Origin of the sequence: Massilia rubra (assembly GCF_011682065.1) — a bacterium.
GTDB lineage: Bacteria > Pseudomonadota > Gammaproteobacteria > Burkholderiales > Burkholderiaceae_D > Telluria_A > Telluria_A rubra.
Genome location: NZ_VUYU01000005.1, coordinates 1 through 57,671 on the forward strand (window position 1 = coordinate 1; position 57,671 = coordinate 57,671).

Consider the following 57,671-nt stretch of genomic DNA (forward strand, 5'->3'; position numbering starts at 1 on the left):
GCTGGCTGACCGAGACGCTGGAAAAACTACCCACCTGTCCCAACAGTCAGATCGATTCGCTTCTGCCATTTGCTCAGATTACGGGGAAATAGATTCCGCTGGAAGGTGGGACGGTCGGATGCTTACAGAGATCCGGCCATGAGAGGATGAGGATGGTCACATTCAGAATTTCCCGATTTGACAAGGAGGCACCGGCCCATGTGCTCGACATGGGCGATCTTGCGTTTGTTCTTGACGACAAAATCATGTCGACAGAGGGTAATTCCCGCTATGCGAACATGGTGTACCTGTCCGTTGTCGAGCTGATCGATAGTTTGACTACGTTACGGCGCGGCGCGAACAGTCGACGATTTGTCGCTGCTGATTCATCATTTACCCTGATGTTCGAACAGAAAAAACAACATATTTACGTTTGGAATGAAACCAAGAAATATGGACCCTTCTTTTTGGATGAACTTCTCGCGGCGGTGAATGCCGGCGTCGACCATTTCCTTGCTGATCCGCTTAACGCGCTCCTTCCGAATGGCCCCATGCACGGCGACTTCCATGATAGTCGTCGCGAACTTAAGGAAATGTTGGTGGAACCGCCAGCAGGGGGAGGCAGATGGCCACATGATGGGTAGAAATATTCGTAGCAAAAAGCATCATGAAACATGTCAAATAGGCAGATAAATATCTTGTATTTACATAAAGATAATACTTTACTGCAAGAATTCCGCCTCTTACACTGTTGCCTCCCAGAATTTATGCATACAAAACGGAGACAACATTGAATACAACGAAACGCATCGTCTGCGTGGCGATTCTTGCCGCTTTCGCCGGTTGCGGCGGTGGATCCGGCGATACGACCCCGCTCCGGGGCCCCGTCGCCACCTCCCCGCCGGAAGCCGGCACGCCTCCGTCAGCCATCGCGCCTCCGCTTGCCGATGCGGCCCCGGGCGCAGTCACGCCACCGGACGTCGCCATCCCGCCGCTCGATGGCGTGCCGCCAGTCGGCGACACGCTTCCGCCTGGCACTGTGATTCCGGAAGGTTACCTGCCGCCGCTTGTGGGCGTGCCGCCCGGCGCCAGTGCGCCGCCGGCGGCCGTCGTCCCACCAATGGTGGTCGCGCCGCCAGTCGTGCTCCCACCGGTGGCGCTCGTGCCGCCAGTGGCCGTGGCGCCTCCAGCGGTGCTGCCGCCAGTCGTCGTGCCGCCAGTCGTCGCGCCGCCAGTCGTCGCGCCGCCGCCGGTGGTGGCGCCGCCGGTCATCGCGCCCCCGGTGCTGGTACCGCCAATCACCGTCCCCACGGCGCCAGCCGTGTCTTTCCCTGAACCTAACTCGGCAATTTACGACCGCAGCACGGCGCTGGCCTTCTATGACACCACCGCCAATGGCCAGCCGCGCGCGCTGCGCAAGGACTTGCAAGGCGCCTTCGGCGCGATGGTCCAGTTCGTCCAAAGCCACGTCGTCAATCCTTCCGGCAACGAAGCGCTGAATTTGCCGCGCCTGACCACCGAGCGCGATGCCTTGTTGTTGATTACTCCCGACGGCGCGCTGGGCAACGTGGAAGCGCTGCAATTGACCGTGACGGTCGATGGCGCCGCCAAGCCGCTGCTGGCCATGCGCGCACCGCAGGCGCTGTTTGCCGCCGACCGCAGTGGCGCCGACGAGCGTCCGGACGTGGTCTATTCGCACAAGGCCTGGTCGGTCGTGCTGCCATGGAATTGGGTCAAGCCGGGCATGACGCTCTCGGTGCGCGACGACAAGGGCCGCACCGGCGCGCTTGGCGCGGCCGCAATCGACTTCGCCGCGCCCGCCGAACTGGTCATCGCCAGCATCCAGCTCGGCATGCTGACCGACCCGCCCGCCAGCAGCGGCCACTACATGCTGACCGATGCCGCCGCCGCCGCCACCGACTATTTCCAGACGGTGCCCGTATCGAAGCTGACAGTGGCCGCCTATGAGCCGATGAAGCTGAGTCGGGTCATGGTCTCGAGCGGCGTCATCTACGATACGGCCAGCGCCACCAGCGGCGATGTCTACGGCGGCGACATGCGCGCCGATACGGCCAAGTCCACCTTCAGCACCGGCATCAATATGGCGAACTGGGGCGTTACCAGCTCGAATATGCAGAGCCAGAACCAACCGCACATCACCCAGGCGGCAACGATACATCATGCGCGCGGCAAGTACACCAATGGCCTTGTCACCCACGGCTTGAGCGGCGGCAACGGCATCCTGACCCTGATCGACTCCGTGGGTAACGAATTCAGCCATGAGATCGGCCATCATTATGGACTCGGCCACTACCCTGGTCAGGTCGGCACCAACTGTTTCGACTGCGCCCACCACCATGACAGCGGCTGGGGTTTCATTGCCAACCGCAACCACATGCGCGCCAACCTGAACTGGGGCAGCAAGAGCCTGGGCGACGGCGCCAACGGGGTGCCCAATTTTGCCAAGCTGTACCCGTTCGGATGGGACGCGATGGCCGGCGGCTTCTCGTCGAGCAGCATGTCGCGCTACACCCACTACACCGGCTACAGCACCAAGCAGAAAATCCAGCCGGCACTGAACAAAGCCGTGTTCTCGGCCGATTCGCCGACCGGCTACCGCAAGTGGAATGCCACCACCCGCGCCATGGAAAACACGGCTCCGGCTGTGCCAGGCTCGTCTACAGAGTGGTACAACAGCGGCGCCAAATTCGCGCCGCCACGCAAGCATGGCGTGCCGGTCTGGACCATCCTCGGCGGCTACGACCCGGTCGCCGGCGTCGGCCTGCTGTATCCGGCCGCACGCGGCAACTGGGGCAACACGTTCGAGCTGCCGCCGCCGGCCGCGACTGCCGCCGCGCGTCAATGCTGGCTCAGCGTCGACTATGCCGGCGCAGCGAGCAAGAAGATCGCGCTGGCAGCGAACCGGATGGGCGTGAACGCCAACAAGCTGCACGTCCAGCTGGCCCAGGACGAACAGCCGACACAGGCCAAGCTGTTCTGCCAGGAAGCGGGAGCCGCCGCCAGGGAACTGTCCAGCATTGCGATTCCGGGCAACTTGCCGGCCATGGCGCCGGCTGTCAGGGTGGGGCGCGAGTTTGGCTACGCGGCGCTGCGCAAAGCGGAAATGCCGCGATTCCAGAGCGCATTGCTGGCACTGGCCGGTAACAAGGTGCTGACACTCGATACCAAGGCTGCCTTGTTGTTCGACAGCTATGCCGACGGCTTTGCAAACGAGTTGAGCGGCGCAGCACGTGCCCAGCTCGAACGCTACCAGGCCCAGAACGACGTCGCGCGACGCCTGAACCGCTGGATGTTTGCGTACGCCGCAAAGCTCGATCAACAGGATCCCGCAGCCCGGAGCGCCTTGCTGGCACTGATCGAGAAACTGGGACTGCAGAGCACCCCGCAGATGCCGGTGGCCCAGTTGCTCAAGAACGGGACCAATTGCCTCAAGACGGAAACGGTCGGCGGTGCTGTGCAGCTGATGATTTCGAACGCGGCCGGATGCAGCGGTCAACAAACCGAAAGCTGGGTCCAGGATGCCGTCGGCCGTATCCGTAGTGGCGCCAGCCTCGACCAGTGCCTGACCGACATGGGCGGCAGCAATCGCGTGACCTTGTCGACCTGCAACCCGCGCGCCGACACGCAGGTGTGGGACACCACCCTCGCCGGGGCGGTCAGGCGCGGCTCCCGCTGCTTCGATTTGTCGGGTGGCTACCTGACCAATGGCCGAGGCAACCTGATCACGTATAACTGTACCGGCAACGCCAACCAGAAGTGGACGGGGCTGACCATGAGCGACAACCTGTTGCTGCCGCTCACCGACGCGGCGAACGTGAAGAACTTGCCGCTCAAGTGAGGCGGCGGCATGTGCTCTGCGACTTGATCGGGCGCCACAGCAAGCCCTCGGGTACAGGCATAGCGCTGCCTTGGCAGCGGTTTTTACCGTAGCGCTTGCCGGTCTCCGGCCAGCGCTACGACGCTTTCTCGGCCGCGCGCCGTCATCCCGTCCAGCTCACATCCGGGCGGCGCGTTGCACGGCCTCATTCACCCTCGATGAAAGCGTCGGCCAATTGCCTGATGTCGGGATTCCAGTCCGATTCCTCGCGTGATGATCCTGATTTGTCATACGAGCGGCGCCGAACGATCATCAGTTTCATCTGTGCCCTGTCAATCTGTCTTGCTACCCATCGCGAACCTGCGTGATCCATCGCGGCACTTTGCGGCAGTCATTATAGAGCCCCGGCCATGCCCCGCCGCAGACGGGAACTCTTCCCCGGGTGTACTATTCTGCTTCGCATCCCGCTAAGGAAGTCATGTTTGCCTTTTCGTTGAAAGCGCCGGCCCAGGCCCTCGCGCTGTTCCTGCTCGCCCTCTCGTTCCTGTTCGCCGCCCCCGCGCGCGCGGAAGACGATTATCTCGCCCCCGAGGTGGCCTTCAAGTTTTCGGCCCGCATGGTCGACCCGCAAACCATCGCTGTCACCTACGACATCGCCGACGGCTACTATATGTACCGCGAGCGCTTCAAATTCACTGTCGCCAACGCCACCCTCGGCGCTCCGGTCATCCCGGCCGGCAAGGTCAAGTTCGACGAAACGTTCCAGAAGGACGTCGAAACCTACCGCAAGAAGGTCACCATCACGATTCCCGTCGAATCGTCCGGCATGTTCACCTTGACGGCGTCCTCGCAAGGCTGCGCCGACGCCGGCCTGTGCTACGCGCCGCAGGAAGCGGTCGCGCGCCTGGTCGGTTCCGGCGGTTCGTCGCCCGTGCCCGGCATGAAGCCCGGCATTGCCATCCCCGGCGCCACGCCAGCGATGCAGGACATCGGCAACCCGGCCATCCTCGATCCAGCGGCAAGCGCACCGGCCACCTCCACCCCAGCGCCTGGCGACAGCGCCGCGCTGCTCGGCGGCGGCAAGCTCTGGCTGATCATTCCGGCCTTCATCGTGTTCGGCCTCGGCCTGTCGTTTACCCCCTGCGTGCTGCCGATGGTGCCAATCCTGGCGTCCATCATCGTCGGCGAAGGCGCCAACACCACGCGCGCGCGCGGCTTTATCCTGGCGCTGGCGTATTCGCTGGGCATGGCCCTGGTCTACACCGCCCTCGGCGTGGCCGCCGGCCTGATGGGCGAAGGCCTGGCCGCCGAGCTGCAAAAGCCATGGATCCTGATCGGCGTGGGCATCATGATCGTCGGCCTGTCGCTGTCGATGTTCGGCGTGTACGAACTGCAAGTACCTACCTTCCTGCAAAGCCGCCTGGCCAGTGCATCGGACCGCCAGTCGGCCGGCAAACTCGCCGGCGTGTTCGTCATGGGCGCCATTTCGGCCCTGATCGTCGGTCCGTGCGTGGCGGCGCCGCTGGCCGGCGCGCTGACCTTCATCTTCCAGACACGCGACGGCGTCATCGGCGGCGTGGCCCTGTTCTCGCTGGCGGTGGGCATGAGCATTCCGCTGCTGCTGGTCGGCTTGTCGGCCGGTTCCCTGCTGCCGCGTACCGGCGGCTGGATGAACAAGGTCAAGAAATTCTTCGGCGTAACCATGCTGGGCATGGCCTTGTGGCTCACTTCGCCGGTGTTGCCGCCGCTGCTGCAAATGCTGCTGTGGAGCGCGCTGTTGCTCGGCTACGGCGTCTATCTGCTGCGCGACACCCGCCACTGGGGCGCGATGGCGCTGGGCGCCGCCTTCGCCATCCTCGGCGCGGTGCAACTGGTCGGCCTGGCCACCGGGGGGCGCGACCCGCTCGCGCCGCTGGCCCACCTGGGCGTGGGCGGGCAGCAGCATGGACTGGCGTTCACCCGCATCAAAACCGTGGCCCAGCTCGACGCCGCGCTGGCGCAAAACGCAGGCAAGACCGCGATGCTCGATTTTTATGCCGACTGGTGTGTGTCTTGCAAGGAAATGGAAAAGCTGACCTTCGTCGATGCGCGCGTCAAGCAACAACTGGCCGGCACCCTGCTGCTGCAGGTGGACGTGACCGCCAACGATGCCGACGACAAGGCCATGCTCAAGCGCTTCGGCCTGTTCGGGCCGCCGGGGATCATCTTGTTCGACAAGGGCGGCCAGGAAATCGCCGCCAGCCGCGTCATCGGGTATCAGAATGCGGATAAGTTCACCGCATCGCTCAGGAAACTGGACTAGCCGGCTTAGAGCCTATCTCAGTAGATCGGGGGAAGCTGATGGCGATGCATGGCAAGCGAGGGCAAGGCGCGAGGAGGCCGCATGGCTAGCCATGCAACGACGAGCAACGCGGCACTCGCTTGCCAGGCGCGCCAGCAGCGACTCCGATCTATTGAGGTAGGCTCTTAGTTATCCGGCAGGATAAAGTCGTCGTTCTCGGGTTTGCCGCCCAGCAGTTCATCGAGACGGCCGCGCAGGCTGCGCGCCATCTCGCTGCCTTTGGCCTTGAGCACGGCTTGCAGGTACTGCAGGCGCAGCGCGCGGAAATCGCCGACGTTGTTGCATTTTTCAACCTTGAGTTGCAGCATGATGCCGCGCAGGCCGATGGTGCTCTTGATGGTCTGGTTGTAAAAATCGTACAGGTGACGGAAACGCGTAGCGTCGTCGAGCAGGGTTTCGGCCAGCGCTTGCGGCGATTGCAAGTGCGCGCTGGCCACCTGCGGTAGCGGCGCCTCGTCAGGGACATCGGCTTCCAGGTGGGCGCCCTCGACGCCGGCCGCGCGCCGCGCCATCTGGCGTGCACGGGCCGACTGCGGCAGCTTCGATGGCGGCCCCTCCGCCGGCTCCGGTTCCGAGCCGCTGGCCAGGAAGATGTAGCCGTCGTGCAGCAATTCCTTGACACTGTCTTCGGTCACGCCCACGCCGGCAAAATTGCGCAGCAAATCCTCAAGCGAGTGGCGGCCGTCTATCATCACCAGCAAGGTACGCAGGCGCGACGCCAACTGGTGCTTGCGGGTGGATATTTCCTCTCGACCCTTGTCGGTCTTGTCGTACACCATCGTGCCCATGCTGCCTCCGGAATGTGGTTTTTTAATGCCGCAGCCGGAAAAAGGTTTTTGGATTGCCGCGCGGATAGATTTTCCTCAGGATACACTATGTTACACTTTGTGAGAATGCTGTAGCGCCTTTATTTGAGGCAGCGGGCAACAAGTGCGGTGTAAGTACAACATTGCTAAAAATCAAGCCCTGCACGCCGGAGGGGTGCGCAGGGCGTGATCAAGCATGCTGCGGCCCGGGAAAGCGGCCGGGATCACGACTCAGGCAGGGCGCTTGTGCTTGCCGTGATGGCCGCGCCGCATGCCTTGCTCGTCAAACACTTTCTTTTGTTCCGGCGTGAGCGTCGCATAGAAGGTGTTCAGCGCGGCCAGCCGGGTTTCCATGTGGGCCACGTGCTGCTTGGCCATGTCCAGCTGCTGTTCCATGCGTTCCGGCGCGCTCTTGCCGGCCCACTGGCCGCGTTCGCCACGGGCAGGGCGCTCGCCCGGCTTGCTGGCGGCGCTCCACGCGGCCCAGGCCGGTTCTTGTTCCGCGCTCAGCTTGAGCTGCTCGTGCAGGCGCGCCTGGCGCTCGGCCATGTGGGCCTGGCGCTTGGCCATGTGCGCGGCGCGCTCGCCGTGATGGCGTTCCACGCTGGCCGCTTTCGGGTTGCTCTCCTGGGCGTGCACGGCAACGGCGGCGCCGCCCATGCCCAGGACGGCCAGGCTGATCACGAGGGTGTTGCGGACGGTAGTGAGTACGTTCATGGCGTTTCCTTTGGATGAAATGTGCGGGGTGCAACTGCATCATCTGCCTTGCATGTTTCCATGCCGTTTCCGCTGCCAATCAGTTTGTATCAATATGTATCGGCCCCATGCCAATATACATGACGATACAAAACCGCTATCCGGGGCCACGGTAAGTGGGGATAATTGCGGGCATGGATACTCCTTCTACCATTCTCATCGTCGACGACGACCGCGACATTCGCTCGTTGCTGGCCGATTACCTTGAATCGAACGGCTACCGCGCGCTGGCGGCCGCCGACGGCACGGCCATGTGGAAGACGCTCGACGAAGCGCGCCCCGACCTGATCGTGCTCGACCTGAACCTGCCGGGCGACGACGGGCTGACCTTGTGCCGCAAGCTGCGCGCCAATTCGACCCTGCCGGTGATCATGCTGACCGCCCGCAACGAGCCGCTCGACCGCATCCTGGGCCTCGAAATGGGCGCCGACGATTACCTGCCCAAGCCGTTCGAGCCGCGCGAGTTGCTGGCGCGCATCCGCAGCGTGCTGCGCCGCAGCCACGCGATGCCGTCCAACGCCCCCTCCGACAACGCCCAGCAGATGCGCTTTTCTGGCTGGACGCTCGACCTGACCGCGCGCCACCTGCTCAATCCCGAGGGCATCGTGATCATGCTCTCGGGCGCCGAATTTCGCTTGCTGCGCGTATTCCTCGAGCATCCCAACCGCGTGCTCAACCGCGACCAGCTGCTCAACCTGACCCAGGGCCGCGACGCCGATCCGTTCGACCGCTCGATCGACATCCAGATCAGCCGCCTGCGCCAGAAACTCGGCGAAGACGCGCGCCTGCCGCAAATCATCAAGACAGTGCGCAACGGCGGCTACGTGCTGGCCGGCCAGGTGACGGTGGAGCCGGGCACGTGAAGGCCTTCTTCGGTTCGATGACCGGGCGCGTGTTCCTCACACTGCTGCTTGGCGTCGTGATCACGGCCGTGCTGACCCAGCTGCTGGCCGAAAACGAACGCCAGCGGGTCATCGAAGCTTTCCGCGACCAGCATGCCATGGACCGCGCCGAACAACTCATCACCGCCACCGAAACCGTGCCCGCCTCGGCCCGCCTGGCCTATCTGTCGGTGGCCAACCGGCCCGGCATCCAGCTGGTGGTCATCGCTGACGACTTGCCGGTCAAGCCGGCGCCGTCGGCCTTCACGGCGGCGCTGGCCGTGCGCATGGGGCCGCAGTACAAGCTGGCCACCATCGCCAACCGGCCCGCCGCCTGCGACGTGCCGCGCATCCAGAACAGCATGTTCGGCCCGACCGAATCGCAATGGAAAGGCGTGTGCGAAAGCATCAACGTGCGCCTGCGCGATGGCGAACTGCTGCGCCTGATGGTGATGCCGCCGCCGCCTTCCGTGATCGCCCACGAAACCGATTACCGCATGATCATCGGCATGTTCCTGGTCAGCATCGCCTTCCTCGCTTACCTGGTGGCGCGCATGACCACCCGGCCGCTCAAGCAGCTGGCGCAGGCCGCCAAGGATCTCGGCAACGACATCAACCACCCGCCCTTGCAACTGTCGGGCGCGAGCGAGATCCGCCAGGCCAGCGCGGCCTTCAACGCCATGCAGGCGCGCATCCGCCAGTACATTTTCCAGCGCACCCAGATGCTCGCCGCCATCACCCACGACCTGCAAACGCCGCTCACGCGCATGCGCCTGCGCCTCGAAAAAGTCGGCGACGGCGAGCTGCGCGACCGCCTCGTGGGCGACCTGTCGGCCATGCAGGAAATGGTGCGCGAAGGCTTGGACCTGGCGCGCAGCACCGACACCACCGAAGCGATGCAGGCGCTCGACCTCGATTCCCTGCTCGATTCGGTCAGCTGCGACGCCACCGACGCCGGCCAGCAAGTGGTGGTGCACGGCCACGCCGGCATGGCCTTGCTGGGACGGCCGATGGCGCTGCGGCGCTGCCTGGTGAACCTGATCGACAACGCCGTCAAGTACGGCCAGCGCGCCGACCTGACGGTGGAAGCGGGCGCGGGTGCTGCGCGCATCCGCGTGCGCGACAACGGCCCCGGCATCGCGCCGGGCGAGCTGGCGCGCGTGTTCGAACCGTTCTACCGCGTCGAAACCTCGCGCTCGCGCGAATCGGGCGGCACCGGGCTGGGCTTGACGATCGCCCGCAATATCGCCGAGCAGCACGGCGGCAGCATCGCGCTGATCAACCATCCGGAGGGCGGCCTGGAAGTGACCCTGGTCCTGCCGGAGTACTATGCTGGCGCCTAGCCCGCACGCCGCTTTGCCTTACCTTTGCCTCATTGAATTGAACCGATCATAAGCCGCCCGCAGTGGCGACCAGGGAAACGCATGAAAAAGAAGAGCATCGTCATCATCGTCGGCCTGGCCGTCCTCGTCGGCGCCGGCGCATGGCTTGCGGGCCGCGACAAGCAGGCCGACGCGGGCGAGCGGCAGGGCGCCGCTGGCGAGCAGAGCGGCAAGAGCGATGCCAAGGGCGGCGCCCAGCCGCCGGCCATCGTCAACGTGGTCTCGCCCCAGCGCCAGGATGTGCCGGTGGTGTTGCAGGCCAATGCCAGCGTGACGCCGGTCAGCACGGTCGACCTGCATCCGCAGACGACCAGCACGATCCGCAAGGTGCATATCAAGGAAGGCCAGTTCGTCAAGGCCGGTGAACTGATGTTTTCGCTGGACGATCGCAGCGAGCGCGCCAATATTGACAAGGCGCGCGCCCAGATGGCGCGCGACGCCGCCAGCGCCGCCGACCTGGAACGCCAGTACAAGCGCAGCGAGGAATTGTTCGCGCAAAAGTTCATCGCCCAGAGCGCGGTCGACACCCTGAAAAGCCAGCTCGATTCGGCGCGCGCGCTGGTCGGCGCCGGCCAGGCCGCGCTCCAGGCCGAGCAGGTCAACGCCAGCTACAGCGCGATCCGCGCGCCGATGGCGGGCCGGGTCGGCGCCATCAATGTGTTTCCGGGCAGCCTGGTGCAACTGGCCACGTCGCTCACCACCATCACCCAGCTCGATCCGATCAACATCGCTTTCAACGTGCCGGAAAGCGCGCTCGGCGACCTGCTGGCGGCCCAGAAAAACGGCGCGGTGATGGTTGACGCGCTGGCCGGCCCGCAGGCCAAGGCGCTCAGCGGCAAGCTCAGTTTCATCGATAACGCCGTCGATCCGCTGGCCGGCTCGATCAAGGTCAAGGCCCTGTTCGATAACAAGGACGCCAGCCTGTGGCCGGGCCAGTACGTCAGCGCGCGCGTGACGGTGCAGACGATCAAGAACGCGGTGGTGATTCCGCAGGCGGCCATCATCAGCAATACCCGCGGCACCTTCGTGTACGTGGTCGACGCCGACCACAGCGCCAAACAGATGCCGGTGGTGCGCCTGCACGCCTTTGGGGTGAACGCGGCCGTCTCGGGCTTGAACGGCGATGAAAAAGTCATCACCGAGGGCAAGCAGAACCTGCGCCCCGGCGGCAAGGTCAGGCTGGCCGACGCCAGCGCACCGAAAAGCGATGCCAAGACTGCGGTGGCGGCACAATGAATTTGTCCGAACTGTGCATCCGGCGCCCCGTCATGGTGGTGCTGCTTTCGCTGAGCATGATCCTGGTGGGCGTGCTGTCGTACCTGGCCATTCCGGTCGCGGCGCTACCCAGCTATAACACCCCGGTCATCAACGTCCAGGCCAACCTGTCCGGCGCCAGCCCGGAAACCATGGCGTCCTCGGTCGCGCTGCCGTTAGAGAAGCAGTTCTCGACGATTGCCGGCATTAACCTCATTACCTCGACCAGCACCCAGGGCCAGACCTCGCTGACCCTGGAATTCGACCCCAGCATCGACGTCAACGTGGCCGCCATCGATGTCCAGGCAGCGCTGCTCGGCGCCCAGCGCCAGCTGCCGCAGGAGATGACCGAGCTGCCGTCCTACCGCAAGGTCAACCCGGCCGACGCGCCGGTGCTGTTCATGGCCATGACGTCGCCGTCGATGAATCTGTCGGAACTGAACGACTACGCCGAAAACCTGGTCGCGCCAAGCTTGTCGACCCTGCCCGGCGTGGCCCAGGTGACGGTCAATGGCCAGAAGCGCTTCGCGGTGCGGGTGCGCGCCAGGTCCGACCTGATGAACGCGCGTAACCTGTCGATGGATGAACTGGCGCTGGCGCTGCGCGCCGCCAATTCGAACGCGCCGCTGGGCGTGCTCGATGGCCCGAGCCAGACCATGACCATCCAGGGCAACGCCCAGTTGATGAACGCGGCCGCGTTTTCCGACCTGATCGTCGCCACCCGCAACGGCGAACCGGTACGCCTGAAAGACGTGGCCACGGTCGAAGACAGCTACCAGTCGGTGAAAACCGCCGGCAGCTACAACGGCGAGCGCTCGATCGTGCTGCTGGTGCAGCGCCAGCCCAACGCCAACACGGTGCAGGTGGTCGACGCGGTGCGCAAACTGCTGCCGCGCTTCCAGGCCCAGTTACCAAGCTCGATCAAGATCAACCTGGTCAACGACCGCTCCGTGTCGATCCGCGAAGCCATCCACGACGTCAACCTGACCCTGGCCGGCACCGTGGCGCTGGTGGTGCTGGTGATCTTCCTGTTCCTGCACCGCGCCGCCGCCACCTTCATTCCGGCCGTGACCATGCCGATTTCGCTGCTGGGCGCCTTGTCGCTGCTGTACGCCTTCGGCTACAGCCTGGACAACGTGTCCCTGCTCGGCATCACCCTGGCCGTCGGCCTGGTGGTCGACGACGCCATCGTGGTGCTGGAAAATATCGTGCGCCACATCGAAATGGGCAAGAAACCGGTGGACGCGGCCCTGATCGGCTCGCGCGAGATGGGCTTTACCATCGTCTCGATTTCGATCTCGCTGGTGGCGGTGTTCATCCCGATCTTCTTCATGCCGGGCGTGATCGGCCTGTTGTTCCATGAATTCGCGGTGGTGGTGGGCCTGTCGGTGCTGGTGTCGGCGCTGGTGTCGCTCACGCTCGTGCCGATGCTGGCCAGCCGCCTGCTGCCGGCGCATGCGAGCGAAGAGGGCGGCGAAAAGAGCTTCATCGGACGCCACTTCGAAGCCGGATTCGCGCGCGTGCGCGACGGCTACGCCAGCTCGCTCGACGTCGCGCTGGCCCATCGCTTCATCGTGCTGGCGGTTGCCGCCGGCACCTTTGTGCTGACGATCATCCTCTACACCACCATCCCCAAGGGCTTCTTCCCCGAGGAAGACCTGGGCCAGTTGCGCATGACAATCGAAGCGGCCGAGGATACTTCGACCGACGCCATGCTGATCCTGCAAGAGAAAGTGGTGGCCGTGATCCGCGCCGACCCGAACGTGCAGGATGTGACATCGTTTACGGGCGGCGGCAACACCGGGCGCGGTTTCATCGCCTTGAAGCCGCGCGACCAGCGCGTGAAAATGCCGCTGGTGGTCGAACGCCTGCGCAAAGCGACGCGCCAGGTGGCCGGCGCGTCGGTGTTCCTCTCGCCGATCCAGAATTTGCAGCTGGGCGGGCGACCCAGCAAGAGCCGCTACCAGTACACCTTGCAAAGCGTCAGCTCCGACGCGCTGGGCGACTGGGCCAACAAATACCTCGAGCGCATGCGCGCCGATCCAAGCTTTCGCGACGTGACCAGCGATTCGCAGAACCGCGGCCTGCAAGCGACCTTGAAAATCGACCGCGACAAGGCCAACGCCATGGGCGTGCAGATCGCCGACGTGCGCACCGCCCTGTATGCGGCGTTTGGCGAGCGCCAGGTATCGACCATCTATTCGGCCGCCGCCAGCTACAACGTGATCCTGGAAGCCGAACTGGCCGACCGCCAGTCCGAGGATGCGCTCGGCCGCGTCTCGGTGCGCAGCAAGGGCGGCCAGCTGGTGCAGTTGTCGAGCTTTGCCACGGTCGAACGCACGGTCGGGCCGACCTCGGTCAACCACCAGGGGCAGCTGCAGGCGATCACCTTGTCGTTCAACCTGGGCGCCGACGTGCCGCTCGGCGTGGCCACCGGCAAGATCGACAAGATGGGCGTGGACATGAAACTGCCGGCCTCGGTCATCACCAAGTACGGCGGCGACGCCGCGGTGTTCCAGGATTCGCAGTCGAGCCAGATCATCCTGATCGTGGCCGCGCTGGGCGTGATCTACGTGTTGCTGGGCGTGCTGTACGAAAGCTTCATCCACCCGCTGACCATCCTGGCGGGCCTGCCCTCGGCCGCCGTCGGGGCGCTGCTGACCTTGCGCATCTTCGGGCTGGACCTGACCATGATCGCCATCATCGGCATCCTGATGCTGATCGGGATCGTCAAGAAGAACGCCATCATGATGATCGATTTTGCCCTGCATGCGCAGCGCAACGAGGGCCTCACGCCGGCCGAAGCGATCCGCGAAGCCTGCATCCTGCGCCTGCGGCCGATCCTGATGACCACCCTGGCCGCGCTGATGGGTGCGCTCCCGATCGCGCTCGGCCTGGGCGCCGGTGCCGAACTGCGCCAGCCGCTCGGCCTGGCCGTGGTCGGCGGTTTGCTGTTCTCGCAAGTGATCACGCTCTACATCACCCCCGTGATCTACCTGTTCCTCGACAAGTACAGCGGCAGCGGTCCGATGACCGACGCCCAGCTGGCCAAGTTCGAGCAAGCGCACTGACATTTCCACAAGGTATTTAATTGACTGGAAACAACACGATGATTTGACCGCCTGCCACCATGGAAGCCATGCATCTTCATTGACAGGCGGTCACCATGAAACGTTACAGCGTCACCCTCATCGGCATGGGCCCGCGCGGCCTGTCCCTGCTAGAGCGCATCGCCGCATTCGCGCGCGCCCACAATACGCCCCTGCAAGTGAACCTGATCGACCCGGCCGAGTGCGGCCCGGGCGTGCATGCGCCGGGCCAGCCGCAGCACCTCCTGATCAATACCGTGGCCAGCCAGGTCACGATTTTCCCCTTCCGCGAGGCGGTCGAGCTGGCGCCCGTGTGCGCCACGCCCTCGCTCACCGAATGGGCCCACGCCGAGGGCTACCGCCGCTTCGGCGACCAGTTCGTGCAGGTCGCGCCCGGGGAAGAGGGTGGCGCCGCGATCACCCCGCTCGACTACCTGCCGCGCTATTTGCTGGGTCGCTACCTGGTCTGGGCCTACGACGCGATCCGCGCGGCGCTGCCGCCCACGGTGGCGCTGACGCACTTGCGCCAGCGCGCCATCGACATGTTCCAGATGCCCGACGGCAGCTTCATGGTGGAGCTCGACAGCGGTTTTTCGGTCGGCAGCGATTTCGTCTTCATGACCACCGGCCACAGCCGCAATAACCTGACCGACGAAGAAGCCTGGTGCCACAAGTTTGCCCAGGACCACGCGCGCTACAACGGTAAGCTGGCCTTCATCCGCCATGTGTATCCGCTCGACAAGCTGGTCGGCATCGCCAGCGACGCCCGGGTCGCCATCGAAGGGCTGGGCCTGACCGCGCACGATGTGGTTTCGCAACTGACGGTGGGCCGGGGCGGGCGTTTCGAGCCGTCCGGCAGCGGCTTGCGCTACCTCGCCTCGGGACGCGAGCCGGCGCTGCTGCTGTTTTCGCGCAAATGCCTGCCGGCGGCGGCGCGCGGCGTCAACCAGAAAGGCTTGAACGGACGCCACCAGACCCGCTTTTTCACGCGCGAGGCGCTGCGCGTCCTGCGCCAGCAAGCCCAGCGCGAGCGCGGCAGCCCCCAGCTCGACTTCGACCGCGAACTGCTGCCGCTGCTGATCCGCGAAATGGGTTACGCCTGGCGCTGCGCGCTGGCCGAGGCGAGGAGCGCGCCCGCGCCCGATCCGCTGCACTACGCGCTCGGCGCCGAGGAGCGCGCCGCCATCGACGCCATGCTGTTTCCCCTGCAGGGGCGCAAGTTCGCCACGGCCGACGACTTTGCCACTTTTTTCACCTGCATGATCGCCGACGACCTGTCGGAAGCGCGCCGGGGCAACCTGGGCAGCCCGATCAAGGCCGCCACCGACGTGCTGCGCGACGCCCGCGCCGTGCTGCAGGACATGATCGAGCATGGCGGCCTGACCGCGGCGTCGCACCGTAAGTTTCTCAGTGTCTACAACCCGGCCATCAACCGGGTCACCTTCGGCCCGCCAGGCCAGCGCAACGAACAGTGGCTGGCGCTGCTCGAAGCCGGCGTGCTGAGCGTGGCCGCCGGTCCCAACGCGGCCGTGCGCATCGACGAAGACCGTTCCCAGTTCGCCCTGCACACGCGCTTCGCCTCGGGGCCGACGGTCCAGCATGTGGACGCGCTGGTGGTGGCCCGGCTGGATGTGTTCTCGCCCGAAACCGACGAAAGCCCCTTGATCCGCAACCTGCTCAAGCGCGGTACCATCCGCCCTTATTACAATGGCACCTTCCATCCGGGCGGGGTGGATATCGACCAGGCCAACCATCCGCTCGACAGCGCGGCGCGCCCGGTGGGCAACCTGTGGGCGCTCGGCTACCTGGTGGAGGGGCCGCATTACTACACGCACGCCTTGCCGCGCCCGCAACTGCACTCGCGCCAGGTGCTCGACGCCGAGCGCTGCGTGCGCGAACTGTTCGCGCAAATGGCCGAGCGCGACAGTGCGCGGCGCCAGGTGCGTCCGCGCGTGTTTGCCGGCGCCGAGCGGGTGACGAGCTGAAGCTGGGGACGGCCGTATTGTTGCAGCGTTGATACATATAGTAACAACCATCAAGACACTCATCTTGTAAGCTGCACAGGGTGAGCTTGCCAATGCGCAAAAACCACAAAACGGTTAGACTTCGGCTCCTGAGCCGCAATTTGCTGGCGCCGTCCCTGGAAAGCTGTTTACATTTTGCGCGACCATTCCCACCATTCGACCGAGAACAGCGGCTACTGCGAGCATTGCGGTCAGCCCTTGCCCGGTTACGCGGTGCCCAGTTACGAGGTCAAGCGCTTCAATTCGGTCGGCGTGGGCGTCACGGTGGCCTTGCACCTCTTGTTGCTGCTGCTGTGGGTATTCAATCCGCAAAAAGAGACAAAAGCGCCGCCGCCAAATTCGGGCGGGGAAATCACCTACGTCACGCCGCTGCCCGAGAACAAGCCCAAGCCGCAGCCGAAGGAACAGCCGAAAACCACGCCCAAGCCGACTACCCAGGCGCGCCCCAAGCCGCCCACCGTGGCCAGGGTCCAGCGTTTGCCCGACACCATCACCTTGCCGAATGAAAAGCCGGTCAAGCAAGCCGACGTTCCCGAGCCGCCCAAGCCGGTGCGCCCGCCCGCGGTGGCGCCCGAGACCGACATGGCGGCCGCGATCGAAGCGCGGCGCCGCGCGCGCGGCCAGACCGAGAGCGAGCAGCCGGCCGAGGAAAGCGCGGCCGAGCGCGGCATGCGCATCGCCAAGGCGAATATCGCGGCGGCCAACGGGCGCAGCATGGGCGACGACCGCAACGATACCGGCGGCGTGTTCGAGGTGAAAAAGAATGCGATGACGGCCACGGTCAAGTTCCGCGGCTGGAATCCGAGCTTCAAGCGGCGCTGGCTGCAGGAAGTCACGGTCGAGCTGGGTAATGAGAGGGATATCGAGACGGCCGTGATCAAGAAGATGATCGAAATTATCCGCAAGGAAAAGACCGGCGACTTCGAATGGGATTCGCACCGCTTGCAGCGCGTGGTGAAGATGAGCGCGCGGGTGGAGGATACGGCGGAACTGGCTGATTTCTTGCAGAAGGAAATGTTTCCGGAGAACCGCAGGGGGCGCTGAGCCAGCGGAATGACAAAAGGGCGCCGCAGCGCCCTTTTGTCTATATCGCGACTAGTACGACCTCAGGCGCGGGCCTTGAGCAGCCGCGCAATATCCAGTGCAAAATACGTCAGCACGCCATCGGCGCCGGCGCGCTTGAACGCCATCATCGCTTCCATCATCACCTTGTCATGATCGAGCCAGCCGTTCTGCGCGGCCGCCTTGATCATCGCGTACTCGCCGCTGACCTGGTAGGCGAAGGTCGGCACCTTGAACTCGTCCTTGACGCGGCGCACGATGTCCAGGTAAGGCATGCCCGGCTTGACCATGACCATGTCGGCCCCTTCGGCGATATCGAGCGCCACTTCGCGCAGCGCTTCGTTGCCGTTGGCCGGGTCCATCTGGTAAGTGAACTTGTCGCTTTTGCCCAGTGACGCCGCCGAGCTGACCGCTTCGCGGAACGGTCCATAGAACGCCGATGCGTACTTGGCCGAATACGCCATGATGCGGGTGTGGATGTAACCCTGCTCCTCGAACACGGCGCGCAAGGCGCCGATGCGCCCGTCCATCATATCCGACGGCGCCACCACGTCCACGCCGGCTTCGGCGTGGCACAGGGCCTGGCGGATCAGCATGGCGGTGGTTTCGTCGTTGAGCACGTAGCCGTTCTCGTCGATCAGGCCATCCTGGCCGTGGCTGGTGTACGGGTCGAGCGCGATGTCGGTCAGCACGCCCAGTTCCGGGAAACGCTCTTTCAGTGCGCGCACGGCGCGCGGAATCAGGCCGTCCGGGTTGGTTGCTTCGACCCCATCCGCCGTTTTGAGGGACGCATCGATCGATGGAAACAGGGCCAGCACCGGAATGCCGAGATTGACGCACTCCTGGGCCACGTCGAGCAGCAGGTCGACCGAGAGGCGCTCGATGCCCGGCATTGCCGAGATCGGCTGGCGCTGGTTGACGCCGTCGACGATGAAGACCGGATAAATCAGGTCGGAAGAAGTGATCGTGTTCTCGCGCACCATGGCGCGCGAAAACGGGTCCCGCCGCATGCGGCGCATGCGCGTGGCGGGGAACTGCACTGGCAGAGTAGACATCGTTTTTTTCCGAGTGAACAAAAAATCAGGGAATCAGGCCTCGTCGTCGCTGTCGACCGGGTCGACCAGCGGCGTGTCCGGATCGGCCTCGATGGGCGTCAAGCCCAGCAGGTCGATGATCTTGTCGTTGGCTTCCTCGATGCCGACGCGCTTGAGCGCCGAAAACAGTTGCACCGTGAACGGAAAACCTTCGCCATCTTCATCGACATAGCTTTCGAGCATCATGCGCGCCTGGCGCAGGGCGTTGGTCGATTCGTTGCGGTTGAGCTTGTCGGCCTTGGTCAGGATGCAGTGGATCGGTTTGCCGGTCGGGGCGAACCATTCGAGCATCTGCACGTCCAGTTCGGTGAACGGACGGCGCGAATCCATGATCAGCACCAGCGCGGCCAGCTGCTCGCGGCGCTGGACGTAGTCGCCCAGCAGCTTTTGCCAGTGCAGCTTGGCCGAGCCGGACACTTCGGCGTAGCCGTAGCCGGGCAAGTCGACCAGCAGCGCTTCGATTTCCTCGACGATGGTGGCATCCTTGCGGTGTTGCCCGACGTGGGCGCCACCGATCGAAAAATAGTTAATGTGCTGGGTGCGACCCGGCGTTTTGGACGCGAACGCGAGGCCTTTCTGATTTGTCAGAATGTTAATGGCGGTCGACTTTCCCGCGTTGGAACGGCCGGCGAAGGCGATTTCCGGGGCCTGCGTATCGGGCAGGTCACGCAGTTGGTTGACGGTCGTAAAGAAGCGGGCTTGCCAGAGTTTGGACATGGGATGGGCAGAAAATGCAACAAGAGGGGCGATAACGCGAGAAAGCTATTGTACAATAAGGGGTTACGAATTGTTGTCACGCAAAAGCCATGGCGAGCACACAAGATCGTTTGCACTACATTAGAACCGAATTTCCGGGGCAGGTCTGGACCGGAAATTTTCAACAAAACCAATTTTCGACTTGTCTCAGGGTGTTTGAATGAATCGTGCGTTTTTACCGGCCGCCGGAGCGGCGTTTGTGAAATCCTTGCTGCTGGCTACCTTTGCCGTGTCGGGCCTCGTGTCCGCCGCCGAGCATGCACCCGCCCCAGTCAAGGCCGACGCCGCTAAAGGCGCTACCCTGTACGACAGCGGCGACGCCGCGCGCGGCTTGCCCGCCTGCGCTTCCTGCCACGGCGCGGCCGGCAATTCGACCATCGCCGCCAATCCGAAGCTGGCTGCCCAGTTCGAGGCTTACACCCACAAGCAACTGATCGATTTCACCACGCCCAACCGGGTCAATCCGGTGATGACGAGCTTCGCCAAGATGCTCTCGGACGATGAAAAGAAAAACATCGCCGCCTATCTGTCCACGCAAACCCCGAAAGCGGGCGCGGCCAAGAACAAGGATACCGTCCTGCTCGGCAAGAACATCTATCGCGGCGGCATTGCCGCCACCGGCGTGGCCGCTTGCGCCAGCTGCCACGGCGCCAACGGCAACGGCATGCCGGCGCAATTCCCGCGCCTGTCCGGCCAGCACCAGGATTACACCATCAGCCAGCTGCAAGCTTTCAAGAGCGGCGCGCGCAAGAACAGCGTGCAGATGACGACCCTGGCCAAGCGCATGTCGGACGACGAAATGAAAGCTGTCGCGGACTACATCGCCGGCTTGAAATAAGCACAACAAAACGCGTGCCGCACGGTGCGCGTTTTGCCAGGGAAGGTCGAAGGGGCGGCGGCGCGCAAGCGGGCTGCCCTTTTTGTTGGTATCCTCGCGGGTTATGTTGTGCCTGCACATAGGGATTTGTAGAAATGAGCACCACCGGAATTGTCATAAATACGCGCCGCCCCGTCCTGGCCGAGGCGGTCGAGCTGGTCTCGTCGATGCGCTTTGCCATCAGCATGCTGACCATCATCGCGATTGCCTCGATGATCGGCACGGTGCTCACGCAAAACCAGCCGATGCCCAACTATGTCAACCAGTTCGGTCCGTTCTGGTTCGATGTCTTCAACAAGCTCGGCCTGTACGCGGTGTATTCGGCCTGGTGGTTCCTGCTCATCCTGGTGTTCCTGATCCTCTCGACCGCCCTGTGCATCGTGCGCAACGCGCCGAAAATGATCAAGGACATGCGCAGCTGGCGCGACAATGTGCGCGAAAGCTCGCTGCGCAATTTCCACCACAAGGCCGAATGGACGGCGCCGCTCTCGCGCCCCGAGCTGGCGCGCCAGAGCGCCGCCCGCCTGGTCGACGCCGGCTACGCGGCCAAGATCGTGGAAAAAGACAATGGCACCCTGGTGGCGGCCAGGAAGGGCGCGGCCAACAAGTTCGGCTATATCTTCGCGCACAGCTCGATCATCATCATCCTGGTCGGCGGCATGCTCGATTCGGATATCCCGATCCAGTTCCAGGAGTGGTTCCTGGGCAAGACGCCGTTCGTGGGCGGCGGCCTGATTTCCGAGATTCCCGAAAAGCATCGTCTCAGCCTGGGCAATCCGACCTACCGCGGCAATACCCTCATTCCCGAAGGCCAGTCGAGCGATATCGCGATCATCCCGCGTCCGGACGGCTCGCTGCTGCAGCCGCTGCCGTTCACGATCCAGTTAAAGCGCTTCAATATCGATTTCTACTCGACCGGCATGCCCAAGCTGTTCGCCAGCGAAGTGGTGATCCGCGACCATGAAACCGGCAAGACTTTCCCGGCCACGATCAAGGTCAACGAACCGCTGATCTACAAGGGCGTGGCGGTGTACCAGTCGAGCTTCGAAGATGGCGGCAGCAAGCTCAAACTGGTCGGCTACCCGATGAGCGGCACCGACCAGGCGTCGTTTACGATGGAAGGCGAAGTGAACTCGTCGACCCCGCTCAAGCGCGGCGCCGACGAGTACACGGTCGAATGGAGCACCTTCCGCGCGTTCAACGTCGAAAACACCGGCGGCAAGGACGATGCGCGCGCCGTCACCAAGGGCCAGAGCCTGAACGATCAGTTCGCCGCCAAGCTCGACAAGCATTCCGGCTCGGCCGGCAAGAACGCCGGCAACAAGGACTTGAAGAACGTCGGCCCGAGCGTGCAGTACAAGCTGCGCGACAAGACCGGCCAGGCGCGCGAATACCAGAATTACATGCAGCCGGTGACCATCGACGGGGTCCAGGTGTTCCTGGCCGGCGTGCGCGCCTCGCCCAACGAGCCGTTCAGCTTCCTGCGCATTCCCTCGGACGAGGCGCATACGGTCAAGGAATGGATGCGCCTGCGCGCCGCCCTGGCCGACCCGGCCCTGCGCGAGCTGGCGGCCGAACGCTACGCGCGGCGCGCCATGCCGTCCACCAGCAACAGCCCGGCCGCCGCCCTGGCGCGCCAGTTGCAGGAATCGTCGTCGAAAAGCCTGGCCATTTTCGCCGGTGACGGCAAGCAGGGCGGTTACGCGGCGGTCTCGCGCTTCCTTGAAAAGATCCCCGCCGCCGAGCAGGAAAAGGCCGCCAATATCTTCATGAAGATCCTCAACGGCACCCTGTGGGAACTGTGGCAGGCCGCGCGCGAAAAAGAAGGCTTGCCACCGGTGGCCGGCGACGAGACCCAGGCGCGCTTCCTGCAACTGGCCACCAACGCCCTGTCCGACAGCTTCTTTTATGGCGCCCCGGTCTACCTGCAGCTCGACGAGTTTGTCGAAATCAAGGCCTCGGTGCTGCAGGTGACGCGCTCGCCGGGCAAGGCCGTGGTCTACCTCGGCTGCGTGTTCCTGGTGCTGGGCGTGTTCGCCATGTTCTACATCCGCGAACGGCGCCTGTGGGTCTGGGTGCGCGACGGCGAGGCCGGCGGCCCCGCGCACGCCCTGATGGCGATGAGCACGCAACGAAAAACGCTTGATTTCGAGCATGAATTTAACGATCTGAAAGCCAAGCTGCCGCAGTTGGCGTAAGCTGGGCCGACACGCGTATCAGCAGCACTGGAGAACATGATGCAAGCCACACAACCACCGCAAGGCGCACCAGCGCAGACTTACCAGCAGGCGCCAGGCTATTTCAAGCGGCTCGATCCGCTCGACTGGCTGTTCGCCGCCGTCCTGCTGGCCGCCGCCCTGTTCGCGCTAAATACCTACGGCGCCTACATGGACATCTACGAAAAGGTGATCCTGGTGCTGGCCGCGCCGACCTTCGCCGCGCTCGGCTGGCACTGGAAGCCGGTGCGCTGGCTGATGCCGCTAGTGGCCCTGCTGTCGTTCTGGGCCATCAGCCTGTACGACCACAACCTGGCCGCGGCGAACACGAAGTTTTTCCTGAAATACATGCTGTCGAGCCAGTCCGCGATCTTGTGGATGAGCACCCTGTTCGTGTTTTCGACCGTGTTCTACTGGGTCGGGCTGGCCAGCCGATCGAATTTCGGTTCCTCGGTCGGCTCCAAGCTGTGCTGGGCCGCCGTGGTGCTGGGCTGGACCGGCATGATGGTGCGCTGGTACGAGTCGTACCTGATCGGTAGCGATGTCGGCCATATTCCGGTGTCGAACCTGTATGAAGTGTTCATCCTGTTCTCGATGATCACCGCCATGTTCTACCTGTATTACGAGCAACACTACGCCACCCGCCAGCTGGGCGCCTTCGTGCTGCCGGTAATCGCCGCCGCCGTGGTGTTCCTGCTGTGGTACACCGTCACGCGCGACGCCGCCGACATCCAGCCGCTGGTGCCGGCACTGCAGAGCTGGTGGATGAAAATCCACGTGCCTGCCAACTTCATCGGCTACGGCACGTTCGCGCTGGCGGCCATGGTCGGTTCGGCCTACCTGGTCAAGTCGGCCGGCTACCTGCAGGACCGCCTGCCGTCGCTGGAAGTGCTCGACGACGTCATGTACAAGTCGATCTCGGTCGGTTTCGCCTTCTTCACCGTGGCCACCATCCTGGGCGCCCTGTGGGCGGCCGAAGCCTGGGGCGGCTACTGGTCGTGGGATCCGAAGGAAACCTGGGCCCTGATCGTCTGGCTCAACTACGCGGCCTGGCTGCACATGCGCCTGATGACCGGCCTGCGCGGGCGCGTGGCGGCCTGGTGGGCGCTGATCGGCCTCGTGGTGACCACCTTCGCGTTTTTGGGCGTGAACATGTTCCTGTCGGGCCTGCATTCTTATGGCAAACTTTAATGACGAAACTGTCATCAACGGACAGCGGCAAGTTGGTGTAAGGTAGCTCCACCCTATCTGAATTGCCGGAGCCGCCCATGCTGATCACACGTCGTCCCAACGGGCTTGACCTGCCCTTGTCATCCGAAATCACGCCGCAGGCGGTGTACGAGTCGCGTCGCCGCTTCATTGCCCGGATGGCGGTCGGCGCGGCCGCCGGCGGCGCGCTGTGGGAAATGGCCAACCGCGAAGCCTTCGCGGCCGCGCCGGCCGCGGCGGCGCCGCAAAAGCTGGCCGGCAAGCCCAATCCGGCCTACGCCTCGCTCGACAAGCAGACTTCGTTCAAGGATGCCTCGACCTACAACAACTTCTACGAATTCGGCCTCGACAAGTCCGACCCGGCCCAGAACGCCCATACGCTCAAGACGCGTCCGTGGACGGTGACGATCGAAGGCGAAGTCAAAAAGCCGATGACGCTCGATCTCGATGCGCTGCTCAAGCTGGCGCCCCTTGAAGAGCGCGTCTACCGGCTGCGCTGCGTGGAAGGCTGGTCGATGGTGATTCCGTGGATCGGCTATTCCTTGTCCGAGCTGATCAAGAAGGTCGAGCCGACCGGCAACGCCAAGTACGTCGAGTTCGTCACCCTGGCCGACAAGGCGCAGATGCCGGGCGTTTCCAGCCGCGTGCTGAACTGGCCGTATGTGGAGGGCTTGCGCATCGACGAAGCCAACCATCCGCTGACCTTGCTGACCCTGGGCATGTACGGCCAGACCCTGCCGAACCAGAATGGCGCGCCGGTGCGCCTGGTGGTGCCCTGGAAATACGGTTTCAAGTCGGCCAAGTCGATCGTCAAGATCCGCTTCGTCAAGGAGCAGCCGCGCACGGCGTGGAATGTGTCGGCGCCGTCCGAGTACGGTTTTTACTCGAACGTCAATCCCGAGGTCGATCACCCGCGCTGGTCGCAGGCCAGCGAGCGCCGCATTGGCGAAGACGGCTTCTTCCAGAAAAAGCGCAAGACCTTGATGTTCAACGGCTACGACGTGGGCTCGCTGTACAGCGGACTCGACCTCAAAAAGAACTTCTGAGCCGATGGCGTTCAATCCCGCTCCGAAGCAACTGTCGGCAATCAAGGCCGCCCTGTTCGCGCTGGCGCTGGTGCCGCTGGCGCGCATGGTGTACCTGACCGTCAGCGGGCAACTGGTCGAGCCGCTCGAATTCATCACGCGCGGCACCGGCGACTGGGTGCTGTATTTGCTGTGCATCACCCTGGCGCTGACGCCCCTGCGGCGCCTGACGGGCTGGAACTGGCTGGTCAAGCTGCGCCGCATGGCGGGCCTGTTCACCTTTTTCTATGGCTGCCTGCATTTCCTGACCTTTTTGTGGTTCGACCATTTTTTCGACGTGGCGGAAATGTTCCGGGATGTCCTCAAGCGGCCCTTCATCACCGTCGGCTTTATTGCCTTCGTGCTCCTCATTCCGCTGGCCGTGACCAGCACCAACGGCATGATCAAGCGCCTCGGCGGCAAGCGCTGGCAGTGGCTGCACCGGCTCATCTATGTGATCGCACCGCTGGCGATCCTGCATTTTTGGTGGATGAAGGCCGGCAAGAACAACTTCACCGAACCGCTCATTACCGGCGCCATCGTCGCGTTACTGCTGGGTCTGCGGGTGTGGTGGAGCCGCCAGAAGGCCGCCGCGCGCGTTTGAGGCAGCGCAAAGGCGCGGCAGGGGCACTGGCTAGAATGCCCCATGACTACCCAATCCCACGACCTCGGCTACCGCGCCCTGTTTGCCCACCCGGAAATGGTGCGCGAACTGATCACCGGCTTTACGCCGTTCAAGCTGCTTGACGGGGTGGCCCTGTCGGCCTTCAAGCGCATCAACACGGACTACGTCAGCGAGCGGCCGTCGGCACGCCAGGGTGACCTTGTCTGGCGCGTGCAGCTCGGCGACGAGTTTCTGTACGTCTACATCCTGCTCGAATGCCAGTCCGGCGTGGACCGCTGGATGGCGCTGCGCATGCAGACCTACGTCGGCCTGCTGTGCCAGGATCTGGTCAAGCGCCACGAACTGTCGCCCGGATTGCGCTTGCCGCCGCTATTGCCGCTGGTGCTGTACAACGGCGGACCGCGCTGGAATGCCAGCATCGATCTGGCGGAGTTGCTGATGGAAGCCCCCGCCGGGCTGGCCGCGCTGCAGCCATCGCAGCGCTACGTGCTGATCGACCAGCAGCGCCTGGACCCGGCGGCGCTGGAGGCGAACGACGACCTGCTGGCGCTGCTGTTCCGGATCGAACTTTCTCACATCCCCGATGTCTTACATACGCATTTGCGCGCGCTGCTGGCCTGGTTCAGGGACACGCCCCAGACCAGTCTGCGCACCTCGGTATGGGCGTGGTGGAAGACGCTGGCGGCGCGCAGGAATGACAATCAGGCATTGTTTGACATCGCTAGCTTGGAGGACGCTGACATGGACGCGACAATGATCAACTGGGCCGAGGAGTTGCGCGAGATCGGCCGTCAGGAGGGGCTCGCCCTGGCCGGGATATCCAAAGAAGAAATGAGGGCGGAAGGCAGGGCGCAGGGCAGGGCGGAAGGCCGGGCGGAAGGACAAGTCATGGCCCTGCGGGCGACGCTCGAGAAGGTATTGCGCATCCGCTTCGGCGCGGTCCCGGAGCAGGCCGTGCAACGCCTGGACCGGGCTACGCAAGAAGAACTGGAAACCTGGATCGAGCGCAGCGTCACCGCGCCCAGCCTGGCGGGCTTGTTCGGCGCCGATGCGGCGCCGCCCGTCTAGGCGCCGCCGCCCGGCTTACTTGAGCATCGATTCGAGCGCGAACAGCTCGGCCGGCTCTTCGCGCCGGCGCACCAGGTGCACCGTGTCGCCATCGACCATGACTTCGGCGGCGCGGCCGCGCGTGTTGTAATTCGACGACATCGTAAACCCATAGGCGCCGGCCTGCATGATCGCCAGCAGGTCGCCCTGTTCCACGCTCAGGTCGCGCTCGCGCGCCAGCCAGTCGCCCGACTCGCACACCGGCCCGACCACATCGTAGCTGAGCGCCGGCGTCGTGCCGGCCCGGACCTGCTGCACATCCATCCAGGCCTGGTACAGGGCCGGGCGCATCAGGTCGTTCATGGCGGCGTCGACGATGCAGAAATTCTTTTCCGCGCCAGGCTTGAGGAACTCCACGCGGGTCAGCAGCACCCCGGTGTCGCCCACGATGGCGCGGCCCGGCTCGAAAATCACCTTGATCGGCGCGCCGCCATGGCTGGCCGCGCGCCAGGCGTCGATGCGCGCGAACACGCGGCCCAGGTAATCGGCCACCGGCACCGGGGCGCTGTCTCCGGCGGCGCCGTAGTTGATGCCGATGCCGCCGCCCATGTCGAGGTGCTCGAGCACGATGCCTTCGGCGCCCAGCGCGTCGACCAGTTCGATCAGCTTGTCGAGCGCTTCGAGCAGCGGCGCGTCGTCCAGCAGCTGCGAGCCGATGTGGCAATCGATGCCGACCGGGGTCAGGTGCGGCAGGGCGGCCGCGCTGCGGTAGGTGGCCAGCGCATCGTCGAAGGCGACGCCGAACTTGTTCGCTTTCAGGCCGGTGGCGATGTATGGATGGGTCTTGGCGTCGACATTCGGGTTCACGCGCAGCGACACGCGCGCCTGTTTGCCCATGGCGCCGGCCACCTCGTTCAAACGGTGCAGTTCGGAAATCGACTCGACGTTAAAGCACAGGATGTCGTGCGACAGCGCCAGGCGCATTTCGTCGACGCTCTTGCCGACCCCGGAAAAAATCACCTTGGCCGGATCGCCGCCGGCGGCGATCACGCGCAGGAGTTCGCCGCCCGACACGATGTCGAAACCGGCGCCGCGGCGCGCCAGCAGGTCGAGAATGGCCAGGTTCGAATTGGCTTTCATCGCATAGCAAACCAGTGCGTCGCGCCCGGCGCAGGCGTCGGCGAAGGCATCGAAGTTTTCCAGCAATGCCGCTTTCGAATACACATAGGTCGGCGTGCCGAACTCCTCGGCGATGCGGGACAGGGGGGTGCTTTCGGCGTGCAGGACGCCGTCCAGATGAAAGAAATGCGACATGGTCTGAGGGAAAAGGGTTATTTAGCAGCCGGGGTGGCTGGCGGTGGTGGCAGCGGAACGGCCTGTGTGGCGGGCTTGGCCGGTGGCTTGGGCAGGTACAGCGGGCCGGCCTGGCCGCAGCCTGCCAGCAAGCCAAAGACCACGGCGGCGATGCCGATATTGAGCGCGGATGAAGACTTCACGATTAGAATCACGGTTTGATTGGCAGACCTTGGAGTGTAGCATGAGCGAAAAAGAATTTTTGGACCTGGCCGAAACGACCTTGAACACGATCGAAGAGGCGATGGACCGGCTGAACGACGAGGATGTCATCGATGTCGAGTGCAAGCGCAGCGGCAATGTGCTGGAGATCGAATTCATCGACAACGGCAGCAAGATCATCGTCAACAGCCAGGCCCCGATGCAGGAACTGTGGGTGGCGGCCAAGTCGGGCGGCTTCCACTACAAGCGGGAGGGCGGCGCCTGGATCAACACGCGCGACGGCAGCGAACTGTTCGCCGCGCTCTCCGAGCTGGCCAGTGCCCAGGGCGGCGCCAGCGTCACGCTGGTGTAAAACCGGACAACCGGGGTCAGACCCCAACCATCAACACGGTGTAAAACCGGACAACCGGGGTCAGACCCCAACCGGCAACACGGTGTAAAACCGGACAACCGGGGTCAGACCCCAACCGGCAACACCGGGGTCTGACCCCGGTTGTCCGGTTTTACACCGCGTCCGCCTTGCCTGCGTCAGAACAGCTCGTTCTTGACCGCGTCCTTGACCTTTTCCTCGGCCGGCGTGCCGCGCGCGCCGATGTCGAGGCTCTGCACTCCCGTGCCGGGCGGATTCTCGGCATAGTAATAGTCGTCGCCGGCCATCACCAGCCCTTCGGGCACCACCCGTTCCTCGTTCGGCACGCCCTTGAGCGCCTTTTGCATGAAGCCGATCCAGATCGGCAGGGCCAGCCCACCGCCGGTTTCCTTGTTGCCCAGGTTCTTGGGCTGGTCGTAGCCGATCCAGGCGATCCCCACCAGTTTCGGCGTGTAACCGGCGAACCAGGCATCGATCGAATCGTTGGTGGTGCCGGTTTTACCCGACACGTCGGTGCGTTTCAGCGCCAGTGCCTTGGTGGCGGTGCCGTAGCGCACCACGTCCTTGAGCATGCTGTCGACCAGGAAGGCATTGCGCGCATCGATCACCCGGTTCTCCTCATTGCCCGCTTTGTCCGGCGTGGCCTGCGACAAAACTTTGCCGTTGCTGTCGGTAACCTTCGAGATCAGGTAGGGACTGACCCGGAAACCGCCGTTGGCGAACACCGCGTAGGCGCCGGCCAGTTGCAGCGGCGTGGTCGAGCCGGAACCGAGCGCCAGGGTCAGGTAGGGCGGGTTCTTCTCGGCCTCGAAGCCGAAGCGGGTGGCGTATTCCTGGCCGTACTTGGCGCCGATCTTGTTGAGGATGCGGATCGAAATCATGTTCTTCGACTTGGTCAGCCCGCGCCGCATGGTCATCGGTCCTTCGTACTTGCTGTCGTAATTCTTCGGTTCCCAGGCCTGGCCGCCGGTCTGGCCGGCGTCGAACGAGATCGGGGCGTCGTTGATGATGGTCGCCGGCGACAGCCCGCGCTCGAGCGAGGCCGAGTAGATGAAGGGCTTGAACGAGGAGCCGGGCTGGCGCCAGGCCTGGGTGACGTGGTTGAACTTGTTGCGGTTGTAGTCGAAGCCGCCCACCAGCGCGCGGATCGCGCCATCGGTGGTGTCGGCCGCGACAAACGCCGATTCGATCTGCGGCATCTGGGTGACCGACCAGGCCGTCCCGCCATCCTGGCTGATGCGGATCACGGCGCCGCGCTTGACCCGCCGGTTGGCCGCGGCCTTGCTCGATAACCAGCCCTGGGCGAATGCCAGGCCCGGACCGCTGATCTTGACTTCCTCGCCCGAGGCGGTCACCGCCGTGATGCCGGTGGGCGTCGCTTCGAGCACCATGGCGGCGATGATGTCGTCGCTGTCGGGATGCTCGGCCAGTTCGTTTTCGATCGCTTCGTCGGCTTCTTCCTTGGACTTGGGGATGTCGATATACGCTTCCGGACCACGGTACGGATGGCGCTTCTCGTAGTCCATCACGCCGCGCCGCAGGGCCAGGTAGGCCGCATCCTGGTCGGCCTTGGTGACGGTGGTGAAGACGTTCAGGCCGCGCGTATAGGTTTCTTCCTTGAATTGCTCGTACACCAGCTGGCGCGCCATTTCGGCCACGTACTCGGCGTGCACCCCGAATTCGCTGCTGTCGGACTTGATGCGCAAGTTCTCGGCCTTGGCCGTTTCGAACTGGGCCGGGGTGATGTAGCCCAGCATGTGCATGCGCTGCAGGATGTATTGCTGGCGCGTGCGCGCGCGTTTCGGGTTGACCACCGGGTTGTAGGCCGACGGCGCCTTGGGCAGGCCGGCCAGCATGGCCGCCTCGGCCACGGTGATGTCTTTCAGGTTCTTGCCGAAGTAGATCTGCGCCGCCGAGGCGAAACCGTAGGCGCGCTGGCCCAGGTAGATCTGGTTCATGTAGACCTCGAGGATCTGGTCCTTGGTCAGGCTTTGCTCGATCTTCCAGGCCAGCAGCACTTCATAGGCCTTGCGCTTGAGCGTTTGCTCGCTCGAGAGGAAGAAATTGCGCGCCACCTGCTGGGTGATGGTCGAGGCGCCCTGCTTGGCGCCGCCGGTGGCGTTGTGCACGGCCGCGCGCAGGATGCCGGTGTAGTCGACCCCGCCGTGCTGGTAGAAGCGGTCGTCTTCGATCGCCAGCACCGCCTTCTTCATGATCTCGGGAATATCCTTGATGTGCACCAGGTTGCGGCGCTCTTCGCCAAACTCGCCGATGAGCACATTATCGGCCGAAAAAATGCGCAAAGGCATCTTCGGGCGGTAGTCGGTCAGGGTGTCGAGTTGCGGCAGATTCGGGTACGCCATGGCCAGCGCGAAGACCACGATCAGCAAGCCCACCAGGGCCGTGCCGACCAGGCTCCCGAGGACAATTAACAACAGTCGCTTGGGCGAGCGCTTGCGCGCGGGGGAGGGGTTGCTGGCGTCCGTTTTGGAAGGGCTCATGCGGGTCGAATCTTTCGCTTTTATGGGTGCCCCTCATTATAATGCACCGCCACTGCCTGCGGCAGCCTGCCGAGTACTTGCCTTTAGGAACATTTGTACCCCTCCGACAACTGTGATGACGAGCAGTTCACAGAGTGTCGTATTCCAGCCCACAGGCATAAAATTTCAAAACAGAAATACCTTTACATGGGATCACGCTTATTGCTACGATTTAATGTACTGCCTTATGTATAGATGCTAAATGGCGGTTTTGTAGCAAATTCCCCCGCGTCGGGCACTTCTTTTTTGGTTCTGCAAGGCCCGTTTTGCAGCGTAAGCATTGATTATAGGTAGGTAAGGGAGTACGGTCTTGATGGTCAATTTAGGTTCCTTGTTCGGTCAATCCAGCCCGCCGTTGCTCGGCCTGGACATCAGCACGTCGGGCGTGCGCCTGGTGGAGCTGGTCGTGGTCGGCAAAAACGAGCTGCGCCTCGAACGCTATGCGTCCGAACCGTTCCCGCGCGGCGCGGTCGTCGACGGCAATATCGAAAATATCGAGCAGGTCTCGGAGGCGGTGCGCCGGGTCTGGAAGAAAAGCGGCACCCGCGTCAAGCTGGTCGCGCTCGGCATGCCGCCGGCCTCGGTGATCACCAAAAAGATCATCTTGCCGGCCGGCATGTCCGAAGACCAGCTTGAGATCCAGGTCGAGTCCGAGGCAAGCCAGTATATTCCCTTCGCGCTCGACGAGGTCAGCCTCGACTTCGACGTGATCGGACCGGCCGCCAATTCGGCCGACGACATCGACGTCATGCTGGCCGCCTCGCGCAAGGAAAAGGTCGAGGACCGCGTGGCGATCGCCGAAGCGGCCGGCCTGACCGCGGTGGTGATGGATATCGAATCGTACGCCGCCCGCGCCGCGCTCGAACGCGTGACCTCGCAGATGAAGGGTTCCACCGGCCAGATCGTGGCGCTGTTCCAGATCGGCGCCCAGGTCACGCATATTTCGGTCATGCTCAACGGCGAGACCATCTATGAGCGCGAGCAACCCTTCGGCGGCAACCAGCTGACCCAGGATATCGTGCGCTCGTACGGCCTGTCCTTCGACGAAGCCGACGCCAAGAAGAAAGCGGGCGACCTGCCCGACAACTTCCAGGCCGACCTGCTCGCGCCATTCCTGGAAAACGCGGCGCTCGAAGTGACCCGCGCGATCCAGTTCTTCTATACCTCGACGCCCTACACGCGGATCGACCAGCTGTTCCTGGCCGGCGGCTGCGCGCTCATTCCCGGCCTGCTCGACATCGTGGCCAGCCGCACCAAGATTTCCAGCGCGGTGGTATCGCCCTTCAAGGGCATGTCGCTCGGTCCGTCCGTGCGTGAGCAGCAGCTGCGCAGCGAGGCTCCCGCCTACCTTGTCGCCTGCGGGTTGGCACTGCGGAGGTTTGGCTGATGATTAAAATTAACCTGCTTCCCCACCGGGAAGAAAAGCGCAAGCAAAAGAAGAGCGCCTTCATCGCCCTGATGGCCTTGTCGGCCGTGCTCGGCGTGCTGGTCGTGATCGCCGTCGGCGGTTACAACGCGCGCCGCATCTCGATCCAGGAAGAACGCAATGGCGCGTTTGTCGCGGCCATCGTCGAACTCGACAAGAAGATCGCCGAGATCGCCAACCTGAAACAGGAAATCGAAGCGCTCAAGGCGCGCCAGCAGGCGGTCGAAGACTTGCAGGGCGAGCGCAACCAGCCGGTCTACCTGCTCGACGAACTGGTCAGGCAGACGCCGCAGGGGGTGTACCTCAAGACCTTCAAGCAGGAGGGCCAGCGGGTCACCGTGGGTGGTTTCGCCCAGTCGCAGGAACGGGTGGCTGAACTGCTGCGCAATATCGCCGGCAATTCCCCATGGCTCGAACGTCCCGACCTGACCGAGGTGCGCGCGGCGCAACTGGCACAGAGTAAAACCGGCAAGAAAGTCGTCGAATTTACGCTGAACCTGTTCATCAAGCGCCAGCGCGAGAAGAATGAAGCGCTCAAGCCGGGCCAGAAACCGCTCGCCGGCGCCACTGCCGCCCCCGGCTCGCCGGCTCCCGCGACAGCGGCCCCCTAGCCAGATCGGATTGGAAGAATGACTAAAGACTTGAAATCGATGGGTGGCTCGCTCAGCTCCCAGTTCCAGAACCTGGGCGACCGCCCGCCGGGACAGTGGCCGCTCGCGCCGCGCATCCTGTGCGGTATCGCCGTCATGGCGGCCGTCATCACGGGCGGCCATTTCCTCTACTGGAGCACCCAGTTCGAAGAATATGACGCGCTCGCCGCCAAAGAATTGACCTTGCAGGCCGAGTACAAGACCAAGATCGCCCAGGCCATCAACCTCGAGGCCCTGATCGCCCAGAAAGCCCAGGTCGACCAGTACGTCGAGCGCCTGCAGAAGCAATTGCCGAGCAAGGCGGAAATGGCGGCCCTGCTGTCGGACATCAACCAGGCCGGCGTCGGCCGCGGCCTGTCGTTCGACCTGTTCAAGCCGGGCCAGGTGGTGGTGCGCGATTACTACGCCGAACTGCCGATCGATATCCGCGTGACCGGGTCTTACCACGACATTGGCGCCTTCGCCAGCGACATGGCCAACCTGCCGCGCATCGTCACGCTTAATAATATGTCGCTGTCGGCCAACAAGGATGGCGGCCTGGTGCTCGAAGCGGTCGCCAAGACCTTCCGCTACCTCGACCCCGAAGAAGCCAATGCGCAGCGCAAGATCCGCTCGGACCGCGACAAGCAGGCCGCGGCCGGCAAAGGGGCAGCCAAATGATCATCAAACGCCATTGCCTCGCGCTGCTGATCGGCGCCGGCCTGCTGGCCGGTTGCGGCGACAGCGACGTCCAGGAAGTGAACCAGTGGATGGAGCAGACCAAGAAGGAAACCAAGGTCGACGTGCCACCGCTGACCGAGCCGACCACCTTCGTGCCGTTCGCCTACAGCACCGTCGGCCAGATCGATCCTTACGACCCGAACAAGCTGCTGGCCGAGCTGGCCCGCTCCTCGAACGCCAACAACCCGCTCAAGCCGGATGACAACCGGCCCAAGGAAGTGCTCGAGGCATTCCCGCTCGATACCATGTCAATGGTGGGCAGCATGAAATCGAAAGGCGTCATGTACGCGCTGGTACAGATCGACAAGACCATGTACCACGTCAAGCCAGGCGACCGGGTGGGCCAGAATTTCGGCATCATCACCGGCGTGAGCGATGAAGCAATCAGTATCAAGGAAACGGTCCAGGATGCCGGCGGCGAATGGATCGAACGTCCCACCAAGCTAGAGTTGCAGGAAAGTAAGGAGAAGAAATGATCGCACTGAGAATGAATGGCACCGCGCTGATGGGCACGGTGATCCGCATGGGCGCATTATTGGCTCTGGCCTTCGGCGCCAACAGCGCCATGGCGCAAGAGAACGCGATCGAATCGATCACGGCCAACCAGCAGGGCTCGAACGTGGTGGTGAACGTGGCGATGAAAAACGCCCCGACCAAGCTGCCGATCGGTTTTTCGATCACCAATCCGACCCGCATCGCCCTCGATTTCGGCGCCACGGTCAATGCCACCGGCAAGACGGCCCAGGACGTGAACCTGGCCGACGTGCGCGGCATTAACGTGGTCCAGGCCGGCGCCCGCACGCGCCTCGTGCTCAATCTCAAGCGTCCGCTCAACTACGCCACCGCCATCGATGGCAAGTCGATCATCGTCACCATCGACGGTTCCGGCGGCGTGGCCCAGGCCGTCGACAGCGCCGGCCAGCCGGTCCTGAACGGCGTCTCGTCCTCCTCGGCCCCGCTGCCGGCGCCGCAGGGCGCCAGGCGCCAGGTCTTGCGCGACCTCGATTTCCGCCGCGGCGCCAACGGCGAAGGCCGGGTCGTGGTCGACCTGCCGAACAGCCAGGTCGCGGTCGATGTACGCCAGGTCGGCAACACCGTGGTGGTCGATTTCATGAAAACCGGCTTGCCGGAAACCTTGCGCCGGCGCCTGGACGTGACCGATTTCGGCACCCCGGTTTCGCAGATCACCACTGTGACCCAGGGCGACAATGTGCGCATGACGGTCGAAGCGCGCGGCCTGTGGGAACAGACCGTGTACCAGAGCGATACCCAGCTGGTGATCGACGTCAAGCCGATCAAGGAAGACACCAACAAGCTGACCCAGGGCACCCAGGGTTACCGCGGCGAGAAAATCTCGTTCAACTTCCAGAACGTGGAAGTGCGCGCCGCGCTGCAAGCGATTGCCGACATCTCGGGCCTGAACATCATCACCAGCGATTCGGTCAGCGGCAACCTGACCTTGCGCCTGAAAGAAGTGCCATGGGACCAGGCGCTCGACGTGGTGCTGCAAGCCAAGGGCCTGGACATGCGCAAGAACGGTTCGGTGTTGTGGATCGCGCCCAAGGATGAACTGCTGACCAAGGAAAAGCTGGAACTCGAACAGCGCGCCCAGATCGCCGATCTCGAGCCGCTCAAGTCGGAAATCTTCCAGCTCAACTACCAGAAGGCCGAAGCCTTCCGCACCGTGTTCGGCATCAGTGCCGACGGCTCGCAAAAGGAAGAGGGCAGCGACAACCGCTCGCGCGTGCTGTCGAAACGCGGCAGCGCCGTGATCGATCCGCGCACCAACCAGTTGTTCATTACCGATATTGCCTCGAAACTGGAAGACTTGCGCAAGCTGATCCAGAAAACCGACGTCCCTTCCAAGCAAGTGCTGATCGAAGCGCGCCTGGTCGAAGCCAATGACGGCTTTTCCCGCAACCTGGGCGCCAAGATCGGCTTTGCCGACTTGCGCACCCTGCGCGGCGGCAATTCCGGCTACGCTTACCGTGGCAACGAGCGCGTCGCTATCGGCGGCAACCTGGTCGGCATTGGCCAGGTCACCGGCCAGACCCCGGACAAGGGCGATGGCTACACCAATACCACCATGCTGAACCTGCCTGCGGCCGGCATCGCCGGCAACCCGGCCGCTTCGCTGGCCGCCAGCCTGTTCTCGGCCGCCTCGAACCGCTTCCTGAACCTGGAACTGTCGGCGCTGGAAGCGGACGGCAAGGGCAAGATCATTTCCAGCCCGCGCGTGGTCACCGAAGACAAGAACGTGGCCGTGATCGAGCAGGGTATCGAACTGCCGTACGAAAAATCGACCAGCAGCGGCGCCACCTCGATCGAGTGGAAAAAAGCCAACCTGCGCCTCGAAGTGACCCCGCAGATCACGCCTGACGGCAACGTCGTGCTGGAAGTGAACGTCAACAAGGATACCAAGGGCGATGAAACGCGCGCCGGCTTTGCGATCAACACCCAGCACGTGCAAACCAAGGTGATGGTCGAAAACGGCGGTACGGTCGTGCTGGGCGGTATCTACCAGCAAGCTGAAACCAATAACGTGACCAAGGTGCCGTTCCTGGGCGACCTGCCGGTCGTGGGCAATCTGTTCAAGACCACCGCGCGCAACAGCACCAAGACCGAACTGCTGGTCTTCATCACCCCGAAAATCGTCGCAGATCGCCTGTCGACGCGCTAACACCCGAATACATTTAATCAGGAATTAACATGCTGCCCACTTATTTACAACGCGCTTTTGCCAATCCGGTCCGCTTGCTGACCTGCGTCTCCGTGGCCACGGCCCTGGCGGCCTGCGGCGGCGGCGGAGGCAATCCCGGCGGAACGAGCTCGGTCACGCCCGGCACCACCACCCCGACTCCGACCCCGGGTACCAACCCAGGTACGCCGACCACGCCAGTGGTGCCGGCGGAGCCGAAAATGACCGTGCAACTGGTCGACGCCGGCGGCACCGCGATCACCACCCTGTCGGGTGGCCAGGCGGGCCAGGTGAAAGTCACCGTGCTCGACGCCAAGGGCAACGCCGCCGCGAACGAGGTGGTGAAATTCGCCACCGATGAGACCTTGCTGCAATTCACGCCAGTGTCGGGCTCGGCACTGACCGACGCCTCGGGCGTGGCGGTCATTACCGTCAAGCCGGCCAGCGTCACCTCGGCCGGCGCTGTCAATATCGCCGCTACCGCCGTTGCCAGCGGCAAAGCGGTCAGTGGCGGGATCAACCTGGCCGTCGGCGCCGCCCCACTGACGCTCGGCAAGATCGACTTCGTGCCGGAACGCAAGGACGGCGCGATCCTGCCGGCCTTCGGCACCGCCCTGCTGCAGATTCCTATTACCACCGGCAACGTGGCGGCGACCACCGCCCCCGGCCTGACCATCAATTCCCTGTGCAGTAACGACGGCACCGCCAGCCTGGTGCTGGGCGCGCTGGACAAGGGCGTGCAGTCGGTCACCTACACCAACAAGGGTTGCCTGCGCGTGACCGACACCATCACCGTGTCGCTTGGCAATTTCAACCAGACAATCAACATCAATGTGGGCAAGGCCAATATCGGCACCATCCAGTTCGTCGGTTCGGACTTGGTGGGCAGCTCGATCGTCCTGCGCGGCTCCGGCGGCCTGGGCCGCAAGGAATCGGCCATCCTGACCTTCCGCGTGCTCGACCAGAACAGTATCGGCTTGCCTGGCGTGGACGTGACCTTCACCGCGACCACCACCACCGGCGGCCTGATCGTGCAACCGGCCAAGGCCACTTCCGACGCCACCGGCGCTGTCACCACCACCGTCGCCTCGGGCACGATCCCGACGCCAGTGCGCGTGGTTGCCCAGGCGACGCGCAACGGCACCACCATCAGCGGCCTGTCCGACAGCCTGATCGTGTCGACCGGCCTCCCGATCCAGAAATCGATGTCGCTCAGCGCCGACAGCTACAATATCGACGGCCTGAACTACGATTCCGCGATCTCCAAGGTCACCGTGCTGATGGCCGACCAATACGGCAATCCGATTTCCGACAACACCGCTGTCAATTTCGTCACCGAAGGCGGCGCGATCGCCACGCCTGACGAAGGCGGTTGCAAAACCAAGGGCGGCGGTTGCACGGTCGAGCTCAAGAGCCAGGCTTTCCGTCCCGTCAACGGGCGCGTGACCGTCCTGGCCTACGTCCAGGGTATTGAAGACTTTCTCGATACCAATGGCGATGGCTTGTACAGCTGCGCAAAGCCGATCCTTGCCAATCCGTCCGACCCGACTCCGTACCGTCCGCTGGTCGACAGCTGCACGCTGACCACCGGCGAAACCTTCGGCGACCAGGGCGATCCATTCCTCAATACCGGCGAGGAGACAGTCATCCGCGGCAATCCAGGTGGCAACACGCTCGTCAGGATTGGTAAAACCGTCAGGGAATACAATAGCGCCAAGGGCGATCTGCCGTTCCCTTACAATCGCAGCGCCTACAGCGCCGCGGGTAACCAGCAGTGGGGCTTGAATTACATCTGGCGCGAGGCCGAAATCGTCTTCAGCGGCGATGAGCCGACCTTCATCCGCCAGTACCTCAAGCCAGACGGCAGCCTGCGCGACTGGACCGCGGCCGATGGCCCGGTCGATATCGTTGCTGGCCTGAGCGGTCCTAGTTGCTCGAACCAGGTTCTGTTCTTCCGCATCGTCGACGTCAATAACAACCCGCTGCCGAACGGCACCACGGTCAGCGCCGGCGATTCGGACAAGGTCGTGCCGCAAAGCGTCTCGCCGAACCTGGTTGGCTCGACCAACCGCCTGGGCGGCACCGAGCACTGGGTCAACATCAAGGCAGAAGCGAGCTGTGCCGGTGGCGAGTTCTCCATCAAGACCACGACGCCACGCGGCAAGTCGTACGCGAAAGGCTTTAAGTCGGGTTCGGCAGCTCCTTGAAGTCGGAGAATATCTTCCTGGTAGGGCTTATGGGGGCGGGAAAAACCACCATCGGCCGTATTCTCGCCAGGAAGCTTGGTAAACGCTTTGTCGATTCCGACCACGAGATCGAGGCCCGCACGGGCGCGACCATCCCGTGGATTTTCGAAATCGAAGGCGAGGCGAGTTTTCGTCGCCGTGAGGCTGAGGTCATCCGTGACCTGACGGCGCAGGACGGGCTCGTCCTCGCCACCGGCGGCGGGGCCGTGCTCGACCCCGCCAGCCGTGCCTATCTGAAACAACGTGGCCGCGTGGTTTACCTGCGCGCCAGCGTCAACAGCATCATGCTGCGCACCACCCACGACAAAAGCCGGCCCTTGCTGCAAACGGCCGACCCCCGCAAGAAACTCGAAGAATTGACGGCCCAGCGCGAGCCGCTGTACCGCGAGATTGCCGACCTGGTGATCGACACGGGCCGACCTAACGTACAATCGATGGTCCAAACAATTCTGACGCAACTGTCCGCGCTCGGCCCAGCCGCCGCGAGAACAGCGCGCGGGTCTCATATGCCACCATCGAACGCAGCAGCATCGCAACAAGCGAACACCGAACCATCCCGGATCTTCCTCAACGTCGACCTGGGCGAACGCAGTTACCCGATCACCATCGGCGCCGGCGTGCTGTCCGACCCGGCCCTGCTCGAGCGTCATATCGCCGGGCGCAAGGTCGCCATCGTGACCAACACCACCGTGGCCCCGCTGTACCTCGAGCGCGTGGCCGCGCCGCTGCGCGCCTGCGGGCGCGATGTGCTCGAAATCATCCTGCCCGACGGCGAACAGTTCAAGAGCTGGGACAGCCTGATGACCATCTTCGACGCCCTGCTCGAGCACAAGTGCGACCGCAAGACCACCATGGTGGCCCTGGGCGGCGGCGTGATCGGCGACCTGACCGGGTATGCCGCCGCCAGTTACATGCGCGGCGTGCCGTTCGTGCAGATGCCGACCACCTTGCTCTCGCAGGTCGACTCCTCGGTCGGCGGCAAGACCGGCATCAACCACCCGCTGGGCAAGAACATGATCGGCGCCTTTTACCAGCCGCGCGCCGTGCTGGCCGATACCGCCTCGCTCGACACCCTGGCCCCGCGCGAACTGTCGGCGGGCCTGGCCGAAGTGATCAAGCATGGCGCCATCATCGACGCCGCGTTTTTCGACTGGATCGAAGCGAACATCGGCAAGCTGATGGCGCGTGACCAGCACGCGCTGGCGCACGCCATTTCGCGCTCCTGCGAAATCAAGGCCGAGGTGGTGCGCCAGGATGAACGCGAGGGCGGCCTGCGCGCCATCCTCAATTTCGGCCACACTTTTGGGCACGCGATCGAAGCGGGCATGGGCTACGGCGCCTGGCTGCACGGCGAAGCGGTCGGTTGCGGCATGGTCATGGCGGCCGACCTGTCGCACCGGCTGGGGCTGGTCGACGCGGCCACCGTGGCGCGCATGCGCGCGCTGGTCGGCGCCGCCGGCCTGCCGACCGTGGCGCCGGACCTCGGCACCGAGCGCTGGCTCGAACTGATGGAAGTGGACAAGAAAAACGAAGGCGGCGCCATCAAGTTCATCCTGATGAAGCCTTTGGGCAGCCCGAACATCACCAGCGCCCCGCGCGAGCAACTGCTGGCCACCCTGGCCGCCTGCGTCGGCTGACATGAACCCGGACGCCCACCTCGCCCCGTACGCCGTGCATTCGGAGACGGCGCGCGGCCGGCGCCATCCCGAAACGTCGCATGCGTCGCGCAGCCAGTTCCAGCGCGACCGCGACCGCATCATCCACTGCTCGGCCTTCCGCCGGCTCGAATACAAGACCCAGGTCTTCCTCAATCACGAGGGCGACATGTTCCGCACGCGCCTGACGCACAGCCTGGAAGTGGCGCAGGTCGGCCGCTCCATGGCGCGCAACCTGCGCCTGAACGAAGACCTGGTCGAAGCGCTTGCGCTGGCGCACGACCTGGGCCACACGCCGTTCGGCCACGTGGGCCAGGATGTGCTCAACGAATGCATGAAAGACCATGGCGGGTTTGAACACAACCTGCAAAGCCTGCGCGTGGTCGACGAACTCGAAGAGCACTACGGCGCCTTCGACGGCCTGAACCTGATGTTCGATACGCGCGAGGGCATCCTCAAGCACTGCTCGCTGGCCAACGCCAAACTGCTCGGCCCCGTGGCGCAGCGCTTCATCGACCGCACCGAGCCCTCGCTGGAAGCGCAGTTGACCAACCTGGCCGACGAAATCGCCTACAACAGCCACGATATCGACGATGGCTTGCGCTCAGGGCTGATCACCATCGCGCAGCTGGAGGAAGTCGACTTTTTCGCGCGCCGCTGGCACGATGTGCAAAAGGCCTATCCGGGCTTGTCGGGCCGGCGCGCCATCTACGAAACCTTGCGCCGCCTGATCACCGTGCTGGCCGACGACCTGATCGAAACGTCCAGCGTGCTGCTGGCCGAAGCGGCGCCCGCCAACCTGGAGGCGGTGCGCGCCAGCGGCCCGCTGATCCGCTTTTCCGACCCGATGCGCAAGGATGCGACGGAACTCAAGCGCTTCCTGCGCGCCAATCTGTACCGCCATTTCAAGGTCAACCGGATGCGCGTGAAAGCGAGCCGCATCGTGCGCGAACTGTTCGACGCCTTCATGGCCGAACCGGTCTTGCTGCCGCCCGATTATCAGCTGGCTGGCGGGGATGTCACGCGCCAGGCGCGCAAGATCGCCGACTACATCGCCGGCATGACCGACCGCTACGCGATCCGCGAACACCGGCGCATTTTCTCGCTCGACGATCTGTAGAACACCTATGGCTGGCCCAACTTGTTCGGTTCTTCATTCAAACGCTGTCAGCGCGGAGCACGTCGTGAGCGAGCTCATTGCGCTTGTCGCACATGCACGCGATGGCGAGCACTTTACAGTAAAGGACACGCGTCCCATTCATGGCAGCTACGCCGGGGAGGGCAGGCCTTTCATCCTTTTTTCGGAATCCATCGATGCCGGGACGGCCGACGCGATCGCAGCATTGACCGGATGGTATCCTGCCCAGGGAATCGGGTTTGCCGCCATGTGCAACGGGGACGAAGACCATCGTATTCTGGCCGAGCTGGCCCTGTGGTTGGCCGGGCGTCTTTCCGGATATGTCGATATGGGCGGAGAGCCGGATCTTCCGGCCGGCCTTCCCGGGAACGCACATGCGCTTCCTTATGACACCGCATCGGGATGGGAAGCCCACGCGACGCTACTCGACCCGACTGCACTTGCAGCATGGATGAGGTGTCAGGCATTTCGCATGGTGAAGTAAGGTGTTGCGCTTGTGCTGACAGACCTGGCGGTCTGCGTTTCAAGATGCGCAAGGCGGCAGCAGCGAGTCAGAACAGGGATGGTGCGGTCAGCTCCAGCAGCAGCTTCTTGACCGGCGCCGGCAGCGGCGCGCTGTCGATGCGCGCCAGGTCCCACCAGAGATAGGGCGCAGCCAGGTCGGCACGCCGCGACAAGGTCGCCTGGAACGGCGCGATGTGCAGGCGGTAGTGCGTGAACACATGCACCAGCGGCAGCAGCGCGGAAATCGCTTCCACTTCACCGAAAGCGCCGGCCAGCGGCGCCACCGCGTCGATGGCCAGCGCGCCGCGCACGGCATGGCCGTCCACCTCGGGCAGCGACATCAGCCCGCCCCAGATGCCCGTCTGCGCGCGCTGTTCGAGCAGCACCTGGCCGCCCTCGATCACGACCAGCAGGGCAGCCTGTTTTTCGGGGATGGTCTTTTTCGGTTTGCGCACCGGCAGTTCCGCCGTGCGGCCGGTGGCGTAGGCCACGCAGCGGTCCTGGAGCGGGCAGCGCGCGCAATCGGGTTTACTGCGCGTGCACAGGGTGGCGCCCAGGTCCATCAAGCCTTGCGTGTACGCTTCGATGCCGTCAAGCGGCAGCAGCGCTTGCGCGCGCCGCCACAAGCCATCTTCGACCGCCTTCACGCCCGGGAATTCATCGATGCCGAACACGCGCGCGAACACGCGTTTGACGTTGCCGTCCAAAATGGCGGCGCGCGTGCCGCTGGAGAACGCGGAAATGGCCGCCGCCGTCGAGCGCCCGATGCCCGGCAAGTCGGCCAGCAGCGCCGGCTCGCTCGGGAACACGCCGCCATATTCGTCGACCACCCTCTTGGCGCAGGCGTGCAGGTTGCGCGCCCGCGTGTAGTAGCCAAGGCCGCTCCACTGCGCCATTACGTCTTCCGACGGCGCCGCAGCCAGGTCGTGCAGGGTGGGGAAGCGTTCCAGGAAGCGTGCATAGTAGGCCAGCACCGCGGCCACCTGCGTTTGCTGCAACATGATCTCGGAGAGCCAGATGCGGTAAGCGTCGCGCGTGTTTTGCCACGGCAGGGCGTGGCGTCCGTGCGACTTCTGCCAGTCGATGACGGCAGCGGAAAACGAGGGGTCTTCCAGCTGCCCGAACTCGGTCAGTCTTTTCACGCAGCCGCTTCGAATGATTGCGCGGTGGTGCGCTGCATGGCCGCGTCCACGTTGCCCGCCAAGTCGTTCAGGCGTCCCTTGACCTTTTCCAGCGCGAACTGGCTCGCTTCGAACGATTCGATCTTCGTTTCCAGGCTGTCGGTGGCGTCGTGGATGCGCTGGATCGACGCCAGGCGGTGCTTGAGCTGGTCCTTGTGCTGGCGGATCTGCGCTTCCAGCGGCGACATGATCACCTTCAGCCATGCTTCGACGTCGGCGTTGGCGGCGCGGTAGCTGCGCCGCACGCGCGAGGCGATCGAATCGAAAAAGCGCTCGATGACGGCGTCGCGGCTGGTAATTAACAGGGTGGTGGTACCGAACTGCTTGACGTACACCTCTTCGATGGCGTCGATCTCCTTGCGGTACTTGTCGAGCGACAGCGTCATCGGGACCGCCAGGCTCAGGCCATGTTCGGCGGCGAATTTCCGGTACATCATTTCCATCATCTCGCTGATCTCGGCGATCTTGCGGTTCGAGATGTCGAGATTGGCGCGCGCCTGGTCGAAAAAGTGCTTGACCGGGCCACGGATGCCGGTGGTGACGAAGCGCGATGCCGCCATCGCTTCGCGCACGGCGGCGATTTCTTTATGCACGATGTCCATGCCGAGCGTGGTGTAGAGCTCCGTCGACAGGCGCGCGAACACCGCGCGCGTGCCCTGCAGCTTGAACAGGCTGCCGTCGAATTCCTTCTTCTCGACTTCGACCCTGCGCATCATGTGGGCGATCACGCCCTGGTTCTTGCCGCGCAGGCTTTTGAGTTCCTGCAGCTGCTCGACGATGTCGCGGATGCGCGCGCCGATGGTCGCCTGCTGGGTGCCGACCACCGCGTTCAGGTCGTCCGAGAGCTGCTTGCGGATGATGTCCTGCTTGGCCGGAATGAGTTCGTTGAACAGGGCCGCTTCGAGCGCGCCGAGGCGGCTCTTTTCCAGCAAGGCCATGTCGCCGTTGATCTTGCCGACCAGGGCTTTTTGGGCCGACACCGGGAACACCTGGCGCGGCTCCAACGCCAGCATGTGCGCCACGGTGGTTTGCTGGCGCTCGATCTCGGCGTCGTTTTCCTCCTCGGTCTTGAGCTCATCCCACATCGCGTCGATCTTGTTCATGACCACGATGCGCCCGGCGCCGGCGCCGATGTGCGTGCGCCAGACTTCGATGTCGCTCTTGGTCACGCCGGTTTCGGCGGCCAGGATGAACAGCACCGCGTGCGCGTTCGGAATCAGGTTCAGGGTCAGTTCCGGCTCGGTGCCGATCGCGTTCAGGCCAGGCGTGTCGAGGATGACCAGGCCTTGCTTGAGAAGCGGGTGAGGGAAGTTGATGATCGCGTGGCGCCACAGCGAAATTTCGATCATGCCGTTGTCGTCGAGCGTGGCGGCGACGTCCGGATCGGTCTCGTCGAACAGGCCGTAGCGCTTCGCTTCCTCGACCTTGACATGCTTGGTCATGCTGACCTGCTTGAAGGTCTCGTGCATTTCCTCGCCGGCGTCGAGCGCCAGCGGCAGCACGGTCCAGGCGGCCGGATCGTCGCGGTAATCGCTGGTCGACAGGTTGCTGGCGCGCGTTTCGATCGGCAACAGGCGGATGCAAGGCGGGAACGCCGGGTCGTACATCAGCTCGGTCGGGCACATGGTTGTGCGCCCGGCCGCCGAGGGCAGGATGCGCTGGCCGTAATCGGCAAAGAAAATCGCGTTGATCAATTCGGATTTGCCGCGCGAGAACTCCGCCACGAAGGCCACCGACAGCCGGTCGTCGGCCAGGCGCGCCAGCGCGCGCGCGATGCGCTGCTCGGTTGCCGCGTCGGTCAGTTCAGCCGCAGTGACCCACCCTTGATACTTTTCCAGCGCCATCGCCACGTCCTGGCGCCACGCGCTGTACTGCTCAAAATCTTGCACCATTATGCTCACATTGCCCTCGCGTACAGGTTCTTGCGAATCCTGCTCGATTGTCATTTTTGACAATTTACACAATAAAAAGTCGACCGCTGCCCCTGCTTGATCTGACGAATCTCTGCCCCACAGTTGCGGCAAGGCACTCCAGCACGATCATAGACGAAATATGTCTGTTGGAAATAGCCCGATTGCCCATTTACAGCAATAAAGTCACGTAAAGTGCTGCCCCCTTGCACAATAGCCTCAGACAGGATAAGGCGAATGGCCTCGGCCAGCCTGTTGTAGCGTTCCCGGCCGATGCGCGCGGCCGGCGTTTTCGGGTTGATTCCTGCCCGAAACAGGCTCTCGCAAGCGTAGATATTGCCCACGCCGACCACGATATCGCCCGCCAGCAACACCTGCTTGATCGGCGCCGAGCGCTTGCGCGTCTCGCGGTACAGCAATTCGCCCGAAAAACCATCTTCCAGTGGCTCGACGCCGAGGCCGCGCAGCAGCAGGTGCTGGTCGAGTTCGCCGTCATCGGCGGGGTGCCACAGCACCGCCCCGAAGCGGCGCGGATCGTTCATGCGCAGCACTTGCGCACCGCCCTCGCTGGCCACGACCAGGTCGAAATGGTCGTGTTTTTTCACCGCCGTGTCCAGCGGCAGCACGCGCAGGTGGCCGGACATGCCCAGATGAATGATCAGGGTGCCATGATCGAAGGCGATCAGCAAGTATTTACCACGCCGCCCGGTGTGCAAAATGCGCTGCCCGGCCAGCAGCTCGGACAAGCCCGGCGGGAACGGCCAGCGCAAGCCTTCCCGGCGCGTCAGGACGTGCTCGACGATGCGGCCATCGATATGGGGCGCGACGCCGCGCCGGGTGACTTCTACTTCGGGCAGTTCAGGCATGTCGGATACGCAGATTCATGTTTGTGACCGGTGGTTCTGCACGCGAAGCGTGGCTTGGGCGTAGAATCGGGAATAATCGCTGTCATTCTGGAACCACCTTGAAAAACGCTTTCGTCATTGTAACCCTGTCCGGCCTGCTCTCGGCGTGCGCCGTGGCGCCCACGCCTCACACCGAGGCCCCCGCGTCCACCCCCGCGCCGGCCATTGCCGACGCCCCCATGCCATCGGCCGCCGAGGTTTACGCCGAAGGCGAACGCGCCGCCGCGCCGGATGAGCCGTCCGCGGACCTCAAGCTGCCCAAGGTGGTCTTGACCAAGGACATGCTCTACAAGCTGATGAAGGCCGAATTCGAATTTCGCGGTGGCGTCTGGCAGGCGCCCTACATGACCCTGATGGGCCTGGCCCAGCAAACGCGCGACCCGCGCCTGGCGCAGCGCGCCGCCGAAATGGCCCAGGCCGCGCAGCAGGGCAATGAATCGCTGGCCGCGATCCGCCTGTGGCGCGAACTGGCGCCCGACTCCGACGAAGCGACCCAGTACTACATCGCCGCCGCGGTGATGGCCGACGACCTGGGCGAAGCCGGCCAACTGTTCGCCGCGCGCCTGCGCGACGCGCCGCCGGCCAACCGCGGCCTGGTCATGTACCAGATCCAGCAATTGCTGACCCGCGCGCGCGACAAGGCCGCCGCCGGCGCGCTGCTCGAGCGCCTGCTCGCGCCCTACAGCACGATGAGCGAAGCGCGCGTGGTGCTGGCGCAGTCGGCCTACACGCGCGGCGCCAACGACGTGGCGCTGGGCCATGCCCAGGAAGCGCTGCGCATCAAGCCCGATTCCGAAATCGCCGTGCTGACCCTGGCCCAGGTCAGCGGCGAGCAGGCCGACGTGGCCGCCTTGCTGGCCAAGTTTCTTGCCGCCAATCCCGGTGCGCGCGAAGTGCGCGCCGCCCACGCCCGCATCCTCGTCACGCAAAAGCAGTACGAGGCGGCGCGCAAGCAATTCGTGGCCCTGCTCAAGGAGCAGCCCGACAATCCGGCCACGCTGTACGCGCTGGGCATCTTGTCGATGCAGCTGAACGACCCGGCCTCGGCCGAAACCTACCTGGCCAGCTTCGTCGCCTTGCTCGACAAGAACCCGAGCGACGAGCGCGATCCGGCCAAGGTGCTGATGATGCTCTCGCAACTGGCCGACGAGCGCGGCGATATTCCCGCCGCCCGCGCCTGGCTCGAAAAAGTCGACCAGGAAGACGCGCCGACCTGGTTCGCGGCGCAACTGCGTACGGCCCAGCTGATCGGCAAGCAGGGCGACCTGGCGGGCGCGCGCGCCTTCCTGTCCGGCCTCAAGACCGAAGAGCCGGCCCAGCAGGTGCAAGTGGTGCTGGTGCAAAGCCAGATCCTGCGCGACGCCGGCAAACTGGAGGAGGCGTACGCCGCGATGGAGCAGGGCGTTGCGCGCTTCCCTGACAATCCCGACCTGTTGTACGACTTTGCCCTGCTGGCCGAAAAAATGGGCAAGGTCGAGGTGATGGAAAAAAACCTGCGCCAGGTCATGCAGCTCGCCCCGGACAACCACCACGCCTACAACGCGCTCGGTTACTCGCTGGCCGAGCGCAATGTGCGCCTGGACGAAGCGCTGGCGCTGATCGACAAGGCCCTGAAAATGGCCCCGGCCGATCCCTTCATCATGGACAGCATGGGCTGGGTCCAGTACCGCCTGGGCAAGCTGGACGAAGCCGAGGCCCACCTGCGCCGCGCCTACGCCCTGCGCAACGATGTCGAAATCGCCGTGCACCTGGGCGAAGTGCTGTGGCACAAGGGCCAGAAATCCGACGCCCAGCAGCTGTGGCGCGAAGCGCGCGCCAAGGATCCCAAGAACGATACGCTCAAGAGCACGCTCGCACGGCTGCAGCTCAAGCTGTGATGGGTCATAATGCCGCGCATCTTCCTCACGCCGCCCCACTGCCATGATGCTTAAAAACCGCTTCCTCGTGCTTGCCTGGGTCTTCGCTGCCAGCGCGCTCCTGTCCGCCTGCGCCACGCCCGACGCCAACCTGTCCAAAGATAGCGTGGCGGCCTACCGCGACGCCATCGAACTCGGTGGCCGCCTGACCGTGAACTACCAAAAAGATGGCCAGACCGAGACCCTGACCGGCAAGTTCAACTGGGTCCAGACGCCGTCCGCCGTCAACGTCAGCCTGGCCTCGCCGCTGGGCCAGACCATCGCCACCATCACCGTCACGCCCGAGTCGGCCACCCTGACGCAAGGCGACCGCGCTCCGCGCGTGGCGCGCGACATCGACAGCCTGACCGCGCAAACGCTGGGCTGGTCGCTGCCGGTGTCGGGCCTGCGCGACTGGCTGCAAGGCTACGCCACCGGCGCCGACGGCCAGCGCTTTGCCGCGTCCCCGGCCGCCAACACCGTCACCACCGCCGACGGCTGGCGCCTGACCTACGTGAGCTGGCAAGACGCCGGCGCGGCCAAGCCGGCGCCGAAGCGCATCGACGTCGCCCGCGTGGCCAGCGCCACCGTGGAAGCGATGGAAATCCGCATCGTGATCGACCCGCAGGGCTGATATGCGGCGTACTTCCCTGCATGACTGCCCGGCCCCGGCCAAGCTCAATCTGTTCCTGCACGTGAACGGGCGCCGCGCCGACGGCTACCACCTGCTGCAGACCGTGTTCCAGATGGTCGACCATGGCGACCTGCTGCACTTCGACCTGCGCGCCGACCATCGCATTTGCCGCACCACCGACGTGCCGGGCGTGCCGCAAGAGCATGACCTGATCGTGCGCGCGCTGCTGCTGCTGCAAGTGGCCTGCGAGCGCCGCCGCGGCCGCCTGCCGCCCGGGATCGACGTGGCCATCGACAAGCGCCTGCCGATGGGTGGCGGGCTCGGAGGCGGCTCCTCGGACGCCGCCACCGCCCTGATGGTGGCCAACGTCCTGTGGCAGGCCGGTTTGACGCGCGAAGAATTGATGGCGCTGGCCCTGCCGCTGGGCGCCGACATTCCGTTTTTCATCTTTGGCGAGACCGCCTTTGCCGAAGGCGTGGGCGAGGCGCTGCAGCCGGTCGCGGCGCCCGATTGCTGGTATGTGGTGATCGAACCAGGGGTCGCCGTTCCGACCGCAGCAATATTTTGCTCAGAACATTTGACAAGGGACACTTCGCCGATCATAATAACGGACTTTTCCAGACACACCATGAAGCACACAGTGTTCAAGGGGTTCGGAAGAAATGATTTGCAAGCAGTGGCAGTGAGTTTGTTCCCGCCGGTAGCACAGGCGATCGACTGGCTCTCGGCTCACGGTGACGCCAGGATGACTGGCTCGGGAGCGTGTGTATTTTGCGCGTTTTCCAGCGAAACGGAAGCGGACGCGGTACTTCAACAAGTGCCCGCCATCTGGAAAGCATGGAAAGCGAAAGCGCTGATGCATCATCCTCTCAACACGGTGTTGCAAGTTAGTGCGGTTATAGAATAGAATTTGGCCTGGCGTTGTGTTTGACGATAAAATGTCAAGTGTGACGACAAGCAGTCAGTTGCGTAGGGGAATCGCCAAGCTGGTTAAGGCACTGGATTTTGATTCCAGCATACCAAGGTTCGAATCCTTGTTCCCCTGCCATTCGTTTTGCCTGGTCTGTCGATGCGAAGTGTGCGTCCAGCAGGCGGACTCGGTGGCCTCGCTCTCGCGAGTCACTTGTTAGCTTAGCGTCAGCCGGCCGGTTCTGTCCGGCGACATCATTCAAAGAAATCAACGCTTACCTCTTGGGACTCCCATGGCTTACGAAAACCTGATGGTTTTTACCGGCAACGCAAACCCTGCGCTGGCTGAAGGAGTCGCAAAAAATCTCGGCATCCCTCTCGGCAAAGCAGTCGTCTCCAAGTTCTCGGATGGCGAAGTCATGGTCGAGATCAACGAGAATGTCCGCGGTAAAGACGTTTTTGTCCTGCAATCGACCTGCGCACCGACCAACGACAGCCTGATGGAAATCATCCTGATGGTCGACGCCCTCAAGCGCGCGTCCGCCGGCCGCATCACCGCAGCGATCCCCTATTTTGGTTATGCCCGCCAGGACCGTCGTCCACGTTCGGCGCGCGTGGCCATTTCGGCCAAAGTGGTGGCCAACATGCTGGAAAAAGCCGGTGTCGAGCGCGTCCTGATCATGGATCTGCACGCGGACCAGATCCAGGGCTTCTTCGATATCCCGGTTGACAATATTTACGCTTCCCCAATCCTGCTGGGCGACCTGCAAAAACGCAATTACGACGACCTGCTGGTGGTCTCGCCGGACGTCGGCGGCGTGGTGCGCGCACGCGCCCTGGCAAAACGCCTCGGCTGCGACCTGGCCATCATCGACAAGCGCCGCCCGAAGGCGAACGTGTCGGAAGTGATGAACATCATTGGTGAAGTCGAAGGCCGTAACTGCGTGATCATGGATGACATGGTCGACACCGCCGGCACCCTGACCAAGGCCGCCGAAGTGCTCAAGGAGCGCGGCGCCAAGAAAGTGGTGGCGTATTGCACGCACCCGGTGCTGTCCGGTCCCGCGATCGACCGCATTTCGGCTTCGCCGCTGGACGAACTGGTGGTCACCGACACGATTCCCCTGTCGGCCGCCGGCCTGGCGTGCGACAAGATTCGCCAGCTGACCTGCGCACCGCTGCTCGCTGAAACGTTCAAGCGTATCAGCAAGGGCGATTCGGTGATGTCCCTGTTCATTGACTAAACTGCGCGACTAAACCAGTCGCGGAAGTACCCGATTCGCAGGGTGGCAAGGCGGGAACCGCGTGTTCCCGACCGTGCCACCCTGAAGTTTATTTCAGTACCCATTTTTCCGGCTGCCTCAGGGCGGCCGTTTTCGAGTACCCCTGGTCGCGGGGGCGCTCACACCGCAGGGCGATCAAGCCCCGCACTTTTTGGAGCAACACATGAAAGTTATCGCATTCAATCGCAATCTGCAGGGGTCCGGAGCGAGCCGCCGCCTGCGTATCGCTGGTCAAACCCCAGGTATCATCTACGGTGGCGCTGAAGCCCCTGTCATGATCCAACTGGACGGCAACGCTCTGTACCACGCACTGAAAAAAGAAGCGTTCCACGGTTCGGTCCTGGAAATGGAAATCGACGGCAAAACCCAGCCAGTGCTGCTGCGCGACTTCCAGATGCACGCATTTAAGCAATTGGTCCTGCACGCTGACTTCCAGCGCGTCGACGCCAACAGCAAGCTGCACAAGAAAATCGCCCTGCACTTCGTCAACGCCGACGTCTCGCCAGCGGTCAAACTGCACGGCGCGATCGTTTCGCACGTGCTGCAAGAGTTGGAAGTGTCGTGCCTGGCAACCGACTTGCCAGAGTTCATCACCGTTGACCTGACCAACATCGACGTCGGTCACTCGATCCACGTTGCTGACCTGGTCCTGCCAAAAGGCGTGACCGCGATCACCCACGGCAAGAACCCAACCGTTGCTACCGCTGCTGTTCCAGCTGGCCAAGTGTCGGCTGAAGCCGATGCCGCCGCTGCTGAAGCCGCGCCTGCCGCTGCTCCTGCCAAAGGCAAGGGCAAGAAGTAATCATTCGCGCGCCGCGCAAGCGGCGTGTCGGAGAAAAGCCCGCTTGGCCTTGCGCCCAGCGGGTTTTTTATCGTCTGTTATCCTTGCATTCCACTATTTTAGAATAGAACACCATGCCCATTCGCCTGATCGTCGGCCTCGGCAATCCCGGCCCCGAGTATCAACAGACCCGCCACAACGCCGGTTTCTGGCTGGTCGACCAGCTCGCCAACAGCCTGCCTGGCTGCCGCCTGCAACGCGAGTCGCGCTTTAACGCCTTCGTGGCGAAAACCGCGATCGCCGGCCAGGAAGTGTTTTTGCTCGAACCGCAAACCTACATGAACCTGTCCGGGCAATCGGTGGGCGCGCTGGCGCGTTTTTACAAAATCGTTCCCGACGAGGTGCTGGTCGTGCACGACGAGCTCGACCTGGCGCCGGGCGTGGTCAAGATGAAAAAGGGCGGCTCCAGCGGCGGGCATAACGGCCTCAAGAGCATCACCGCCTCGCTCGGCACCCAGGATTATTGGCGCTTGCGGCTCGGCATCGGCCATCCGCGCACCCTCGGTTCGCAGCAGCCGGTGGCCGACTTCGTGCTGCACCGGCCGCGCAAGGAAGAGCAAATATTGATCGAGGACAGCATCGACAAGAGCCTGCGCATCCTGCCGCTGGCGGTCGAAGGCAAGTTCGATATCGCGACAATGCAGCTGCATACTGCCTGATGCCGCGTTTTAGCTGGATTTGACGATGATCTGGCTGCGCAGGTCGCGCAACATGCGCTCCAGCGGCGCGCGCATGCGCAGGTAATCGGCCGGGGTGCAGGTCCTGCCGGCATGGCGAAAGCGCAGGCTGCGCGTGACCAGCACCCGGTTCGCCTGGCGCGCGTAGGCGGCCTGGTACGACAGGCCGGCCGCGTTCACGGACAACGCTTGCGGCAGCGCCAGGATGCGGATGCCGGGCGCGAAGGTGATCACCGTTTCGTCGGCGGCGTCGAGCGCGGGACAGATGAAATCCTGGGTGCGCGTCTTTTCCTCCGCCATGGCCGCCACCGATTCGGCCGTGCCGCCCCAGAAATTGAAGCTGGTCGCCACGCCGGCAGGGCCCGGCAGGTCGGCCAGGTTGTCGCTCACGCCCGCAAAACCCATGCGGTACTCGTCCCCCGCGCCATCGACGAGGCCGGCGTCGAAACGGCCGTCGCCATGCTGGCCGAGCGCTTGCAGCATGCGCTCGACGAAGCGCGCGCGCTCGGTGGGCGCCGTGTCGCGCACGGCCTGGCGGTACGCTTCGGCCAGCGCGCCGCTGGCCGTGCGCACCACGTCAAGGCGGCCGCTCCCGTTGCGCCCGACGTCGACGCGCGCCAGCATGCGGTTGAATTCCGGCTGTGTTGAGGGCGTGCGCGCCAGCGTGGCGCTGGCGGCCAGCAGCGCCGGTTTGCCGAGCAGGGCGGACGGCAAATAGCCGGCCTCGACCGAATCCGAGGAGGCATCGAGGAACAGTCCGAGCGCTGGAATGAACGTGATCGCATGATTGAAGATGCCCAGGGTGGGCGCGTGCGGCAGGCGGTAGGCATTGCTGCTGTTGACCAGCGCGGCGCTGCTGTCGATCCCGGCCGCGCCGAGCAAGGCTTCGAGCAGGATCGCGTGGTCCTTGCAATCGCCGTAGCGGTTACCCAGCACGGTGGCTGCCGGATGCGGCGCCACGCCGCCGGCGCCAATGGGCAGCGGCACGTAGCCGATGTGACGGCGCACCCATTCCGACAGGGCCAGCGCTTTCGCGCGCGGGGTGTCGAGGCCGGCCGTCACTTCCCGCGCCAGCGCGGCGATGGCCGGGGTGACCGCTGCCTGCGCCTTTGCGCGCGCGTGCCAGGCGCGCGCAAAGGCGGCGTAGTCGGGAAAGGTCGACACCGCCAGCCGCTTGCCGTAATCGAGATAGCTGACCGAGTCCGACTCGATGCGCCGGTTCGGGCCGCTGATATATTTCCACTGGTAGACGTTGCGCCCGGCGGCGCTGGCGGCGCTGGCGGCGCTGGCGGCCGGTACCGGCGCGAAGCCGACCGCATCGGCGTATAAAGTCATCGATTCCGGCATGTCGTAGATCAGGTGAAACTGCTTGCTCGCGTAAAACTGCGATGAGGACAAGTCCTCGAAGTGGCCGGGAAACAAGGCGTTCTTGCGCGTGAGAACGTAACGCACGGCCACCTGGTCGCCCACCGCGACATCGGAAAAGGCGATGATTTTCAGGCGCGCGCCCTGGAACATGGGCGCCTCGCTCGCGGCCGGGTCTTGCTGATCCTTGATCTGTGGCGGCGGCGCCGCGATGCGCCGGCCGTCCGGCTTGATGGTGAAGGCCTCGAGCTCGCTGATGTCGTCGAGGCCGGTGTTGTAGCTGATCACATACTGGCTGTGCGCCTGCAGCGCGCGCGGCAGGACGATGGTCTTGACATTGTCGACCGTGAGGCGGTAGCCGCCGTCGGTGTCGACCACGTAATGCTGGAGGTATTTATCGATGACGATCGCCGGATCGGTGCCGGTGTCGGCGTTGGCGGCGGCGGCTGCGCCGTTATTGGCAAGAAGGAGGAGGGTGCTCAATACTGCGGCAAGGCAAGTGGGCATGAAGGGCTCCGGATGAGACATCAGCGGATCATGTTACGCAGGCCGATGTGGCCGCATTTGACTTGCCGCAATCGTGCTCGGGTCGCCGGCCTTACAGGGCCGGGACCTGGAGCTTGAACGATTCCCACGGAAAGCTGCGCGTGTGCAAGATGCAGAACGGCGAAGCGAGCGGCGCTTCCAGGTACGACAGTGCGTCCGACAGCAAATCGAGTTCCACCACCCTGAGCGCGTTGTTAGGATCGTTGCGCGCCACTTGGGAGAGCACCCCCGACTTGACCACGAACGACACCTCTTCGCGCCGGCCGAAGAACGATGCGTACTCGATTTCCGTGTCGCCGCCCCACATGTAGCAATAAAAATAGACCAGGTCGGCCTTGTGCGCGATGCTCAGTTCCTTCAGGTAACGGAAGAAATCGTCCGGAGGCAGTTCGTCGCGCAAGTCGCTGTCCACATGCCCCCCGAGCGACTCGGGGGCGAGGATGGGCGTGTGCGCCTGGCCCGCCAGCGCGTGCCAGGACAACACCTCGGATGAATGCCATTCGGCGCAATCCGTGTCGGGATCGCACACCGGCCGGATGACCAACAGCCCGCCCTCCGGCGGCACGAACACGCCGGGTTCGTCATGCAGCGCGTAGTCGACCGGGGCATCGATCAAATAGGCATGTGCGGCCAGCAGCGGATCGTTGCGCACCGCGGATAACAAGGCGTCATTGCATCGTGCAAAAACTTCGCTTGCGTACCAGGTCATGTGATTGCTTCCATTGAGATTGGTCGGTCCGCTTGCGGCGGGAGCCGTCCATTGTACGTGGCCGTCGACCGCCATGGTCGCCGCTGGAAGTGCGCTGTGTTCGGATCGCATGGCGACGGCCGCGAGTATTCCCTGACGCCGGCTGCGCAACTGTCGGCATGGCGACTTGCCTCGACGGCGCACTTGTCGCCATAATCGCGCCATGCACGCACTTTCCTTCCACGCCGGTCCGCACGCGCTGGCCCACATCCGCCAGCACGGCCTGCGCGCGCGCGACATCGCCGTCGTTCCCGCCGCCGCCGGCGGCCCCAAAGGCTTGATTTTCCAGTCGCTCGACCAATGGCTGTTCGGCCACTGGTTCGCGCAAGCGCCGCGCGAGCGCGCCCTGATCGGCGCCTCGATCGGCGCCTGGCGCATGGCGGCCGCCTGCCAGGCCGACCCGGTCGCCGCGTTCGCCAGGCTGGGCGAGCTGTACTGCGGCCAGCGCTACACCGCCAAGCCCTCGCCGCAGGAAATCGACACGGTCTGCCGCACACTGCTGCACGATCTGGTGGGCGGCCAGGAAGCGCAAGTGATCGCTCACCCTCACCACCGCCTGCATATCATCGCCGCGCGCGGGCGCGGTGCGCTGGCCGCGCCGGCGCACCGGCGCGCCGAAGCGAGCGGTTTCGCCGCCGCCGCGCTGCTCAACCTGGTGTCGCGCGCCAGCCTGTCACGCATGGCCGAACGGGTGCTCGTGAGCGACGCGCGCGGCGCGCCGGCCTGGATGACGCCCGGCTTCGACAGCTTCACCACCCATTTCGCCACCCTCGACAGCGCCAACCTGGCCGACGCCCTGCTGGCCTCGGGCACGCTGCCGATGCTGATGCAGCCGGTGCGCGGTATTGCCGGCGCGCCGCCGGGCGCCTACTGGGATGGCGGCCTGGTCGACTATCACCTGGCGCTGCCGTATTCCAAGCTGGCGCCGGGCGAGATCGTGCTGTACCCGCACTTCAGCGAGCATATCGTGCCGGGCTGGCTGGACAAGGCGATGCCCTGGCGGCGCATGGCGCGTGGCCCCCAGCGCGGCTGGCTCGACAACGTGCTGCTGGTCGCGCCGACCCCGCATTTCCTCAGTACCCTGCCGCGTGGCAAGCTGCTGGACCGCAAGGATTTTACTTTTTACGGGCTCGACCACGACGCCCGCATCCGCAACTGGCAACAGGCGATCGGACAGGGCCAGCGCCTGCGCGACGAATTCGCCGCGTTTGTCGAGCAGCCGGACCTGTCGCGTATCCGGGCATTTTGAACGGCGGCATGATCCAGTCACCGAAGGTCGGCGTGACAAGCTGCGCCAGCCATGCCGGCACAAGGCATCAGGAAGCGCTTGGGCGTATCGTCATGTGGAACGAGATGATGAGCCAGAATTTCCGATTGATCGCATTGTAATGTGTAGTACTGGATGCTACAGTGACCTATGCCGAAAAGAACCTCGTCTCCGGAAGCCGCCGCAGCGGCAGCCCCTCGACTCCAGCATGTGCGGGTTTTCAAGACAGCTTGGTTTGCCAGGGCGGCCCGCAAGCGCGGGATTGCCGATCCCGAGCTGTGCAAGGCCATGAAGGAGGTGATGGAAGGCAAAGCGGACGCTTTGGGCGGCGGCGTCTGGAAGAAAAGACTCAATGACAACATGGATCGATCCATCATTGCCGCGAAAGGCGAGAAAAACTGGATCTTCCTGTTCCTGTATATGAAAAAGGACCGTGAAAACATCGACAAGGCGGAAGAGACGCAGTTCAAGAAGTTGGCTGGCAGCTATGCATTACTGACCCCGTCAGCCATCGCGGCGTTGTTGAAATCTTGCGATTTAGTGGAGATATGCCATGAGCAATACTAAACCGGCGATAGTAAAGCCAGCCAAGGCAGCAAAGAAGCCAGCGGAAAAATCTGGCTTACCAGAAGGTATGCGGCAAGCCGAGGCCTTGACGGCAATGGCAACAGTCGTTCCTGCGCGCCAGGTGGCGTCAGCCAATAAAGCCGTCGCCACCATGAAAAGCGCCCCCACCCGCAAGGCGCAAACGCGGCCCCACCGTAGCGACGCTTTTGAGGCGATCCATGGCGCTGCGGCCGCGCTCCACGCAGTGGGCGTCATCGACAAAAAAACGATGCGCGAATTTGACGAGAGTTGCTTTTCCCCGCCGTCGTTGACTGCGCGTGACGTCCTGCGTATCCGCAACAAGGAGAACCTCAGCCAGGAAGTTCTGGCGCGCTACATGGGGATAACGAAGTCGACGGTGGTGAAATGGGAGTCGGCATACAACATTCCAAGCCCAATGGCGCAACGATTGTTGAAAGTCATCGACGAACAAGGCATTGACGCTATTGCCCACGGGGCAGGGCGGCGCACAGGGGGTGTTTAGGCCGAGAACGCAGTAGCGCGTGCCGCCCCGTGCTTGCCGCTCCGGCTTGCCGCCCCGGCTTGCCGCGAGTACTGTTCTTTCTCCTGCCGGCCTGGGCACAATATGCCCAAACCCGGTTTTTGCGGCCCCCGGCCCTATCCAAGGTTACAATATGGGGTTTTGGGGCTTGCGTGTTTGAGCGCCCCTCGTCCATCGAACCAGAAAGTCTTCCCATGAGTCTCCAATGCGGCATCGTCGGCCTGCCCAACGTCGGCAAGTCCACCCTCTTCAACGCCCTGACCAAGGCCGGCATTCCGGCTGAAAACTATCCGTTCTGCACCATCGAGCCGAACGTCGGCGTGGTCGAAGTACCGGACCCGCGCATGGCTGCGCTGGCGGACATCGTCAAGCCGGAACGCATGGTCAACGCCATCGTCGAATTCGTCGACATCGCCGGCCTGGTCGCCGGCGCGTCGAAGGGCGAGGGCCTGGGCAACCAGTTCCTGTCGCACATCCGCGAAACCGACGCCATCGTCAACGTGGTGCGTTGCTTCGAAGACGACAATGTGATCCACGTGGCGGGCAAGATCAGCCCGCTGGACGACATCGAAGTCATCCAGACCGAGCTGGCGCTGGCCGACATGGGCACGGTCGAAAAAGCCATCCACCGCGAGAACAA

General features: G+C 63.9%; 47 protein-coding genes and 1 tRNA gene (1 of these 48 running past the window's edge). 36 read left to right on the forward strand and 12 right to left on the reverse strand.

The window, feature by feature from the left end; translation table 11 throughout:
* The first annotated feature begins 152 nt into the window (after window positions 1-152).
* The 3 genes from F0185_RS08605 to dsbD all read left to right on the forward strand — a co-directional run bounded on the left by F0185_RS08605 (window position 153) and on the right by dsbD (window position 6,119).
* Complete coding sequence (locus F0185_RS08605; protein ID WP_167223476.1) at window positions 153-623, forward strand: hypothetical protein; 471 nt, start codon at window positions 153-155, stop codon at window positions 621-623.
* Window positions 624-769: 146 nt separating this feature from the next.
* Window positions 770-3,838, forward strand: a complete 3,069-nt coding sequence (locus F0185_RS08615) for a M66 family metalloprotease (RefSeq protein WP_187362475.1) — start codon at window positions 770-772, stop codon at window positions 3,836-3,838.
* A gap of 457 nt (window positions 3,839-4,295) precedes the next feature.
* Window positions 4,296-6,119, forward strand: a complete 1,824-nt coding sequence (gene dsbD / locus F0185_RS08620) for a protein-disulfide reductase DsbD (RefSeq protein WP_167223480.1) — start codon at window positions 4,296-4,298, stop codon at window positions 6,117-6,119.
* 164 nt (window positions 6,120-6,283) lie between these two features.
* Here the strand turns inward: dsbD and F0185_RS08625 are convergent, their stop codons facing one another.
* Together F0185_RS08625 and F0185_RS08630 are read right to left on the reverse strand one after the other, a co-directional pair.
* Window positions 6,284-6,946, reverse strand: a complete 663-nt coding sequence (locus F0185_RS08625) for a hypothetical protein (protein ID WP_167223482.1) — start codon at window positions 6,944-6,946, stop codon at window positions 6,284-6,286.
* A gap of 249 nt (window positions 6,947-7,195) precedes the next feature.
* Entirely contained in the window at window positions 7,196-7,681 is a 486-nt protein-coding gene (locus F0185_RS08630; RefSeq protein ID WP_167223484.1) for a Spy/CpxP family protein refolding chaperone, read from the reverse strand.
* A gap of 173 nt (window positions 7,682-7,854) precedes the next feature.
* Between F0185_RS08630 and F0185_RS08635 the strand changes: the two genes are divergently transcribed.
* The 6 genes from F0185_RS08635 to F0185_RS08660 all read left to right on the forward strand — a co-directional run bounded on the left by F0185_RS08635 (window position 7,855) and on the right by F0185_RS08660 (window position 17,394).
* Window positions 7,855-8,583 carry a response regulator gene (locus tag F0185_RS08635; RefSeq protein WP_126077535.1) on the forward strand — a complete coding sequence of 243 codons (729 nt, stop codon included), beginning with the start codon at window positions 7,855-7,857 and terminating at the stop codon, window positions 8,581-8,583.
* Window positions 8,580-9,944, forward strand: coding sequence for an ATP-binding protein (locus F0185_RS08640; protein WP_167223486.1), 1,365 nt, complete (start codon window positions 8,580-8,582; stop codon window positions 9,942-9,944). The genes F0185_RS08635 and F0185_RS08640 overlap by 4 nt, the downstream gene beginning before the upstream one ends.
* An 81-nt stretch (window positions 9,945-10,025) precedes the next feature.
* Window positions 10,026-11,219 carry an efflux RND transporter periplasmic adaptor subunit gene (locus F0185_RS08645; RefSeq protein WP_167223488.1) on the forward strand — a complete coding sequence of 398 codons (1,194 nt, stop codon included), beginning with the start codon at window positions 10,026-10,028 and terminating at the stop codon, window positions 11,217-11,219.
* Window positions 11,216-14,308 (forward strand): efflux RND transporter permease subunit, encoded by a 3,093-nt coding sequence (locus tag F0185_RS08650; protein ID WP_167223490.1) that lies wholly within the window; start codon window positions 11,216-11,218, stop codon window positions 14,306-14,308. Before F0185_RS08645 ends, F0185_RS08650 begins: the two co-directional genes overlap by 4 nt.
* Window positions 14,309-14,403: 95 nt before the next feature.
* Window positions 14,404-16,311, forward strand: a complete 1,908-nt coding sequence (locus F0185_RS08655; RefSeq protein WP_167223492.1) for an FAD/NAD(P)-binding protein — start codon at window positions 14,404-14,406, stop codon at window positions 16,309-16,311.
* A gap of 174 nt (window positions 16,312-16,485) precedes the next feature.
* Window positions 16,486-17,394 (forward strand): hypothetical protein, encoded by a 909-nt coding sequence (locus F0185_RS08660; protein ID WP_167223494.1) that lies wholly within the window; start codon window positions 16,486-16,488, stop codon window positions 17,392-17,394.
* A gap of 62 nt (window positions 17,395-17,456) precedes the next feature.
* Here the strand turns inward: F0185_RS08660 and hemB are convergent, their stop codons facing one another.
* Both hemB and yihA read right to left on the reverse strand, forming a co-directional pair.
* Window positions 17,457-18,467: a porphobilinogen synthase gene (gene hemB / locus F0185_RS08665; protein ID WP_167223496.1), complete on the reverse strand. Its 1,011-nt coding sequence runs from the start codon at window positions 18,465-18,467 to the stop codon at window positions 17,457-17,459.
* A 33-nt stretch (window positions 18,468-18,500) separates the two neighbouring features.
* Complete coding sequence (gene yihA, locus F0185_RS08670; RefSeq protein WP_229476843.1) at window positions 18,501-19,223, reverse strand: ribosome biogenesis GTP-binding protein YihA/YsxC; 723 nt, start codon at window positions 19,221-19,223, stop codon at window positions 18,501-18,503.
* Between the two features lie 199 nt (window positions 19,224-19,422).
* Between yihA and F0185_RS08675 the strand changes: the two genes are divergently transcribed.
* The 6 genes from F0185_RS08675 (at window position 19,423) to F0185_RS08700 (ending at window position 26,321) form a co-directional block, all read left to right on the forward strand.
* Window positions 19,423-20,100, forward strand: a complete 678-nt coding sequence (locus F0185_RS08675; RefSeq protein WP_167223498.1) for a c-type cytochrome — start codon at window positions 19,423-19,425, stop codon at window positions 20,098-20,100.
* A 134-nt stretch (window positions 20,101-20,234) separates the two neighbouring features.
* The gene (locus F0185_RS08680; protein ID WP_167223500.1) at window positions 20,235-22,337 is read left to right on the forward strand and encodes a cytochrome c biogenesis protein ResB; all 2,103 of its coding nucleotides are present in this window, start codon (window positions 20,235-20,237) and stop codon (window positions 22,335-22,337) included.
* Window positions 22,338-22,373: 36 nt separating this feature from the next.
* Window positions 22,374-23,546, forward strand: coding sequence for a c-type cytochrome biogenesis protein CcsB (ccsB, locus tag F0185_RS08685; RefSeq protein ID WP_370663990.1), 1,173 nt, complete (start codon window positions 22,374-22,376; stop codon window positions 23,544-23,546).
* A 77-nt stretch (window positions 23,547-23,623) separates the two neighbouring features.
* Window positions 23,624-24,610 carry a protein-methionine-sulfoxide reductase catalytic subunit MsrP gene (gene msrP / locus F0185_RS08690; RefSeq protein WP_167223504.1) on the forward strand — a complete coding sequence of 329 codons (987 nt, stop codon included), beginning with the start codon at window positions 23,624-23,626 and terminating at the stop codon, window positions 24,608-24,610.
* 4 nt (window positions 24,611-24,614) lie between these two features.
* Window positions 24,615-25,232, forward strand: a complete 618-nt coding sequence (msrQ, locus tag F0185_RS08695; protein ID WP_167223506.1) for a protein-methionine-sulfoxide reductase heme-binding subunit MsrQ — start codon at window positions 24,615-24,617, stop codon at window positions 25,230-25,232.
* Between the two features lie 42 nt (window positions 25,233-25,274).
* Window positions 25,275-26,321, forward strand: coding sequence for an Rpn family recombination-promoting nuclease/putative transposase (locus tag F0185_RS08700; RefSeq protein WP_167223509.1), 1,047 nt, complete (start codon window positions 25,275-25,277; stop codon window positions 26,319-26,321).
* Between the two features lie 15 nt (window positions 26,322-26,336).
* On the opposite strand, the gene lysA is transcribed toward F0185_RS08700, so the two are convergent.
* Both lysA and lptM read right to left on the reverse strand, forming a co-directional pair.
* Complete coding sequence (gene lysA, locus F0185_RS08705; protein WP_167223511.1) at window positions 26,337-27,614, reverse strand: diaminopimelate decarboxylase; 1,278 nt, start codon at window positions 27,612-27,614, stop codon at window positions 26,337-26,339.
* A gap of 17 nt (window positions 27,615-27,631) precedes the next feature.
* Entirely contained in the window at window positions 27,632-27,796 is a 165-nt protein-coding gene (gene lptM, locus F0185_RS08710) for an LPS translocon maturation chaperone LptM (protein WP_167223470.1), read from the reverse strand.
* A 41-nt stretch (window positions 27,797-27,837) separates the two neighbouring features.
* Here lptM and cyaY point away from each other — a divergent pair, with 41 nt between their 5' ends.
* Window positions 27,838-28,167: an iron donor protein CyaY gene (cyaY, locus tag F0185_RS08715; protein WP_167223513.1), complete on the forward strand. Its 330-nt coding sequence runs from the start codon at window positions 27,838-27,840 to the stop codon at window positions 28,165-28,167.
* Between the two features lie 176 nt (window positions 28,168-28,343).
* Here cyaY and F0185_RS08720 read toward each other — a convergent pair whose 3' ends face one another.
* Complete coding sequence (locus F0185_RS08720) at window positions 28,344-30,686, reverse strand: penicillin-binding protein 1A (protein WP_167223515.1); 2,343 nt, start codon at window positions 30,684-30,686, stop codon at window positions 28,344-28,346.
* A 352-nt stretch (window positions 30,687-31,038) separates the two neighbouring features.
* On the opposite strand from F0185_RS08720, the gene F0185_RS08725 reads away from it, so the two are divergent.
* From F0185_RS08725 to F0185_RS08765, 9 genes are read left to right on the forward strand one after another with little or no spacing between them, the layout of a single operon-like run.
* The gene (locus F0185_RS08725) at window positions 31,039-32,112 is read left to right on the forward strand and encodes a pilus assembly protein PilM (protein WP_167224015.1); all 1,074 of its coding nucleotides are present in this window, start codon (window positions 31,039-31,041) and stop codon (window positions 32,110-32,112) included.
* Window positions 32,112-32,762 carry a PilN domain-containing protein gene (locus tag F0185_RS08730; protein WP_167223517.1) on the forward strand — a complete coding sequence of 217 codons (651 nt, stop codon included), beginning with the start codon at window positions 32,112-32,114 and terminating at the stop codon, window positions 32,760-32,762. Before F0185_RS08725 ends, F0185_RS08730 begins: the two co-directional genes overlap by 1 nt.
* A gap of 18 nt (window positions 32,763-32,780) precedes the next feature.
* Window positions 32,781-33,461, forward strand: coding sequence for a type IV pilus inner membrane component PilO (locus F0185_RS08735; protein WP_167223519.1), 681 nt, complete (start codon window positions 32,781-32,783; stop codon window positions 33,459-33,461).
* Window positions 33,458-33,997, forward strand: a complete 540-nt coding sequence (locus tag F0185_RS08740; protein WP_166897485.1) for a pilus assembly protein PilP — start codon at window positions 33,458-33,460, stop codon at window positions 33,995-33,997. Before F0185_RS08735 ends, F0185_RS08740 begins: the two co-directional genes overlap by 4 nt.
* Window positions 33,994-36,201, forward strand: a complete 2,208-nt coding sequence (locus F0185_RS08745; RefSeq protein WP_370663991.1) for a type IV pilus secretin PilQ — start codon at window positions 33,994-33,996, stop codon at window positions 36,199-36,201. The genes F0185_RS08740 and F0185_RS08745 overlap by 4 nt, the downstream gene beginning before the upstream one ends.
* 29 nt (window positions 36,202-36,230) lie before the next feature.
* Window positions 36,231-38,426, forward strand: a complete 2,196-nt coding sequence (locus tag F0185_RS08750; protein ID WP_167223521.1) for an Ig-like domain-containing protein — start codon at window positions 36,231-36,233, stop codon at window positions 38,424-38,426.
* 29 nt (window positions 38,427-38,455) lie between these two features.
* Window positions 38,456-40,102 carry a bifunctional shikimate kinase/3-dehydroquinate synthase AroKB gene (gene aroKB / locus F0185_RS08755; protein WP_167223523.1) on the forward strand — a complete coding sequence of 549 codons (1,647 nt, stop codon included), beginning with the start codon at window positions 38,456-38,458 and terminating at the stop codon, window positions 40,100-40,102.
* 1 nt (window position 40,103) lies between these two features.
* Window positions 40,104-41,240, forward strand: a complete 1,137-nt coding sequence (locus F0185_RS08760) for a deoxyguanosinetriphosphate triphosphohydrolase (RefSeq protein ID WP_167223524.1) — start codon at window positions 40,104-40,106, stop codon at window positions 41,238-41,240.
* 7 nt (window positions 41,241-41,247) lie between these two features.
* The gene (locus F0185_RS08765; RefSeq protein WP_223164479.1) at window positions 41,248-41,742 is read left to right on the forward strand and encodes a DUF6368 family protein; all 495 of its coding nucleotides are present in this window, start codon (window positions 41,248-41,250) and stop codon (window positions 41,740-41,742) included.
* 67 nt (window positions 41,743-41,809) lie between these two features.
* Here the strand turns inward: F0185_RS08765 and mutY are convergent, their stop codons facing one another.
* From mutY to mutM, 3 genes are read right to left on the reverse strand one after another with little or no spacing between them, the layout of a single operon-like run.
* Complete coding sequence (gene mutY / locus F0185_RS08770; protein WP_167223528.1) at window positions 41,810-42,904, reverse strand: A/G-specific adenine glycosylase; 1,095 nt, start codon at window positions 42,902-42,904, stop codon at window positions 41,810-41,812.
* Window positions 42,901-44,835, reverse strand: coding sequence for a dynamin family protein (locus F0185_RS08775; RefSeq protein WP_167223530.1), 1,935 nt, complete (start codon window positions 44,833-44,835; stop codon window positions 42,901-42,903). Before F0185_RS08775 ends, mutY begins: the two co-directional genes overlap by 4 nt.
* A gap of 50 nt (window positions 44,836-44,885) precedes the next feature.
* Window positions 44,886-45,719: a bifunctional DNA-formamidopyrimidine glycosylase/DNA-(apurinic or apyrimidinic site) lyase gene (gene mutM, locus F0185_RS08780; protein ID WP_167223532.1), complete on the reverse strand. Its 834-nt coding sequence runs from the start codon at window positions 45,717-45,719 to the stop codon at window positions 44,886-44,888.
* 98 nt (window positions 45,720-45,817) lie between these two features.
* Here mutM and F0185_RS08785 point away from each other — a divergent pair, with 98 nt between their 5' ends.
* The 7 genes from F0185_RS08785 to pth all read left to right on the forward strand — a co-directional run bounded on the left by F0185_RS08785 (window position 45,818) and on the right by pth (window position 51,979).
* Window positions 45,818-47,635 carry a tetratricopeptide repeat protein gene (locus tag F0185_RS08785; RefSeq protein ID WP_167223534.1) on the forward strand — a complete coding sequence of 606 codons (1,818 nt, stop codon included), beginning with the start codon at window positions 45,818-45,820 and terminating at the stop codon, window positions 47,633-47,635.
* Between the two features lie 46 nt (window positions 47,636-47,681).
* On the forward strand, window positions 47,682-48,287 hold the full coding sequence (locus F0185_RS08790) for an outer membrane lipoprotein LolB (RefSeq protein ID WP_370663995.1): 606 nt from the start codon (window positions 47,682-47,684) through the stop codon (window positions 48,285-48,287).
* A 1-nt stretch (window position 48,288) separates the two neighbouring features.
* Complete coding sequence (gene ispE / locus F0185_RS08795; protein WP_167223538.1) at window positions 48,289-49,194, forward strand: 4-(cytidine 5'-diphospho)-2-C-methyl-D-erythritol kinase; 906 nt, start codon at window positions 48,289-48,291, stop codon at window positions 49,192-49,194.
* A gap of 64 nt (window positions 49,195-49,258) precedes the next feature.
* Window positions 49,259-49,335 (forward strand) — tRNA-Gln (locus F0185_RS08800).
* Window positions 49,336-49,489: 154 nt separating this feature from the next.
* Entirely contained in the window at window positions 49,490-50,440 is a 951-nt protein-coding gene (locus tag F0185_RS08805; RefSeq protein WP_054265879.1) for a ribose-phosphate pyrophosphokinase, read from the forward strand.
* Window positions 50,441-50,642: 202 nt separating this feature from the next.
* Window positions 50,643-51,281 carry a 50S ribosomal protein L25/general stress protein Ctc gene (locus F0185_RS08810; protein ID WP_167223540.1) on the forward strand — a complete coding sequence of 213 codons (639 nt, stop codon included), beginning with the start codon at window positions 50,643-50,645 and terminating at the stop codon, window positions 51,279-51,281.
* Window positions 51,282-51,394: 113 nt separating this feature from the next.
* Window positions 51,395-51,979 carry an aminoacyl-tRNA hydrolase gene (pth, locus tag F0185_RS08815; RefSeq protein WP_167223542.1) on the forward strand — a complete coding sequence of 195 codons (585 nt, stop codon included), beginning with the start codon at window positions 51,395-51,397 and terminating at the stop codon, window positions 51,977-51,979.
* Window positions 51,980-51,988: 9 nt separating this feature from the next.
* On the opposite strand, the gene F0185_RS08820 is transcribed toward pth, so the two are convergent.
* Both F0185_RS08820 and F0185_RS08825 read right to left on the reverse strand, forming a co-directional pair.
* The gene (locus F0185_RS08820) at window positions 51,989-53,869 is read right to left on the reverse strand and encodes a DUF3857 domain-containing transglutaminase family protein (RefSeq protein WP_167223544.1); all 1,881 of its coding nucleotides are present in this window, start codon (window positions 53,867-53,869) and stop codon (window positions 51,989-51,991) included.
* 91 nt (window positions 53,870-53,960) lie between these two features.
* Window positions 53,961-54,617 (reverse strand): hypothetical protein, encoded by a 657-nt coding sequence (locus tag F0185_RS08825; protein ID WP_167223546.1) that lies wholly within the window; start codon window positions 54,615-54,617, stop codon window positions 53,961-53,963.
* Window positions 54,618-54,819: 202 nt separating this feature from the next.
* Here F0185_RS08825 and F0185_RS08830 point away from each other — a divergent pair, with 202 nt between their 5' ends.
* The 4 genes from F0185_RS08830 to ychF form a co-directional block, all read left to right on the forward strand.
* The gene (locus F0185_RS08830; protein WP_167223548.1) at window positions 54,820-55,905 is read left to right on the forward strand and encodes a patatin-like phospholipase family protein; all 1,086 of its coding nucleotides are present in this window, start codon (window positions 54,820-54,822) and stop codon (window positions 55,903-55,905) included.
* A gap of 168 nt (window positions 55,906-56,073) precedes the next feature.
* Window positions 56,074-56,490: a type II toxin-antitoxin system RelE/ParE family toxin gene (locus F0185_RS08835; protein ID WP_167223550.1), complete on the forward strand. Its 417-nt coding sequence runs from the start codon at window positions 56,074-56,076 to the stop codon at window positions 56,488-56,490.
* On the forward strand, window positions 56,477-57,013 hold the full coding sequence (locus F0185_RS08840; protein ID WP_229476845.1) for a helix-turn-helix domain-containing protein: 537 nt from the start codon (window positions 56,477-56,479) through the stop codon (window positions 57,011-57,013). The genes F0185_RS08835 and F0185_RS08840 overlap by 14 nt, the downstream gene beginning before the upstream one ends.
* A gap of 212 nt (window positions 57,014-57,225) precedes the next feature.
* A protein-coding gene (gene ychF, locus F0185_RS08845) for a redox-regulated ATPase YchF (protein ID WP_166897526.1) crosses the window boundary here: on the forward strand, window positions 57,226-57,671 show its 5' portion. 646 nt of this gene lie beyond the right edge of the window; only the first 446 of its 1,092 coding nucleotides appear in the window; its start codon is at window positions 57,226-57,228; the stop codon falls past the right edge of the window.

What these genes read in the sequence shown, in the direction of transcription:
- F0185_RS08605 (WP_167223476.1), top strand. Translation starts at nt 153, where the DNA reads ATGGTCACATTCAGAATTTCCCGATTTGACAAGGAGGCACCGGCCCAT.
- dsbD (WP_167223480.1), top strand. Translation starts at nt 4,296, where the DNA reads ATGTTTGCCTTTTCGTTGAAAGCGCCGGCCCAGGCCCTCGCGCTGTTC.
- F0185_RS08625 (WP_167223482.1), bottom strand. Translation starts at nt 6,946, where the DNA reads ATGGGCACGATGGTGTACGACAAGACCGACAAGGGTCGAGAGGAAATA.
- F0185_RS08630 (WP_167223484.1), bottom strand. Translation starts at nt 7,681, where the DNA reads ATGAACGTACTCACTACCGTCCGCAACACCCTCGTGATCAGCCTGGCC.
- F0185_RS08635 (WP_126077535.1), top strand. Translation starts at nt 7,855, where the DNA reads ATGGATACTCCTTCTACCATTCTCATCGTCGACGACGACCGCGACATT.
- F0185_RS08645 (WP_167223488.1), top strand. Translation starts at nt 10,026, where the DNA reads ATGAAAAAGAAGAGCATCGTCATCATCGTCGGCCTGGCCGTCCTCGTC.
- F0185_RS08650 (WP_167223490.1), top strand. Translation starts at nt 11,216, where the DNA reads ATGAATTTGTCCGAACTGTGCATCCGGCGCCCCGTCATGGTGGTGCTG.
- F0185_RS08655 (WP_167223492.1), top strand. Translation starts at nt 14,404, where the DNA reads ATGAAACGTTACAGCGTCACCCTCATCGGCATGGGCCCGCGCGGCCTG.
- hemB (WP_167223496.1), bottom strand. Translation starts at nt 18,467, where the DNA reads ATGTCTACTCTGCCAGTGCAGTTCCCCGCCACGCGCATGCGCCGCATG.
- yihA (WP_229476843.1), bottom strand. Translation starts at nt 19,223, where the DNA reads ATGTCCAAACTCTGGCAAGCCCGCTTCTTTACGACCGTCAACCAACTG.
- F0185_RS08675 (WP_167223498.1), top strand. Translation starts at nt 19,423, where the DNA reads ATGAATCGTGCGTTTTTACCGGCCGCCGGAGCGGCGTTTGTGAAATCC.
- F0185_RS08680 (WP_167223500.1), top strand. Translation starts at nt 20,235, where the DNA reads ATGAGCACCACCGGAATTGTCATAAATACGCGCCGCCCCGTCCTGGCC.
- ccsB (WP_370663990.1), top strand. Translation starts at nt 22,374, where the DNA reads ATGATGCAAGCCACACAACCACCGCAAGGCGCACCAGCGCAGACTTAC.
- msrP (WP_167223504.1), top strand. Translation starts at nt 23,624, where the DNA reads ATGCTGATCACACGTCGTCCCAACGGGCTTGACCTGCCCTTGTCATCC.
- msrQ (WP_167223506.1), top strand. Translation starts at nt 24,615, where the DNA reads ATGGCGTTCAATCCCGCTCCGAAGCAACTGTCGGCAATCAAGGCCGCC.
- F0185_RS08700 (WP_167223509.1), top strand. Translation starts at nt 25,275, where the DNA reads ATGACTACCCAATCCCACGACCTCGGCTACCGCGCCCTGTTTGCCCAC.
- lysA (WP_167223511.1), bottom strand. Translation starts at nt 27,614, where the DNA reads ATGTCGCATTTCTTTCATCTGGACGGCGTCCTGCACGCCGAAAGCACC.
- cyaY (WP_167223513.1), top strand. Translation starts at nt 27,838, where the DNA reads ATGAGCGAAAAAGAATTTTTGGACCTGGCCGAAACGACCTTGAACACG.
- F0185_RS08720 (WP_167223515.1), bottom strand. Translation starts at nt 30,686, where the DNA reads ATGAGCCCTTCCAAAACGGACGCCAGCAACCCCTCCCCCGCGCGCAAG.
- F0185_RS08725 (WP_167224015.1), top strand. Translation starts at nt 31,039, where the DNA reads ATGGTCAATTTAGGTTCCTTGTTCGGTCAATCCAGCCCGCCGTTGCTC.
- F0185_RS08730 (WP_167223517.1), top strand. Translation starts at nt 32,112, where the DNA reads ATGATTAAAATTAACCTGCTTCCCCACCGGGAAGAAAAGCGCAAGCAA.
- F0185_RS08735 (WP_167223519.1), top strand. Translation starts at nt 32,781, where the DNA reads ATGACTAAAGACTTGAAATCGATGGGTGGCTCGCTCAGCTCCCAGTTC.
- F0185_RS08740 (WP_166897485.1), top strand. Translation starts at nt 33,458, where the DNA reads ATGATCATCAAACGCCATTGCCTCGCGCTGCTGATCGGCGCCGGCCTG.
- F0185_RS08745 (WP_370663991.1), top strand. Translation starts at nt 33,994, where the DNA reads ATGATCGCACTGAGAATGAATGGCACCGCGCTGATGGGCACGGTGATC.
- F0185_RS08750 (WP_167223521.1), top strand. Translation starts at nt 36,231, where the DNA reads ATGCTGCCCACTTATTTACAACGCGCTTTTGCCAATCCGGTCCGCTTG.
- aroKB (WP_167223523.1), top strand. Translation starts at nt 38,456, where the DNA reads ATGGGGGCGGGAAAAACCACCATCGGCCGTATTCTCGCCAGGAAGCTT.
- F0185_RS08760 (WP_167223524.1), top strand. Translation starts at nt 40,104, where the DNA reads ATGAACCCGGACGCCCACCTCGCCCCGTACGCCGTGCATTCGGAGACG.
- F0185_RS08765 (WP_223164479.1), top strand. Translation starts at nt 41,248, where the DNA reads ATGGCTGGCCCAACTTGTTCGGTTCTTCATTCAAACGCTGTCAGCGCG.
- F0185_RS08775 (WP_167223530.1), bottom strand. Translation starts at nt 44,835, where the DNA reads ATGGTGCAAGATTTTGAGCAGTACAGCGCGTGGCGCCAGGACGTGGCG.
- mutM (WP_167223532.1), bottom strand. Translation starts at nt 45,719, where the DNA reads ATGCCTGAACTGCCCGAAGTAGAAGTCACCCGGCGCGGCGTCGCGCCC.
- F0185_RS08790 (WP_370663995.1), top strand. Translation starts at nt 47,682, where the DNA reads ATGCTTAAAAACCGCTTCCTCGTGCTTGCCTGGGTCTTCGCTGCCAGC.
- ispE (WP_167223538.1), top strand. Translation starts at nt 48,289, where the DNA reads ATGCGGCGTACTTCCCTGCATGACTGCCCGGCCCCGGCCAAGCTCAAT.
- F0185_RS08805 (WP_054265879.1), top strand. Translation starts at nt 49,490, where the DNA reads ATGGCTTACGAAAACCTGATGGTTTTTACCGGCAACGCAAACCCTGCG.
- F0185_RS08810 (WP_167223540.1), top strand. Translation starts at nt 50,643, where the DNA reads ATGAAAGTTATCGCATTCAATCGCAATCTGCAGGGGTCCGGAGCGAGC.
- pth (WP_167223542.1), top strand. Translation starts at nt 51,395, where the DNA reads ATGCCCATTCGCCTGATCGTCGGCCTCGGCAATCCCGGCCCCGAGTAT.
- F0185_RS08820 (WP_167223544.1), bottom strand. Translation starts at nt 53,869, where the DNA reads ATGCCCACTTGCCTTGCCGCAGTATTGAGCACCCTCCTCCTTCTTGCC.
- F0185_RS08825 (WP_167223546.1), bottom strand. Translation starts at nt 54,617, where the DNA reads ATGACCTGGTACGCAAGCGAAGTTTTTGCACGATGCAATGACGCCTTG.
- F0185_RS08830 (WP_167223548.1), top strand. Translation starts at nt 54,820, where the DNA reads ATGCACGCACTTTCCTTCCACGCCGGTCCGCACGCGCTGGCCCACATC.
- F0185_RS08835 (WP_167223550.1), top strand. Translation starts at nt 56,074, where the DNA reads ATGCCGAAAAGAACCTCGTCTCCGGAAGCCGCCGCAGCGGCAGCCCCT.
- F0185_RS08840 (WP_229476845.1), top strand. Translation starts at nt 56,477, where the DNA reads ATGAGCAATACTAAACCGGCGATAGTAAAGCCAGCCAAGGCAGCAAAG.